This window comes from Hungatella sp. (assembly GCF_046966825.1).
In genome coordinates, this window is record NZ_JBKVCZ010000008.1 from 1 (window position 1) to 57,083 (window position 57,083).

The window sequence follows — 57,083 nt, forward strand, 5'->3', positions numbered from 1 at the left end:
GGGTTGCCATCAGAAGCAACTCGGCTAGTTTACCATTGTTTTTACAATCTGTCAACAGATTTCAACAAATTTTTCCAGTTTTTTTATTTTCCGCGTTTTACCGCCGTTTCCAGCCCGTCAGCCGGTGCATTTACCAGTGTCTCACAGCGCAAATATGGCAGTCCGGACCAAAAGCGCGGGACTGTGATCCGGGAATCCGGTCATCTGCATCCGGTGCGCTTTTGCTCCGGCTCTCTGCCCTTATCTATCGCGGGCGACGAACGATCAATGCGTCTCACCGGCACTGACACGGTCTGCCACTTTTTCGTCTACGATTGCTTCAATCGCATATTCAATCGATTTTTCGATTGCTTCAAGGGTCATGGATGGCGTTCCCGCCGCCTTGTCAATTACCTGGCCGCTGGCGTATGGTACGTGAATAAAGCCTGCGCGGATATTGGGATAGCGCTTCGCACACATATAAAGAACATTGTACATCACTGCATTGCAGACATAGGTTCCTGCTGTATAGGAAATCGAGCAGGGCAGACCATGCTCCCGGACATTCTGCATCATGGCCTTGACCGGCAGAGACGCAAAGTAAGCGTTCTCTCCGTCAGACTGAAGCAGCTCGTCCACCGGCTGCTCTCCCTGGTTGTCCGGAATTCTCGCATCTGCAAAGTTAATAGCCACCTTCTCAATGGTGACGCTGGCTCTTCCACCTGCCTGGCCTACGTTCAGTACCACGTCAGGCTGGTGCTGCCTGATTCCCTCTTCCACGGACGGGCCGCATTTAGAAAATACCGTGGGTATCTCCAGCTTGATAATCTCCGCACCATGTATGGTGTCCGGAAGAAGCTTGACCGCCTCATACGCCGGATTTACTTTTTCTCCCCCAAATGGGTCAAAACCTGTCACTAAAATCTTCATAATTTTATTCTCTCCATTTTTCTTAAGATATACAGAAACGGTTATGGGAATCACACTTCCCGGTCCTGTCTAAAAAAATACAGGTTCCGGTATGATAATTCTCCCCTGCTGAATCAGCTGGCGGTTGTCCGCAAAAAGGTTCGGTTCCCTCGCTACCAGATCAAAATGGCCGTTCGCCTCATGGGTTCCTCCCAGCGCGATATTTCTGCCCAGGCCGATATGGAACGTACCATAGGCGGACTCGTCCTCAATATAACACCGGCCCGCACACTGGGAATAGGAATTTAAACCGATCCCCAGCTCGCCCGCCACATAGATTCCGGAATCGTGATAGCCTTCCATATACTCCTTCAGCCGTTTGCCTGTGGGAGTCTCCTCAATCTCCACGATTCGTCCCTCTTTGAAGACGACCCGGGTATCTTCCCTGGCCGCTCCGATATAACCCAGAGAGCCGTCGATCACCATCGTTCCATTGGTACCGCATTCCTCCACGGGAATATAGACCTCTATACTGGCCGAAGAAAATCCGCCTCCATCTGCAGTTACCCCATTAAAAAATCCGGGCATTCTTCCTCTCTTCATCAGGGTCAGGTCCGTTCCCGCATCCGTCTTGATCTGGATGCGGGACGAGGATTTTAAGTATTTCATGATTACTTCTGCCGTCAGCTTCGACTTCTTAACGTCCATTTTCAGGAAATCAAAGGTCAGCATGGATTGTCCGTTATTGGTGGAAAGAGGCAGAGAGAGAAACTTTGCCCGGCGCTTTATCACATTCCTGGCCGCCTTCGTCGTCACAAGGCTGTACTCCGTAGCCGCAAGCACCGCGTTGTAAGAATCAAAGATATCGGGATGCTGGTCAAAGAATACGCCCACATGCTGTCCCTGACGTTCTACCAGCAGAATGCTGACCGCGTGGGTGCGTTTTTCCGCCTGACGCTTTAAGACCTCCGCTTCGGCCATGTTCTTCTCCCCCGCCACGATCATGAGGCGGTCCCAGGGCTTCAGCTTCAGCCACCGGTTAATAATAATTTTTGCTCCCTCTTCCAGTTCCATGTGCTCTACGTTCCATTTCTCTATGTTCTGATTTTTAGTGCAGCGCGATCATATAGATAATCTGAACGACAATCATAATGAGCGCTACGACGATCTGATTCTTGATTACGCCAAAACGGTTCTTCATATCCAGGATAGCTACTGGCACAATGTTGAAATTGGCCGCCATCGGTGTCAACAGCGTTCCGCAGAAACCGCAGGTTAAAGCTATCATGCCGATTACCACCGGATCCGCGCCATAGTTTAAGATACAGGGCGCTCCGATACCGATCGTCATAACCGTGATCGCTCCATAAGCATTGCCCATAATGGCCGTAAATAATACCATGCCGATGGCAAATACAATAATTCCTATGGTTACATTTCCCGGAGGGACGATACCTGAGACAATCTTTCCGATTACCTCACCTACGCCGGCGGCCGTGAACACGCCTCCCAGTGCGCCCAGCAGCTGCGGCAGCATACAGAGCGGTCCCATCATGGACAGGAAACGCTCGGAATCCTTGAGAAACGTAGAAGGGCGGTTGTCCCTCGAATAAGCCATTAACAGGATGATAGAGATGATAACGCCGACAGCGACCCCCACCAGAGCGCTGATCTTGGTCAGCAGCGCGAAGGCCAGAGACATCACACCCATGGTCAGAGCGGGAAGGAAAATCTTCATACCGATTTTCTCATACTGCTTCCTTGAGTACTCTTTTGTCGGAATCGTCTGTTTTCCAACTTTTACACGTTTGAAGATGGCCGGGATGATCATGATGATGACGAGAGTTCCCGAGACCCTGGTGGGCAGCCAGTGGCCGAGAGCACACACGATACCGAAGGCCGTCCAGAATACAAACGTCCCATAGCGGGCCGGATTCTCTTTGTCCAGTAAATTCTTAACGCCTGCGTAAATGGTAATCAGGCCGATGATGATATATACACACTCCAGCAGCTTACTGCTGAGTGAAATTGCTGAATCCATAAAAAATGACATGAGTGACTACCTCCTGGTTATGATTTTCCTTTTTCTGATCTGCCGGATTTTAAGTATTTCTGTCTGAGACGCTTGTCCTTCAGAGTGAAATAGATGCAGGCGACGACAAGCGCCGTCAAAGCCACGGGAATCTCCACCTTGGCCAGATCGATGAGCTCTACTTCATAACCCAGTCCCTTTAACGTACCCTGGACGAGAAGTCCGCCGGAACCGCCTACAAACAGGACCTGGAAGAAGAACCAGCTGATATTCTCCATAGCGGAAGCCATTCCCTTCGCCTCCTCTATGTAGTCCTCATCCGCAGGCTCGTCATCTTCGGAGATGGCGCCTTCCGCCATAGGCAGAAGTACCGGACGTATAAAGCCGGCAACACCGCCGAAGCCCACGTTAAACGCACCAAAAAAGGAACGCATGGCACCATAGATGCAGACCAGCTTTCCGACGGTCACATTCTTGAATTTACGGATAAAGTCCGCGGCCGCCTCACGAAGCCCGTTGCGCTCCAGCGTTCCGGTCACAAGTAAGATAATGATAAAAATAGCCATGCTTCTGTTTGATACAAAATTGCTTCCCAGGTTTTCCAGCAGTCCGCCTACTCCCAGTCCTCCGACGAGAGCCGTGGAAACAGCTGCCAGAAAGATGATCAGAATAGAATCCAGCTTTAATGCAAAGCCGACAATGACGATTACAATTCCGATAAGTTTCAGATACTCCATCATACTACCTCCTAAAAATAGTTTTCCCCACACGCAGCTTAAGCGCGCGATCGTTATCTTTCTATTATACAGTAGCAAAGGGGGTTTTTCAACCGGAATACCAGCGCCAGTCCACCGTCATTTCGAGATTCCCGCCGGTATTTCCCCCTCCTGAACGCTATCCGGAGCAGAAAAAACAGAAAAAAGATATCCACAGAATACGTTCTGAAAGAGCCTTAACTTCTCTCTCAGGAAATATTCTGTGGATATCTTTTACCTGCTGAAATCTCCCCGAAATGCGTGTGGGGGGGGCATTTTCATTTTCTCATCACCTCTGGCTGTTCTTCTCAAGCCGTATCATCAGACCTTTTTTGGCCTCTGTCGATGTGGAATACTCCGTCTTTTCGCCGGTAATATAGTAGATTGCATCATTCCAGGTCTCTGTGGTATATTCCTCGGCTGGAATCTCGTCAAGAGCGGCGCGGCATTGGAACCTGCGTTTCGTCCCGCGTAAATCGGATAAATACTGACAGCCCATTCTGGAACTTAACTGCTCCAGCAAATCAGTTCTGCCGCTTCCTTCCCGTATTTTTTCCATGGTTTCACGCTCCTATTCATTCGTTATTCCGGTGCATTTTGAGAAATGTGTTCGCATCATACATTTAATACTCCATATGGTTAATAATATTGTAATCAATGCAATATGTCAAGTGAGGGATTGCATTATTTGCCACATATATTTCATTGAATGCAATACTATGAAACTGGAAGGGGGTATTTTATGTATATCGACTTCAATTTTGCAAAACGCCTTTCTGAGCTGCGGACACAAAAAGGCGTATCCGCGCGGGACATGAGTCTGTCACTGGGCCAGAACCCCACATATATCCATAAAATAGAAAATGGGACCTCTCTCCCATCCATGATGGGGTTCTTTTATATATGTGAGTATTTAAACATCGAACCCTCCGACTTTTTTGCTGTGGAGAGACCCTGTCCTGCCAAACTAAAAGATATTATGGAAGATGCACAGCACTTGAATCGTGAACAGCTGGATCATCTTCATCTCCTGATAAAGGATCTGTTGAAGGCAGGACAAAAATAAGCCGCAAAAAAGAGCTTGACTGGTATCACCCGGTCAAACTCTTTTTTTTCTGTCCGTACTCCTCTTCTATTGTCAGCTAAATCATATGATTTCTTCTCAGCAATACTTCCGCCAGATCCAGATCCTCCGGCGTTGTCACCTTGATATTGGAATAGTCGCCGCGGATCAGCTTCACCTTCCGGTCCGTCATACTCTCCACGACCATGGCGTCGTCCGTCACTCCGGTCTGATACGCATCCGATGAAAGCAGCTTCGAGTAAGCGCCGAAGATCAGGCCATAATCGAAGGCCTGGGGCGTCTGAATCTGCCAGAGACGGCTTCTGTCGGGTGTCATGACGGCAAATTCGTCGTCATCGGACATTTTCACCGTGTCCTTCACCGGCATTCCCACCACGCAGGCGCCGTAACGGCCTGCCCCCTCTATAGCCGCGGAAATGATCTCCCCGGTGACACAGGGCCTTGCGCCGTCGTGAATCAAGACAATATCACAGTCTGTCACCGCCTTCAGCCCTTCAAACACGGAGTGATACCGCTCTCTGCCGCCCTCCGTAATCTGACTGACCTTTTGAAAACCGAATCTCTCCACAATCTCTTTTCTGCAGTACCCGGTCTCCCCCCGTCCGGTGACGAGAATAACCCGCTTTACCGGGCTGTCTTCAAATGCTTTTAACGCATAGTAAATGAGAGGCTTTCCCCCCAGTTCCAGATACTGCTTCTGAATATCGCTTTCCATGCGCGTTCCTTTTCCGGCAGCCAGAACGATGGCCGCCGTATTTCTGCATTCCCGCATCTCCACGTATCCCCCTCCTTCTTTCAGTCCCTGGTTCCGGCTCTATTCGCCGTTTAACGTTCTCCCAGCTTCAGGTTCGGCACTGCGTTTAAATCCCAGCCCGCCCTGGCGCCGCCCATGTATTCATAATAGGCAGCGACGCCAATCATGGCGGCGTTGTCCGTACAGTAAATGGGGGATGGATAATAGAAATCAATTCCCGCCTTGCTGCACGCCTTCTTCATCCCCTCACGAAGAGCGGAGTTGGATGCCACGCCTCCGGCGATCGCCACCTTCTGAAATCCGTATTCCTTCGCCGCCGCTATCGTATGGCTCACCAGCACGTCCACAACCGCGTTCTGGAACGAGGCCGCTAAATCAGGCACATTGATCTCCTCCCCCATCATCTTCGCATGGTTGATGTGATTCAACACGGCTGATTTGAGACCGCTGAAGCTGAAATCGTAGACGTTGGCCTCCACCTTTGCCCTCGGGAAACGGATGGCCTGCGGATTGCCCTCTTTCGCAGCCTTATCGATCTTCGGACCGCCCGGGTATCCCAGTCCCACAGCCCTGGCCACCTTGTCAAAGGCCTCTCCTGCCGCGTCGTCTCTCGTTCTGCCCAGGATCTCAAACTCACCGTAATCCTTCACTACAACGAGGTGCGTATGGCCGCCTGAGACAATCAGACACATAAAGGGCGGTTCCAGCTCCGGATGCTCAATAAAATTGGCAGAAACATGTCCCTCGATGTGATGGACTCCGACCAGCGGCTTCTTAGCCGCATAGGCGATGGCCTTTGCCTCGGCTACGCCCACCAAAAGCGCGCCTACCAGGCCTGGCCCGTAGGTCACGCCGACAGCGTCCATCTCCTCCAGTGTCATCCCCGCTTCAGAAAGAGCCGCTTCCACCACCTGGTTAATCTTTTCAATATGTTTTCTCGACGCAATCTCGGGCACCACGCCGCCATAGATGGTGTGGAGTGCGATCTGGGAGGAGATGATGTTGGACAGCACTTCCCGGCCGTTCTTCACCACCGCCGCCGCGGTCTCATCACAGGAGCTCTCAATCGCCAGTATATAGACATCTTCCTCAGTATGATTCTTTTTCATTTCATTTGCCTCATCAATCTTCATCAAATTCGTAGCGATTCAGCCGTGCATCTTCATGTTTTCGAAAAGCACGAAAACATGAAGCCCGGGCGTTCCGCCCTATGTCAGTATGTACAAAAAAGCGCTTATACAAGCGAGCTTGTAACACACTTTTCCGTACATACTGCCGCACGGCTGAATCGTTACTCAAATTCCAGTTCCACGGTCCATGCGTCCTTCGCCGCCTTTGCCCGTGGAAAGATCTCTCTTACCTTGTCCATAAACTCCTCAGGCCTCGTCAGGGAAGGACTGTAATGGGTCAACCACAGCTGCTTCGGATTCGCTTCCTTCGCCAGCCTGGCCGCCTCGTAAAAGGTCATGTGCTTGTATTCCCTGGCCTTGGCCTCCTTGCCGTCCTCGCCGTACATGCCCTCACAGATAAAGAGGTCCGCATCCTTCGCATATTCGGCAATCACCGGCACCGGTCTCGTATCGGTACAGTACGTAACCTTTAAGCCTCTCCGCGTCGGGCCCAGAACCATGTCCGGTGTAAATACCTTTCCGTCCTCTTCCATGGTCTCTCCCCGCTGCAGACGGCTCCAGAATTTCTGAGGGATCTCATACTCTTTCGCCCGTTCCACATCGAAACGACCCGTTCTCGGAATGGAAATGGAATATCCGTAGCAGACCACGTTGTGATTCACACGATACGCATCAATCACGTAGGGACCCATCTTAAGCTGTTCTCTCGGCTCACTCAGCTCGATGAATTTCAGTTCAAAGGGCAGTTCCGGTGCGATCACACGAAGCGCCGTCACCACCCGCTCCAGCCCCCTGGGGCCGATCATGGTCAGGGGTTCTGTCCGTTCCGCGTTTCCCATGGTTAAAAGAAGTCCCGGCAGACCGCTGATGTGGTCCGCGTGGTAATGAGTAAAGCAGATGACGTCAATCGGCTTGGGGCTCCATCCCTTTTCCTTCAGAGCAATCTGCGTTCCCTCGCCGCAATCGATTAAAAGGCTGCTTCCATCACAGCGCGCCATCATGGAAGTCAGCCACCGATACGGCAGAGGCATCATACCTCCCGTGCCCAGCAAACATATATCTAACATAGACAGATCCTCGTTTCTTTCATTATTTATTTCAGTCCATCTTTCGGATCACGAATCCAAAAGGACACAGCAACTGCGCTGCCGCCTAACCGAAATCATAACACAGGTTGGCATAAATAATCAAGAGTCTTTGTCTGGCCGGGCTTCACTCATTTTTCCTTCATCATAATGTATTCCGTTATTCCCTCTCTGTAAAGGCCGGGAATCTCCCCCACCTGCCGATAGCCATTTTTTTCGTAAAAACGCTTCGCTTCCGGATTGAAATCTGCAACAACTAAAAATAGTCTGTGAGCATCGGCACAAACTACATTTTCCAGGTAATCTATTAACTTTCTGCCAATCCCCTGGCCTCTGTATTCCTCGTTCACAGCAATGAGGTGTAAGTAAGGGAAACTGTGAAAACACCCCTTTGGTATGTAATAAAAAAAACCTGCACACCGGTCTTTGATCAGAGCGATATACAGATTACCCTGCTCTAACCCTTCTAATACGGCGCTCTCACCGCTCCCCTCGCTGGCAAAATACCGTTTCCCCAATTCCGAGTTCAAGAGTGCTTCTTCGCAGTCTTTCCGATACTGCATGGTTCCTTTTTCAATTTTAATATCCATCATCCTCCCCCTCTAATCTCATGGCCCAGATACCGGACCGCGCCGGGAAAACTTCGTTTATCCTGTCTTCCAACGCCTCCGGTATACAGCCCCATGGCTTCCGTGCAGTCCGGAGAGGGGTATGAACAGGAGCGCAGATGATTTCTTTTTTCCTGTCTGTCCCCCGCTCCGGACTGCACGGAAGCCATGGAGCGTTACCGTTCTTACCTATTCACAGAAATTCCTTCTGCTCCTCCACGTCCACCGGAAGCTTAAACTCACTGATTACTGCGTCATAACACGGTTCACATAAATCAAAATGGTGAATCTCCCCATCCTTTTCCGAAAAAAAATCCCACGCATGATTAATGCTTAAAACACCTTCCCTCACGATTCCATCCACTACAATCAATTTCTTGCCGCAGCAGTTGCATACAACTGCCTCCAGCTGGCCGCCGCTTGTGTACTTTCTCATCCTACTCTCACCTTTCTTTTTCGCACTTTCCGGATTTCTCCAGTTCGCCGCTGTCTGATTTTGCAGATGCGAAAAGGAGCATCCTTACCGGATACCCCTACATTATAAACGGTGCCATGGTGAAATTTTAGTGGTAAATGTTTGAAATCTCACGGTTCCACATGATCACGGCATCTTCCTTTGGGTCCCTGTAGTAATCACTGCGGATGCACTCCTCTTTAAAACCATAGGATTTATATAGGCTTCTGGCCGGTGTGTTGCCTTCTCTCACTTCCAGGGCGATGGCTGTCACCCCATTTTTTCTGGAATTTTCGACCACGCCTTCCATCAGTTTCTTCCCATACCCGAGACCCCTTAAAGGCGGACGTACGCCGATCCGGAGAAGTTCCGCCTCGCCTGCAATGGTGCGGAACACACAGTATCCGGAAGCCTCTCCCTCCTCTTCCAGAATCAGCCATGTATCCAGTCCCGTACGGAGGGAATCCAGAATCATCTCCGGCGTCCACTGATCGCTGAAACACTGCGTCTCCATCTCAGCAACACAGTCCATATCCGTCTCCGGAATCATTTCTCTAAGCATACAGCCGCTCTCCTTTATTCTCGCTCCAGGGTTGTTACAGGAAATTATGTGGCGCAGTGCCAGCTTCCCGTTCCCGCTCAGCCTGAGGCTTTCTCAAGTAATCCGGCGCGTGTTCTTCGGCCGTCTCGATTCGCCCTTCTTCGTAATAGATACAGCCCAGAGCCGCCACAGCCGCGGCCCTCTGCCTGTTGACATGCGCCGGCGCAAATGAAAACGGGACGGTCATGCGTTCCGCGATCCGCTCTCTGTAAACGGGAACTCCGTCTCCCAGGAACACCACCCTGGTTTCCATGTTGTTTAATTCATCCACCAGTTCATCGATGTCCATGGCGCACTGCTCCCTGACAGCCGTAAATCCCTCCCGGTTGTCATAGATACCGGTGTAGACCTGGTTTCTTCTGGCGTCCATGATCGGGCAGACCAGGCCGCCGTAGCCGTACATACCGTACGCCATACCGTCTACCGTCGGGATATGGATAAGCGGCTTCTTAAGCGCCAGCCCAAGCCCCTTCCCTGTGGCAGAACCGATACGGAGACCGGTAAACGATCCCGGTCCGCCGGACACTGCAATCGCGTCTACGGTTTCTAAATCCAGCTCCACCATGCGGACAATCTCATCCAGCATGGGTAAAAGCGTCTGGGAATGGGTCTTCTTAAAATTCACCGTATATTCCGCTGTCACCACGCCGTCCGTCACTACGGCCACCGATGCCACCAGCGACGAGCTCTCTATCCCTAATATCCTCATTCCAGTCCCTCCACAGTAATCCTTCTGTAATCAAATCCTTTTCCCAAATCCTTTTCGATCTTCACCGTAATCACATCCTCCGGCAGAATTTCCTCAATCAGGCCGCCCCATTCCACCAGGCTGACGCCGTCTCCGTAGAAACAGTCCTCATAGCCGATCTCGTCCATCTCACTGACATCACCGATCCGGTAAACATCAAAATGGTAAAACGGCATCCTGCCGTCGTCATACTGCTTGACGATGGTAAAGGTCGGGCTGTCCACAGGTCCTTCCACACCGAGACCGTCGGCAAATCCCTGCGTAAATACAGTCTTTCCAACTCCCAAATCTCCGTTTAAACAGTATACGGAAGACGGCTTCGCCGCCTCTCCCAGCCGTCTGCCAAGGGCATACGTCTCTTCCGGTGTCCATGTCTCTGTTACCATTTATTCTTTCCTCCATACCATTTTACCGGCCCTGCTGACTCTTATATCTTCTTTCTCCGCTCCGCCGGCAGGCTCTCCCGGAACAGTTCCGACAGCGCCTCTCTCTTCTCGCCGGTAATCGAATCCGGGAGCAGATACGCGTGTACCTTGTCCATGTATACAATCATCATGCCTCTGATCCGCTCCACCCGTCCGATGTTCTCCCAGATGAGCTCCAGACGCTCCGTTCCCTGAGTCACTACGACGCCTTCCCTGCTGAAGGAAAGGTTCATCGGATTCTGGATAACCGGACTCTTAGACTGCCTGGCCGCCTTCAGATACAGGAGAAACGGCTGCCACACAGTGAACATCAGCGCGCAGATAACAAGCAGCGCCCGGTACATCGCTGTGTTGGACCCCCAGGTGGTAACCAGCAGAAAGATGGCCGCCAGGCTGAAAATCACATTGAATATGCCCAGCATACCTTTGTTGGAGTGGTACAGGGAGAATTTCCATAAGTCCTTAGCAGTCAGCTTCACCGTAAATGCCACCGGGTCTGTCTGTACCATTGGCTCCTGTTCCATCGTTTCCTGCTCCACCGGCTCCTGCTCCATCGGCTCACGCTCCATTGGTTCCCGCTCCATTGGTTCCTGTTCCATACGCACCTCCTATAATTTCATCGTCAGCGCGATACGTTTTTTGGCCACGTCCACACTGATCACCTTGACTTCCACGATATCCCCGACACTGACCGCCTCCAGCGGATGCTTGATAAATTTTTCCGACATCTGCGAAATGTGGACCAGTCCATCCTGATGGACTCCGATATCCACAAATGCGCCGAAATCGATGACATTTCTCACCGTGCCCTTTAACACCATGCCCGGCTGTAAATCCTTCATATCCAGCACATCCGTGCGCAGGATCGGCTTCGGCATCTCATCTCGCGGGTCACGGCCCGGTTTTTCCAGTTCTTTTACGATATCCTGAAGGGTAATCTCTCCGATTCCCAGTTCCTCGGCCAGCTTTTTATAGCCTGTGACCTTCTTGCCGATTCCCTTGATCCCGCCGTGAGCCAGCTCGGCCACGTCGTAGCCCAGCCTGTCCAGCAGCTTTTCGGCCGCCTCGTAGCTCTCCGGATGCACGCTGGTACCGTCGAGAGGATTCCTGCCTCCCTGGATTCTCATGAAGCCCGCGCACTGCTCGTACGCCTTCGGCCCCAGCTTCGCCACCTTTAGCAGCTGGTTTCTGGAGGTAAAGGCCCCGTTTTCTTCCCGGTACGTCACAATATTCTTCGCAATCGTCTTCGTGATTCCGGAGATGTATTCCAGCAGCGAGGCCGAGGCGGTGTTTAAATCCACACCAACCCGGTTTACGGCGGTCTCAACGACTCCCGTCAGCGCTTCGCTCAAATGCTTCTGATTCATATCATGCTGGTACTGGCCCACCCCGATGGACTTGGGATCGATCTTCACCAGCTCCGACAGCGGATCCTGAAGCCGTCTCGCGATGGAGACCGCACTCCTCTGTCCCACGTCAAACTGCGGAAACTCCTCTGTGGCCAGCTTGCTGGCTGAGTATACGGAAGCGCCTGCCTCATTGACGATAATATACTGAACCGGCTGCTGCAGTTCCTTTAACAGTTCCACAATAATCTGTTCCGACTCCCTGGAAGCCGTTCCATTTCCCACGGAAATCAGGGAAACGTTGTATTTTTTAATCATCTTCTTTAAGATGACCTTTGCTTCCTCAACCTTGTTCTGGGGCGCAGTTGGATAGATGACCACGGTATCCAGCACCTTTCCGGTCTCGTCCACCACGGCCAGCTTGCATCCGGTACGGAACGCCGGGTCCCATCCCATGACGACGCGGCCCACAATTGGAGGCTGCATCAGAAGCTGCTCCAGATTCTTTCCGAACACCCTGATGGCGCCGTCCTCCGCCTTCTCCGTTAAGTCGTTTCTGATCTCCCGCTCAATCGCAGGGGCGATCAGACGGTCATAGCTGTCCGCCACCACTTCCCGTAAAACGGGCGTAGTATGAGGATTGTCCTTTACGATCACTTTCTTTTCCAGAAAGCGGATGATCTGTTCCACAGGAGCCAGCACCTTTACGGTCAGAAACTTCTCTTTTTCCCCACGGTTCAGGGCCAGAATCCGGTGGCCCGCCGTCTTCTTGATGGTCTCCTCGTACTGATAGTACATCTCATAGACCGACTCCGCCTTCTCATCCTTTGCCACAGACTGGAGGCTGCCCTGGCTCATCGTCGCGTTTCGGATATACGTCCGGTATTCCGCATTGTCGGAGATCCGCTCCGCGAGAATATCCTTGGCTCCTTCCACGGCTTCCTCCGCCGTGGCAACGCCTTTCTCCCCGGAGATATAATCCCTGGCCGCATCGAGAACAGAGCCTTTCATCTGCTGAAGCAGGATTAAATCTGCCAGCGGTTCCAGCCCTTTTTCCTTTGCGATAGTCGCCCTCGTCCTTCGCTTCGGGCGGTACGGACGGTATAAATCCTCTACCGCCACCAGTGTGGCCGCCGCCAGAATCTGCTGTTCCAGTTCCGGTGTCAGCTTCTCCTGCTCGCGGATCGAAGAAATCACCTGCTCCTTCTTCTCTTCCAGATTGCGCAGATAGCGCAGTCTCTCATCCAGATTCCTCAAGACCTCGTCATTTAATGATCCGGTCGCTTCTTTTCTGTATCTGGCAATAAACGGGATCGTGTTGCCCTCGTCAATCAGTTTGACAGCCGCTTCCACCTGTCCGCGGCCGATTCCAAGTTCTTCCTGTAGTGCCCTGATAATGTCCATGTTTTTCCCCTTATTTCGAGAACATGCCTGAAACGAATTTTCAAACATGATCTGATACTTGTTTCAATTAAACTATTATAATTCATAAGATACGGTTATGCAAGACAGGATTTAACGGACCTTCCCTCCTACTGGACATGCGGCCATTTTCGTGCTACAATCATACAATAGCATTCAGAAGAGGTACTTATACAATGGAAGATAATAACAATAAAAACAACGGCCTGCTTCCGAATATGCCGTCACCGGGAACTCTCTGGGCCTCCTGGTCGGTATTTCTGGGCGGCCTGGGCCTTATAGGCAACTGCATGTGCGGTCCCATCTGGGGCCTTCCGGCAGGACTGACTCTCGGCCTTCTGGGAATTGCCTGTGCCGTGGCGTCCAAAAAGGGAAAGCCGTTTACACAGCAGGCGCAGCTTGGGCTGATCCTGTCGATTCTGGCGGCGGTCTGCGGTCTGCTCATGACATTCTTTATCATTATCGTTTACGATGTTATGGGGACTGACACCATGGCCGGCAAATATTTCCGTGATTTGATGGAAGCGCTGCAGAATCCGGCTGCGCTGTTTCCAACTCAATAATCTCAGCAGATTTACAGAAAAAAGAGCTCCTGGAAATTGGAAAGATAATATCCAATTCCCAGGAGCTCTTTTCATATGCTCCAGCACATCTTATTTCAGCAGCGGCAGCAAATCCACTCCGCGGAACACCAGCATGTAATTCTTGTAAAACCAGTTTCCCACCACAATACCCGCGCCGATCATGATAAAGAGATTATACCGCCTGATATGCAGCCCCGGACGGTGAAAGACGCGGGACGCGCCCCAGGATACCAGCTCCAGCAGAACGACGACAGCCCCGTAAAGCACGAGAGGATGGTACTGAAAGCTCATGCGCAGATCGCCGTAGAGAAGTTTCCTCACGGCTCTCGTCCCTCCGCATCCCGGGCAGTACAGCCCGGTCAGGGAATGGAAGGCGCAGGGCATTCCGATGCCCAGCAGTTTTTTTATAAAGCCAAAGACCTCATGAATCATTTTCGTCTCTGCCCTGATCAGTCTGCTAAATCAAACGCGTCATGGACGGTTCTCATGGCCCGGTTCACGTCTTCTTCCGCGATGAGTACGGTAATTCTGATCTCTGACGTTGCAATCATCTTGATATTGACATTGGCGCTGTAGAGAGACTCAAACATCTTGGCGGCCACGCCCGGATTACTGGTCATTCCCGCGCCGATGATGGAGATCTTCGCCACGCCTTCCTCGCAGGCAATAGTCTGAGCCGTAAGGACCTCCCGGTTTTCATTCAGCAGCGTCATGGCCTCCTGCAGATCCGTTCTCGCCACGGTAAAGGAGATATCCTTTCTCTCTTCCCGGCCGATGGACTGGATGATGATATCCACGTTAATGTGGTGTCTCGCCAGCAGGTTGAATATTTTAAAAGCGATACCCGGTTCATTCTTCACTCCGATCACGGAGATACGGGCCACATTCTTATCCGCGGCCACACCGCTAACCAGCATTCTTTCCACTTTTGTTTCCTCCTTGATGATAGTACCTTCCGCCCTCGTAAGGCTCGATAAGACCACTAACTGAACTCCGTACCGCTTCGCCATCTCGACGGAACGGTTATGTAATACCTTGGCTCCCAGAGAGGCAAATTCCAGCATCTCGTCGTAGGATACCTCGGAAAGCTTTCTCGCATTGGGTACGATTCTCGGATCCGCTGTGTATACACCATCCACATCGGTGTAAATCTCGCAGGCGTCTGCATGGAGAGCCGCCGCAAGCGCCACCGCGGTAGTATCGGAACCGCCGCGTCCCAGAGTCGTTATGTCATCGTACTTGTTGATTCCCTGAAAACCGGTGATGATTACGATCTTTCTGGCATCCAGTTCATGGCGGATGCGCTCGGTATCGATCCGTTTTAACTTGGCCATGCCGTAGGCCGATGTGGTGTGCATGGCAACCTGTGCCGCGTTTAAGGACACGGCAGGCACGCCCAGCGCGCTCATGGCCATGGACATCAGCGCGACGCTGGTCTGTTCTCCGGTGGCCAGAAGCATATCCATCTCCCTCCTGGGGGGATTGGGATTGATCTCACGAGCCTTTGCAATTAAGCCATCCGTCGTCTTTCCCATAGCCGATAAGACGACCACGACCTCATTTCCTTTTTCATAATCCTCGATGCAGCGTCTTGCCACATTGTATATTCTGTCTTTATCCGCGACGGAACTTCCGCCGAATTTCTTTACGATTAACATGGATGCGGTCCTTTCTAAAAACTTTATACTTCCGCTCTGATCCGCTGTCTGATTCCGGACAGCTCCTTCGCCTTCTTCTCATACTCCGCTTCCGTCATGACATCAGTCACCACAGCGAATTCGTCCATATGATCCAGCTCGATCACTGTGACATCTCCGAATACCTTCTGAACCTCTGCCAGACGCTCCCCGGCAATCCCCTTGATCCGGATGAAGAACCGGCAGGAAGACGTCTCAATCGGGGCGATGGCAAGCCGGCTGTCATCCCAGCCCATCTCCACATGGCGGTTTCTGTTCTGAACAGCTTCGATGATATCAGCGATCACTGCGCTGGCTGTCGGAAGCATTCCCGCGCCGCTGCCATAGAACATGGAGGTTCCAAGCATATTGCCCTTCACCAGAATTCCGTTGAACACATCGCTCACAGAGTAGAGCGGATGGTCCTTGCCAATCATGACCGGCGCAACCCAGGCGTGAATCTCCCCATCCTTTATGCGGCTGGAGCCAAACAGCTTCACCGAGGTTCCCAGCTTCTCGGCATACTTAAAGTCCACGTCTGAGATCGAGGTGATGCCCTCCGTATGAATGTCTTCATAATCAACCTCATGGCCGGTCGCCATGGCGGTGAGAATCGCGATCTTTCTGCAGGTGTCGTGGCCTTCCACGTCGGCTTCCGGGTTTCTCTCGGCATAGCCTAAGTCCTGAGCCTCTTTTAAAGCGGATTCAAAGGTCTCTCCCTCTTTATCCATCTTCGTTAAAATATAGTTTGTCGTACCGTTTAAAATACCGGTAATCTCCTCGATCTCCTCCCCCGCAAGAGAGGTGTACAGCGGACGGATAATCGGAATACCGCCGCCCACGCTGGCTTCGAAAAAGAAGTTGACATTTTTCTCTCCGGCAATTCTTAAGAGCTCTGTCCCGTGTGCTGCAACCAGCGCCTTGTTGGAAGTGGCCACGTGCTTTCCTGCCTCTAAGCAGGCCTTCACGAAGGGATAGGCCGGATTCAGTCCGCCCATGGTCTCGATTACCATGGTAACCTCAGGATCATTCTCAATGACCGAAAAATCATGAACAATCTTATTCTCTACCGGTGTTCCCGGAAATTCTCTCAAATCGAGTACATATTTTACATTGACGGTATCGCCGGTTCTCTTTGTGATGGTTTCGCGATTCTTTTCCAAGATCTCTACCACACCGGAACCGATTGTGCCGTAGCCCATAACTGCAACATGAATCATAATTATCACTCCCTGGCTAATATTTTTACGTAGTGAACTCCGTGTTTCTCTTCCATGTCCTCTACCATCCTGGATACATTGCCCGTGCTTTCCAGGACTTCCACGCTTAAGGTCAGCGTAGCCACCCCATTTACCGGAATACTCTGATGGATCGTCAGGATATTGGCATGGTACACTGCCACAATATGCAGCAAATCGGATAATAATCCCGGCTCATCGTCCATCTGCATCACGAGTGTGATGGTCTTTCCCTTCGCGTTATCATAGAACGGAAAGATATCATCCTTGTACTTATAAAAAGAACTGCGGCTGATTCCCACACGATCAGTCGCCTCCTGAACGGTTATGACTCGCTCTGATTCCAAAAGCTTCTTAGCCTCGACCACCTTCAGTAATACTTCCGGCACGGCCTTCTGCTTCACCACGAAATATTTGCTCTTTTCTTCCATAAAAAAATATCTTCCCTTCTGTGTCCGCAATAGAAATACATCTGTGCTCATAGGGAAGATATTATCATATTTATTCAGGGTATGCAACTATTTTTTATAAAAATTTTAGAAATGGCAACGAAAGGGAATCCCTTTGTTCTATCGCAGCCTGCTACAGGGTATTGGTCCCCGTGCTGTCGTTTGCCTTCGCTCCAGTGCCGATCCAGCGCAGGTAAGCGTAGATAAACAGATCCAGCGCTCCGTCCAGCACGCTGTTCACGTTGCCAGTCTCGGCATTGGTCCGGTGATCCTTTACCATGGTGTATGGCTGCAGGACATAGGAACGAATCTGGTTGCCCCAGCCGATCTCCGTCACGTCGCCGCGGATATCGGACAGCTTCTCCGCATTCTCCTGCTGTTTTAACAGATACAGCTTTGCCTTCAGCATCTGCATGGCCTTGTCCTTGTTCTGGAACTGGGACCGTTCATTCTGGCACTGCACCACGATTCCGGTGGGAATGTGGGTAATACGGATAGCGGATGAGGTCTTGTTGATATGCTGGCCGCCCGCGCCGCTGGAACGGTACGTGTCGATCCTCAAGTCCTCTTCGTTGATATCCACATCCAGGTCCTCTTCGATATCCGGCATCACATCGCAGGATACAAAGGAGGTCTGACGCTTACCGGCCGCGTTGAACGGGGAGATCCGGACAAGCCTGTGAACGCCCTTCTCCGACTTTAAATATCCGAAGGCATTCTCTCCGTTGACCTGGATCGTGACCGACTTGATTCCAGCCTCTTCACCGTCCAGATAATCCAGTACTTCCACGGAATATCCCTTCTTCTCAGCCCAGCGGTTGTACATGCGGTAAAGCATGCTGCACCAGTCACAGGACTCGGTACCGCCGGCGCCGGCATTCAGCCTTAAAATGGCGTTATCGCTGTCATATTCGCCGGACAGGAGCGTGTTGATCCTCATCTCCTCCAGCTTATCCTTAAATTCCTTTAACATCTCTTCCACTTCGGGAACCACAGACGGGTCGTTCTCTTCATTGCCCATCTCGATCATCACGCCGATGTCCTCAAACTGCTGCTCCAGGTCTTTATAGCCATTTACAGTATCTTTTAAGTTCTTCGCCAGCTGTACGATCTTCGTGGACTTTTCCGGATCTTCCCAGAAGCCCGGTTCCTCCATGGATTTGTCAAGCTCATCAATCCTCTTTAACTTATTATCTAAGTCAAAGTGAATCCCTCACTTCCACTAATGGTTTTTCAAACGTAGATAATTCATATTTGTACTGGTCTAACTCTACCACTGTGTCACCCACTTTCTTATAATTAATTTTATTTAAAAAGGGTCCAACCTGTATCCTTTCGTCGGTTGAACCCTCTTCATTCAAAAGAATAATACAGACGCCTATATCACCTTGCGGCCGCAGCACTGTTTATATTTCTTACCGGAACCACATGGACACGGATCGTTTGGATAAATCTTGGTTTCGTTTCTCTTAACCGGTGCCTTGGCGGCGCTGTCGTCCTTGTTGGTCCCTGTTACCTTGGCCGCAGGCTCTCTCTCCACCTTCTGCTCGACACGGATATGCATTAAGATTCTCACGGTATCTTCGCGGATAGCTGCCGTCATCTCATCGAACATCTGATAGCCGCTCATCTTATACTCTACCAGCGGATCTCTCTGGCCGTAAGCCTGTAAACCGATGCCCTGGCGCAGCTGGTCCATATCGTCGATATGGGACATCCACTTGTTGTCGATGACCTTTAATAAGATGACACGCTCGATCTCACGGATCTGCTCCGCATCCGGGAACTCCGCTTCCTTCGTCTCGTAAAGCTTGATGGCTTCCTCTTTCAGCATATGCTTCAGTTCGTTCTTCTTGATCTTCTTATCTTCCGGAAGAACAACCGGCTTGATCGGAACGATCGGAAGAAGAAGCGTGTTCAGCTCGCCTAAATCCCATTCTTCCGGCATCTGCTCGTCAGTAATGGACAAATCGACCGCGTTCTCCACGATATCGGTTACCATCTTTAAGATTACGTCACGCATGTTGTCGCCATCCAGTACTTTCCGGCGCTCCGCGTAAATGACCTCACGCTGTTCGTTCATAACCTCGTCATACTTTAACAGGTTCTCACGAATACCGTAGTTGTTGGTCTCTATCTTCATCTGTGCCTTCTCGATGGCGTTGGAAAGCATCTTGTGCTCGATCTGCTCGCCTTCCGGAACGCCCAGTGCATTGAACATGCTCATCAGACGCTCGGAACCGAAAAGTCTCATTAAATCGTCTTCCAGGGAGATATAGAATCTGGACTCACCCGGGTCTCCCTGACGTCCGGAACGTCCGCGCAGCTGGTTATCGATACGGCGTGACTCATGACGCTCTGTACCGATGATCTTTAAACCGCCGCAGGCCTTGGCTTCATCGTCAAGCTTAATATCGGTACCACGGCCGGCCATGTTGGTGGCGATGGTAACAGCCTTGTGCACACCGGCGTCGGCTACGATCTCGGCCTCCAGCTCATGATACTTCGCATTCAGCACCTTGTGCGGAACGCCGCGGCGCTTTAACATGCCGCTCAACATCTCGGAGGTCTCGATGGTGATCGTACCTACCAGCACAGGCTGGCCTTTCTTATAAGCTTCTTCTACAGAATCGCAGACAGCTTTGAATTTTTCTTTTTTCGTCTTGTAAACCGCGTCTTCCATATCAATACGGGCGATCGGCCTGTTTGTCGGAATCTCGATCGCATCCATACCGTACGTATTACGGAATTCTTTTTCCTCCGTAAGAGCAGTACCGGTCATACCGGATTTCTTCGCATATTTATTAAAGAAGTTCTGGAACGTGATGGTCGCAAGCGTCTTGCTCTCTCTTCTGACGTTTACATGCTCCTTCGCCTCAATGGCCTGATGCAGACCGTCGGAATACCGTCTGCCCGGCATGATACGTCCGGTAAACTCATCAACGATCAGTACTTCGTCATCCTTTACCACATAATCCTTGTCACGGAACATCAGATAGTTGGCACGAAGAGCCAGAATGATGTTGTGCTGGATCTCCAGGTTCTCAGGGTCGGATAAGTTCTCCAGATGGAAGAACTGCTCCACCTTGGCCACGCCCTGCTCAGTCAAGTTTACAACCTTGTCCTTCTCATCAACGACGAAATCTCCGGTCTCCTCGATCTCCTCGCCCATGATGGCCGCCATCTTGGAGAATTCTCCGGATGCCTCACCGCGCTCTAACTGACGGGCCAGAATATCACAGACCTCGTAAAGCTTCGTGGACTTTCCGCTCTGTCCGGAAATGATAAGCGGTGTTCTTGCCTCATCGATCAATACAGAGTCCACCTCATCGATGATTGCGTAATCAAGTTCTCTCAATACCATCTGTTCTTTATAGATGGCCATATTATCTCTCAAGTAGTCAAATCCAAGCTCGTTGTTCGTAACATAGGTAATATCACAGTTATAGGCTTCACGTCTCTCATCCGAAGTCATGGAGTTTAACACCACGCCTACCTTCAGTCCAAGGAATTCATGAACTCGTCCCATCCACTCCGCATCACGCTTTGCCAGGTAGTCGTTGACCGTAACGATCTGTACTCCTTTTCCGGCCAGTGCGTTTAAATAAGCCGGACAGGTAGATACGAGGGTCTTACCTTCACCTGTTCTCATCTCGGCAATACGTCCCTGATGGAGAACGATGCCGCCGATTAACTGTACACGGAAGTGTTCCATATCCAGGACTCGTCTTGCTGCCTCTCGAACCGTTGCATATGCCTCCGGCAAAATATCGTCGAGGGTCTCACCTGCTGCCAGCCTTTCTTTAAAAAGCCGTGTGTTGTCCCTCAGCTCCTCATCCGTCAGTGCGATCATCTTCGGACGGAGTGCCTCTATCTTATCTACAATCGGATTGATTAACTTTAATTCTCTTTCACTATGAGTTCCAAATACCTTTTGAACGAGGTTCATGATTCATTCTCCTACTCTTCTTACTAAATAAACACAGTATAATCCTGTATATTGTAGCACTAACTCATTTTTAATTCAATGAATTCATAAAAAATTAACATTCTGCTAATAGTTCGGACATTCTTACACCCGGTTGGGGCGTCTGACCGGCACCACAATTCGACAAAATCAATGTATATTATGGTAAACCTGGCAAGTTGCACAAAAAATCTGTTCGATTTTCTACTTATCCACATTATCCACATCTTTCTGTGCACATTTCCCCCATTTTTATCCCCACCCACAAACCCAATATTTAGGGCAAAAACGACTTATACACCGAGTTATCCACATTATCCACATCTTTTCGCCGGAAATCCCCTTTTTCCACCAGACACGTTTTTCCCTTTCAATTTTTGTATACTTGTCATAAACTTACTTATTTCGACAAAAAATACAATTTTTCCCTTGACTTTTTTGTACCCCAATATATAGTTTCTCAATATTTTGGGCATTTATAAGTAGAAACATTTTACAAAAAATTTAGATTAATTGTCTTGATATTTTCGTAACATAATTGAATTTTTCAAATAAATATGGTATACTGATAACATCTCAAGAAAAAGGAGCTGAAGACTTATGCGTTTTACAATTACAGGAAGAAATATTGAGGTAACACAGGGGTTGCGCGAAGCAGTCGAGGACAAGCTTGGTAAACTGGACCGTTTCTTTGCACCCGCGACAGAAGCTGTAGTAAGACTCAGCGTACAGAAAGATATTCAGAAAATCGAAGTAACAATTCCGGTGAAAGGACATATAATCAGAGCAGAAGAATCAAGCAGTGATATGTACGTATCCATCGATCTCGTAGAAGAGATCCTGGAACGCCAGTTGAAAAAATATAAAAACAAGCTGATTGATAAGAAACAATCCGCACCTTCCTTCTCAGAAGCCTTCTTACAGGAAGACGCTTCCGCAGAAGAAGAAATCCAGATTGTAAAGTCCAAGAAATTTGCAGTAAAACCCATGGATCCTGAAGAAGCCTGCGTACAGATGGAGCTTCTCGGACACAACTTCTACGTATTCTTAAATGCGGATACCGAGGAAGTAAACGTGGTTTATAAGAGAAAAGGCGGAACATACGGTCTCATTGAACCGGAGTTCTGATCGAAGATAGGTTTTAAGTAAGCATAAGGGTTCCGGATATCCGGAACCCTTATTTTTTTCGGTATGGCCTGTGCTCTGACCTGCGCTTCTATATTTCCTCAAAGCTGGCGAAGCCGCCGTTATGGGTCTTCTTCGCCTGGTATAATGCCTCGTCGGCTGCCTTGAACAGTTCCGTGTAACGCCCTCCCCTGCGGGCTGTCACTGCGCCGGCCGACAGTGTGATGGCAGGCATGTTCCGCTTCCCGGCCTCTTTGGCAATCGATGCGTTGATGTCCTCCATAATGGTTCTGGCCACATCGTAATTATCCGTATTGGATACGAAGATGGCAAACTCGTCCCCGTGCAGCCTCGACGCAAGGTCCACGGTCCTGATTCGTCCGATGATCATCTGCGCGGACAGCCTGATCACCTCGTCCCCGACGCTGTGACCGTAATTGTCATTGACACGTTTGAAGTGGTCGCCGTCAATCATGATCAGAATTCCGCTGTCCTTCTCATCCATGGTATCCAGCTGCTCTCCCACCTCTGTCTGGAATGACTTGAAATTCATCAGGCCGGTCAGATCATCGACCGCGGCCGCCTTCTGTGCGGCCGACAATGCCAGCTCCAGCCGTTTCTGTATCTGCCCCATCTTTACGTAAGCCGCACGCAGCTCCTGATTTCTCAGTTCTCTTCCCACGCTGCCCAGAACGTAAATTAAGATGAGTTCCATCACCAGAAACGGTACCAGCCAGGTGCCGACGGTGGCCTTCAGCATGGTCACTTCCGGTACGAGAACCATCATGCCGCAGTCCGCTGTCTGATGATTATAGAGGTAGTACCGGTTTCCATCCATGGTGACCGGCTTCGCGGACCCGCTCATATCACCGGAGGTCTTGCCCCATTCGCTGAGTCTTTGGCGAAACTCCAGAAATGCAGCGGCCGACTCCCGTTTTTCTTCTGCTTTGGCGATTTCTTCGGACTTGGCCGTGTCTTCTGCCCCAACAGCGTCTTCTGTGCTGTCTGTGTCCTCTGCCCTGGCCGTTTCGGCGCCGCTATCCATTTTCAGAGCATCCAGCTCCGCCTGTGCGTCTTCCAGATTCTGCGCCGCCTCTTCCAGCGAAATCTGTAAGTTTCCTCCCAGATAACCGGGTACCGTGCTGCCTACCACGGTGCCTGCGCCGTCATAGATCAGGATCTGTTCCTGCTGGAACTGCTCCATGGAGGAGACCAGATTCTGAATGTCCTCCATCTTGATGTCATAGGCGAAGACCGTTTCCCCATCGGCCTGCAGCTGGGAAATGGTCGTCAGGATATAGTGGTTGGCGTAGCTCATGTAAGGCGGTGTGAAGACGATCTCCCCTTTGCCCGCCACAGCGTCCTGATACCATGGCCGTTCTGTTACCACATAACCGGAATCTTCATAGACGGAATAGGGCGTGTCCCAGCTGTATAAGTACTGCCCCTTGTAATACATGTAAAGTCCGTCATACGTCTCCCCCACGATATTGAGGAGAGAGGCATCCATCCCTTTTAAATAGGCGCGCACGGAGTCCGGATCCGGCTCATGTTCGATTTCACGTGCCATCATGTGTGCAAAAAGCTGGAAGGAGCGTTCATACGTCTCCATGATTCCTCCAAACTGTACCTCCGTCTCGGCTGCCTGATCAAACAGCTTCTGATTCACCGCCGCTTTTTCTCTCACGGCCAGAAATGCAATGGATATGAGGTTGACCATTAAAAACACCACCACAAAAACAATCTTCCGCCTCCATAACGGCTGTTTTCCCCGCTGCATATGTAATATCCCCCCTGTTATTTTTCCATTAAAACGCACCAATGCGCCTGAATGGAATCAGGCGCATCTGGTAAACGTCTGTTTTAAGAATTGACCGTAAGATAGCGTTCCACACTGGTGATGGCGTTTGCTCCGTCCGCCACAGCAGTGGATACCTGTCTTAACTGCTTTGTTCTCACATCTCCGGCTGCGAAGATACCGGGAACCGATGTCTCACAGTCCTCTCCCGCCTTAATGTATCCGTGATCCATCTCCACAAGGCCGTCGAAAGCGCTGCTCTGCGGATGGATTCCCACTGCGATGAACACGCCGTCAACCGGAAGCTCCCCGGAGGCTTCCGTCTTCACATTCCGGATTGTAATGGATTCCACCTGGTCTGCTCCGTTAATCTTCTCCACTACGGTATCCCACAGCACTTCCACGTTATCCAGTGAGAACAGCTGGGTCTGAAGAGTCCTGGCGCCGCGCAGTTCGTCTCTGCGGTGAATCAGATATACCTTTTTACACATTCTGGAAAGGAAGATCGCATCCTCGATGGCAACATCTCCGCCTCCGGTCACGGCTGTCACACGGTTGCGGAAGAATGCTCCGTCGCAGGTGGCGCAGTATGACACGCCCATTCCGGTCAGCTCCTCTTCGCCCGGGACCGCCAGCTTCCTGTGGCTGGCGCCGGTCGAGATGATGACAGTCCTCGTCGTATAGCTTTCCTCCGCGCAGGTTACGGTAAAGAGGCCGTCCGCCTTCTCCACACGCACCACATCATCGGTCACGAATTCCGCGCCCAGTTTATCCGCGTGCTCCCGGAACTTCATGCCCAGGTCGTATCCGTTGATTCCCGGAAGCCCCGGATAGTTATCCACCTCGTAGGTGTTGAGCACCTGGCCGCCGCTGGCAACCTCTTTTTCAATGACAACGGTCTCCAGCTCCGCACGCTTGGCGTAGATTGCCGCCGTAAGTCCTGCCGGACCTGAACCGATAATTACCACATCGTAAATCTTTCCCATTTAATTTCCATCCTTCCTGTATCATTTCTTCCGCCGCGGTACGCAATCCCACGATTCCGCCGCCGGGAATATTTGTCATGAAATAATTCATAGTCTCATTATATCGCACTCTCTTCTAAGTATGCAATGTTTTCTTTTGTGACTAAGTCTCAAATCCTATTGAATTAAAAAATTACCTTTGGTAAAATAGAGGTGACGGAAGACGGGATCGATCCGGCTTACCAGGATTAAAAGAAAGGGTGATTTTCATGGCAAAAAAAACAGTGCTGGTTACGGGCGCTTCCAGAGGAATCGGAAAAGCCATTGCGGTAAAATTTGCAAAAAAAGGATATAATGTGGTAATCAACTGCCTTCACAGCGAAGAGAGACTCCTGCAGACGAAAAAAGAGCTGGAATCGTATCAGATTTCCTGCCTCGCCTACATGGGCGACATGGGCGACATGGAGCAGTGCCGGATTCTGTTCGATCAGATCCGGAAGCAGTTTGGAACGCTTGACGTCCTGGTAAACAACGCGGGGATTTCCTATATCGGCCTCTTACAGGACATGAGCACGGAATCCTGGGACCGGATCATACGGACCAATTTAACCTCAGTCTTCAACTGCTGCAAACTGGCCGTTCCCGGTATGGTGGAGAAGAAGCAGGGAAAGATCATCAACATTTCCTCCGTATGGGGCGTCTCCGGCGCTTCCTGCGAGGTCGCCTACTCAGCGACAAAGGGCGGAATCAACGCCTTCACCAAGGCGCTGGCCAAGGAGCTGGCTCCCAGCAACGTCCAGGTGAACGCGGTTGCGTGCGGCGCCATTGATACGGAGATGAACCGTTTCCTGGAAGAGGACGAACTCATCGCCCTGATCGAAGAGATTCCCGCCGGACGCCTTGGACAGGCGGAGGAGGTGGCCGATCTGGTCTACCACCTGGGATATAAGAATTCTTATCTGACCGGTCAGATCATTGGGTTGGATGGGGGATGGATTTAGAGGTGTAAGGGAAAAGGAGTACGGCGGCTTATTATTTGCGCGGTACTCCTTTTTTAGTAATTTTTCATGTTTTTTATGTAATTCCTGGTATTAATTCCTCTCCCTCTTGCTGCTTGACTTTTAATACTCATAACCTGCGTATGAGTATTCCTTTCATATAATCGGTTTCGTTATGCGTTTGATAAACGATATCCTTTTCAGCTTCTGTACAGCCAATCAGGATTTTTATTTCCGAATCACGTTTCATTAAATCAACAATGCACATGATTGCATCAATTTGCTTTCTTTCATCTGTTCCCACCCATACATCGATGCCTCCTCCATCCATTGAAGACGTATTCTCTAAATAACCGTAATCAACTCTGTAAACAAAATCGGGAAACCTCGGATGAGCCGTTCCTTTTGGTCTATCTATAACAATTTTTGATTCACTCACGATTTTATCAATCGCATTCCAAAAACCATCACTTGTTTCCATAGCCCCACCTCGCAGCATCATGTTTTCTTAAATCACTACTTTTACGCTAACTCCTTCTTTAAGTAAACCATATCCACAAGCTGTATCCCATCCTCAAACATCGGATGGTCATAGTTGTCTGTAAAAAAGTTATGAATCCTGTGAGAAAGGCAAAAACCATTCTTCTCGTAAAAATGCAGAATAAAAGGGAGATCGCCGGTTCCCACAATCATGGTCTTATACTTCTCTTTATAAAATTCTGATATATACTGAATGAGCCTGCTGCCATATCCCTTACCGTGCCACGCTTCATATGTAGCGATATTTTTAAGTTCACATGTATCAGGGCTCTCACCCGTGACCACGCATATGCTTTTCAAGCCGTCATCGTACAGGGCAAACAGATCTCCTCGTTCCAGATATTTATCTATCATGGACTCCTGCTCATCCGCAAGCAGAAGCAAATCCATGAACTGTTTTTTATTTTCTTCTATGCGTTTAATTTCCATAGACTCCCTCATAAACTCATTTGCTTAAGTCTCCAAGTATCTCCTTCTCCGCAAATAACGCTGTAGCCCCGCCCGTATGCCAGAATACCACATTACTTCCGGCCGGAACCTTTTTAGTCCTAATGTAATCCAGCATACCCGCAAAGGCTTTTCCCGTATAGACCGGGTCTGTGAGAAGCCCTTCCTTCACCGCCAGAAGCTTAATCGCCTCGGAGGCCGCCTCGTTGGGAATCTCATAGCCGGGCAGATAATAGTTTAAATCGGTGCAGATATCCCGCTCCGCATCCACCGTGATTCCGGCTCCGATCAGCTTTAGGCTCTCATTGGCCAGAGCGGCCGTCCGCTTCGGATACTCCGGGTCCTTGGCGCTGACATTGATGGAAATGATCCCAGTCTCAGAACCGACCAGGTTCCGTCCTGCGGCCAGACCAGCCATCGTACCGCCGGTTCCGGTGGCATGGAAGACGTAATCGGCCTGGATATCCATGGCGGACAGCTGCTTCTCCAGCTCCACGTATCCCTCGATGAATCCCACAGATCCCACCGGGCTGGCTCCGCCCATGGGTACCTCATAGCAGACGTGTCTGCCGGCTTCCTTATTTAAGCGGGCCATGTGTTCTCTCGCAAGAATGACGGCCCGGTCTTCCGCCTCTTCCTCTGTCTCTCCCGCCTGAATCTCCACGATGTGAACCTCGGCGTCCATGATGCGGTCCAGAAGCAGGTTGGCCCTCAGATCATCCTCATCCGGCTTCACAATGGCGACCAGATACAGCACCGGTTTTAAACCGCAGCGCCGGCACGCGGCCGCCGTCTGCATGGCGTGGTTTGACTGGGTCGCCCCAAAGGTGAAGACGTACTCACAGCCGCGGCTCATGGCGTCCCCCATCAGATACTGGAGCTTGCGCACCTTATTTCCCCCGAACAGGCTCATGCCGGTAAAATCGTCACGCTTGATATAGAGGTTCACTCCCAGTTCCTTAGAAAGCCGGTCCAGCCGGTAAAACGGCGTCGGGAAAAATCCCAGTTCCGCCTTGGGAAGTTTTTCAAATAATTTCTCCGCTTCTTTTGCTGTCATACTCATTGCTTTTTTGCTCCTTCCATTCTGGCAATAATCTTTTTAAAAGATACGCTGAACATGGCCACGGTAACACAAACAGCGCAGAAATCTGCGACCGGTTCGGCTAAGAACACGCCCATAGTCTGATTCTCCATAAAACGCGGAAGAATAAAGATTAGCGGGATCAGTAAAAATACCTTGCGCAGCAGCGCCAGAAATACGGATACCTTGGCATTTCCCAGCGCAATAAAGGTCTGCTGGCAGGCCACCTGTGCACCGAACATCAGGGAAACCGCCATATAAATCCGGATCGCCCAGCGCGTATATTCCGTCAGCGCGGCATCGCTGGTAAAGATCATGATGAAAATCTGCGGGAAGAACATGGACAGCGCCCACAGAAGCGTGGAATAGCCAATACAGCAGAGGAACAGGATCTTAAACGTCTTCTTCACGCGGTCCGCGCTGCCAGCCCCATAGTTAAAGCTGACGATGGGCTGGGAGCCCTGGGTCAGTCCCTGAAGCGGAAGCATGGAAAACTGCATGACACTGCTCAGTATCGTCATGGCGCCTACCGCCACGTCTCCGCCGTAGCGAAGCAGGGATGAATTGAAGCAGACGGACAGGATGCTTTCCGTAAACGCCATGATAAACGGCGATGTTCCCAATGCCATACAGGGAAGAATAATGCCTGCCTCCAGCTTCAGGCTCTTCTTTTTGATGCGCAGCGAGCTCTTCTCCGAAGTGAGGAAGCGCAGCACCCAGATGGAGGAGACCGCCTGGGAAAGGATTGTCGCCAGCGCGGCCCCCTTCACGCCCATATTCAGACCGAATATAAAGATAGGGTCCAGAATAATGTTGCAGACAGCTCCGATCAGCACGGTATACATGCTGGTCTTGGCGTAGCCCTGGGCAGTGATAAATGCATTCAGCCCCAGCGCCAGCTGTACGAAAATGGTTCCCAGCGCATATATCTTCATGTAATCCCAGGCATACCCGATCGTATTTTCACTGGCCCCGAACAACAGCAGGATGGAACGCCCGCAGAACAGGAAGACTGCAGTCAGGATCAGGGCAAGCACCACCAGCATCGTGGTACAGTTACCCAGGATCTTCTCCGCCTTCTCCTTCTCATTTCTCCCCATCATGATAGAGGAACGCGGCGCGCCTCCCATACTGATAAAATAGGCAAATGCGGTGATCGCCATGATAACCGGCATCGTAACGCCGACTCCCGTCAGGGCTGCCGCTCCGACTCCCGGAATATGGCCGATATACATACGGTCTACCATGTTGTACATAACATTGATCACCTGTGCCGCAATGGCGGGCATAGACAGCCGGAAGAGCAGCTTTCCGACGCTCTCGGTCCCCAGTTCATTCTCTTTTCCTTTTTTCGGTTCCATTTATTTCATTCCTTTCAAGATATCGTCAAGATTCTGATTGATTACCTTAGTCGTACGCGCCATGGCCTCCATATCTTCCCGCGGTACGCCATCATACAGCTTTCCTGCAAATTCCTGGCGGCATTTTCTGAGTCTCGTCACAATGTCGTCGCTTTTCTCCGTCAGGGACAGATGAATGAGTCTCCTGTCCTTTAAATCCTTTCCCGCCTTTAGATAGCCTCTCTCGCACAGTGTCTCCACGGATTTCGCCACAAGTCCCTTGGAAATATTGCGGAAATGAGCGATATCCGACGCGCTGTCATAACCGGGATTGTTGGCCAGAAACATCAGTACCACGATTTCGTTGGGGGTAAAACAGTATTCCGCCACTTCCAGGGCACACAATTTTCTGTATACCTTGTCTATCTTTGCATAGTAGGCAAAGTAGCCCTCATCTTTCTGCTCCATGATTTCACCTTTCTAATATTGTTCATTTTTGAACTGTTCACTTTTGAATTATATACAAGAAATTCTCTTCTGTCAAGGAAAAAGACCCCGCCTTCCCGATACGGCCCATAAGCGGGGCTTCCATCGGGAAGACAGAGTCTTCCTGTCACTGCTGTTTTATTGTATTTCGTCCATCTCCACTTCCGCGCTCGGGGCGTTTACCTTGACGCTGCGGATTCCGTTCCGGCAGCTGGCCTTCGCGGTGTATGCCTGGGATTCCAGGATTATCTGCCCGCTCGTTTCAAGGAGCCGGAAGCAGTATCCCCCCTTCTGATCCTGATAAATCTCAAATTTCGGATTCTTTTGTGCCAGATATCCTCTGACGGTCTGGTCTTCAATCTCCGCCGCCTCTGCGCACCGGATCACGCTCTCGATGCCGTCCACGCATGCGTCCTTTTTCGTATAGATCTCCGATGTCCCGATCGTCTCCCCGTTGGCGGCCTTTAAATGAAAATCGTAGCCGGAATTTTTCCTGTAGATTACAAATTTCCCCATTGCTGGACCTTCTTTCGTCCTTTTTTATGGGGATTATAGCATACGTGAGCGAAGGCCGGCATCTATTTACAGAAAACATCTTATTTTTACCGTTTTGTTATCTTCCGGTCTCCCGGTACAGCTGTCACTCGGTGACAGGAATACCACCTCTGTCGATTCCCCATACCTTTCGCATTTCCATCAGCCGGTCAACCTGACTTCTGTTCAGAGTTCCGCTGCTTCCCAGCATTTTCAAATACAGCTGAATTCTGGCGCACTGTTCCACGGATTCCATGAAATAAAAAGACTGGTACACATCTTTTCCCCAACTCAGCGCCCCATGATTAGCCAGAAGCACGGCATTGTAATCATGAATAAACGGGGCGATGGATTCCGGTACTTCTTCCGTTCCCGGAAGGGCGTACGGTGCAACCGGGACCACCCCCACTGCCATCACGGCTTCCGTTAGAATTGCCCGTTTTAAGGGAATCCCTGCCGCCGAAAACGCGGTCGCAAACGGAGGATGGAGATGCGTAACACCATGAATCTCCGGATCTTCCCGGTAGATTCTCAAATGCATCTTCATCTCTGAGGAAGGTTTCCCCTCTGTCAGCACTCTGCCGTCCAGCGATACCTTCACCATCATATCGTCCGTCATATACCCTTTGGAGACACCGGAGGGAGTAATCAGAATCGTATCCGCTGAAATCCTGCAGCTGATATTGCCGTCATTGGCCGCAACATAGGCACGCTCATAAGAACGCCTTCCCAGGTCTGTCAGTACGCTCCTGGCTTCTTTTTCTGTCATATACCCCATACTTACTGCCCTCCTATTTCTATTACAGCCTTATTTCTTCTGAATCGTCCAATCAGCTCAATGGTGAACTGGATCATATAACCATTTACCAGCATGGAGACCACCGTGGCGCCTCCCAGCTTTCCTCCCAGAAGAAAACCGGTGATGGAAAGCAGTATATCGATGGTTATTCTTGTCACATTGACATTCTTTTTAAGCTTTCCGGATAAATACATCATCATGGCATCCATTCCTGCCTCGCCAAGCCCCGCCGCCACATACGTTCCGATCCCCACCCCCATGAGAATCAGACCGGCCAGCAGGCACAAAAGGCGTCCCGCCGCAGTTCCTCCTCCCGTACAGATCACCGGGGAAAACCACTTGATAAATGCACCTACCAGCACGCTGTTTAAGATAGAACCGATTCCGATCCGTTTCCTGTCGATAAAGAACAGAAGGATAATGATGGAAATCATCAGCACCTGGGATGTGGTTCCCAGAGACAGGTGCAGAACGCGTCCCAGTCCCGCCTGAAACAGTGACAGCGGGTCCAGTCCAAAGTCTGCCTGGACAAACAGATCAATGCTGGCTCCCATCATCATGGAACCAACGATGACCATCAGAATTTCTTTCCATTTTTTAATCATATCGTGTCCTCATCGCGCAATGGCTTCGCCGCAGCGCCGTCTGATGGCGGCTTCGGCGTCCGGATATCCGGCGCACAGCGTTTCCATATCACCATGTTCGTAATCCTCCGGCAGATACGCCGGTGCCATCGTCGTTCCCGCCAGACAGTATTTCCCGCCGTGAGCCACAACCGACCCCTGCCATACGCCTGCCGGAACCCGAAACTGCGGGACTTCCCCATCAGACAGACGTGTCCCCAGAACTTTGATCTCCGATGTTCCATCCGGATACAGGAGAAGAAGCTCCAGCCCATCCCCCATATAGTAATGGTAGATTTCATCGGTTTTCAGCCTGTGCATATGGGAAAAGGAGTGTTCCGTCAAAAGATAGTAGATGGAGCTGTAAGACTCCCTTCCCGCAGCGTCCTTCTCACCGGCATAGAGATACCGGTACATGCCGCCTTCTCCAGTGAGCGGTACGAGTTTCAGTTCCTCAATTATAGATTCTATCATTCGACCACAACCCACTTTCCATCCGAATCCGCACTCTCAAGCATCGCATTACAGAGCTTCACAATATCCCTTCCCTCAAAAAAGGTAGGATAAACCGGTGCTTCCGACACACAGCCCCGCTTTACATCATCATAAAAGCTGTCCACAAGACTTCGGAAGGTATCCATAAAACCGTTGCCAAAACCGAAGATCTCCGAGTTCACACCGCTTCCCTTGACAGCCGTGTTCAGGATATTGTTGTCCTCTGAATTCCACCACAGATTCTTCTTTTCTCCTGTCACCTCCAGGGTGATCCGGTTGATTCTGCCCTGGGACACTTCTGATAAGAGCACCGTTCCGATCGCTCCGTTGTCAAATTTTAAATTAATGGCTGCCGCATCTTCGGAGCAGACCTCCATCGTCTCCGTCCGTTTTCCATCTCCGGAATCCGGATACATGATACGGTCTTCCACATACCGGTTCGGGTAAAAACGCCCGAAGTTGGCGGAAAGCGCCTTCACCTTCCGGCCGGAAATATACTGGGCAATATCCAGCCAGTGCGTCCCGATCTCCGTCACTGCGCGCATCCGGCCCGCCAGAACCGTGTTGTATCGCCAGTCCACAGGCGCAGGAAATGCATTGAACTCCTGCAAATAGTTACCGTGGATCACATTTACACGGCCGAATTCTTCCGATTCCACCAGTTTTCTTGCCTTCTGACATGCCATATGGAATCTGACGTTAAAATTAATTGCGCAGACCACTCCGCACTCTTTCGCACGCCTGGCCAGTTCCTCCGCCTGGCTGTCCTCAAAGCACAGAGGTTTTTCGCACAGCACGTTCTTCTTATGGTCCAGAAGCTCCATAACCATATCGTAATGGAGGTTCGGCGGTGTGCACACATGGACGGTTGTAATCTCATCATCGAAAAGAATGGAAGAATCCGTTCCCCACTTTTCAATGGAGAATTCTTCGGCAAATGCCTTTGCCTTCTCCTCACTGACATCGACGATAGCTCCTATTAAAATTCCGCTGGCCTTCAGCGCTTCCGCATGGGTATGGGCAATGTTGCCGGCTCCCCAGATTCCTGTCTTCATATGATTCTGCCTCCTTATACTTCCACCTTAATAATACTTTCCAGCGCAATTGTAATCTCATCTTCCACGGCCTTCGCCATCTTCTCCGGATAGTGATCAAACTCCTCGGAGCCTACAAATTCGAAGCATGGGCCATCTGCCGCTACAATACAGCCGGATTTTATGCCTCTCACCGATGCGATAACAAAGAGGACCGATGCTTCATTTTCCATAGCCAGAACTCCGGCTTCCGAAAACAGCCGGTTATTTGTAGGCATCAGACCGGTATAGAACAGACCCGATGTCGTGATGATTCCGGTTCTCGCTTCCGGATTAATTTCCTTTGCCGCTTCCTGCATGGCCGCTACCACATCCATGGACGCTATCGCCGGATAGGAAATCGGAATAAACTGAGGAGTGATTCCGTCGTCCCGGCACGCGGCCGTGGCGATAATCAGCGCTCCCTGGGGCATATCTTTCTGTAAAGTCCCACAGGTTCCAACACGGATAATAACTTTTGCTCCGCCCAGAATCAGTCCTTCAAAGCTTACAGAGGCTCCGTTTCCCCCCACGCCATGGGATGATACCGTCACAGGCACTCCCTTGTAGGTTCCGTTAAAGGTCCAGTATTCCCGGCTCTTTGCCACTACTTCCACGTTTTCCAGCCGTTTTGATATCTTTTCCGCCCGGGCGGGATCACCGCAGGCGATGACTCTCTCTGCAATTTTGTTATAGGGAATATCTATAATTGGTACAATCTTCTCCATTTTTTATCTTCCTTTCTCATCAGGCCACTGCTGCTCTTCTCTTATCATTCATTTTTTTATAAGAGTAAATTACAAGTACAATTACTGTTACAATATACGGAATGGTGCTGACCAGCTCCGTCGGAATTCCCATATTCTGCGTTCCCGGATTGACCGCGAAGGCATCTGCAACTCCGAACAGCAGGCAGACAAGCAGTGTCGGCACCGGTTTGTTGCCTCCCAGCGAGGCGGCGGCAATCGCAATGAAGCCTCTGCCTGCCGTCATATCTTTTACAAAGTACGATACGTAACCCATGGACATGTAGGCGCCCCCCATAGCTGCCAGCATGCCGCTGATTGCCAGAGCAATATATTTCACCTGCAGCACATGCACGCCCACAGACTCCAGCGCTTCCGGATTCTCGCCGCAGCTTCTGATATGAAGCCCCAGAGAGGTCTTATATAAGAATATACTGAGTACAATGATCAGCAGGACAGCCACATATGTCAGTACATTGTGCCCGGACACCACAGTTCCCAGGACCGGAATATCCTTAATCACAGGAATATTCACCTGAGGAAGCACACCGCTCTTTAAAGACGAAGATATCCCTTTCTCCCCTACCGCCAGATACAAAAGAAATACGGTTCCTCCAGCGGCCGTCAGGTTATAGGCAATGCCTGTAATGGTCGGATCTGTTTTTAGCTTAGTAACAATAAAGCACATTAAAATTCCCAGCAATGCGCCTACGACGACGGCCGCCGTAAAGCCAAGAAATGCATTGCCTCCAAACGCAGCGCTGGCTACTACGCCAATCAGGGCGCAGGTCAGCATCATTCCCTCAATTCCAATGTTTGTAACACCTGCTAAATCCGCTACCAGATAAGACATGGACGCATACAAAATCGGTGTCGTCATGCGGATGATCGAAAACAGGAAGCTGACCGATGTAACAATCTCCAATATTTTCATTTTGCTCCTCCTTTATGCGTCAGCCGCTTCTCTCGTCATTTTCACAGTCAGTTTCTTCTTATATCCGGCAAGGAAACCGGTAGCTGCAATCAGGATAATGATCACGCCCTGTATGATGGACACCACTTCATTCTGCACATCGGTTCCACGGCTCATGATATCGGATCCGATTCTTAAATAAGCAAGAAGAAACGCTCCAACCGGAACAAACTTCGGGTTGTTTCTCGCAATGATAGCGATGATCAGACCATCCCAGCCATATCCTGACCGCCACTCCCAGTTAAAACGCTGCTGTGATCCCATCATATAGGCTGCTCCGCCCAGACCGGCAATGGCACCTCCAATAATCTGGGACAGGAGTATCGTCCCCGTCACTCCGATGCCAGAATACTTCGCAAAGTTTTTGTTCTCCCCACACATGCGGATGGCATATCCCCATTTTGTATGGTACAGGAACAGCCATGCAGCAATCACAAGGACCACCGCGATCACAAGTCCGAAATGGATACCTCTGGTAAATTCAAACAGCCTTGCCGTCTTCGCAAATTTCAGGGAAGCTACGTGTGTGCTCTTTGGGTCCTTCATATAAGTCTTTAAGAGGAAATCACCAATATAGAAGGTAATGTAGTTTAACATCAGAGAGGAAACAATTTCGTTTGCCTCAAACTTCAGTTTTAAAATCGCCGGCAGAAATGCGATCAGTGCTCCGGCGGCAAGTCCTGCAAACAGGGCTGTAAAAGCATGAATTCCAGGTCCCATCTTAAGCAGGGTCGCCGCCAGGGCAGCCGCAAGACCTCCCGCATAGAACATGCCTTCCACTGCAAGGTTGTAAACCTTCGTCTGGAGAATGAATGTAACCGCCAGTCCCGTGAACAGCAGCGGAGTCATAAGCTCAATAATATTGGCAATATAACGGAATGAAGTAAGCGGGGCCACAAAGAACTTGTAGATGGCCTCCAAAGGCTGACTGCTCACCAAAAAGATGATTACTACCGCAAATACAACGGCAATTCCGACAGCCAGAAGGGTTCTTAACAGTTCAAACCGGGACATGATTTTATTCTTATTCTTCACAGCAGGCCCTCCTTAAGTCTTCCTCCGACTGGTGCTTCACGCCGAGCATATAATATCCCAGCTCTTCTTCAGTCATTTCCTTGGCCTGGGGGAAGTATCCTGATATTTTCCCCTGGCACATGACAATAATGCTGTCCGAAAGTTCCAGAATTTCATTCAAATCCGCGGAAACCAGAAGGACTGCGCAGCCTCTGTCACGGATTTCCACAATTTTTTTGTGAATAAACTCAATCGCGCCCACATCGACGCCGCGCGTCGGCTGATCTGCAATCAGAATCGACGGTTCTGCCGAAAACTCCCGCGCTACGATCACTTTCTGCATATTTCCACCCGACAGCATGCCAATCTCATCAAGAGGACTTCCGCAACGAATATCGTAATCACGAATCCCTGCCTCCACCCAGCGGTCGATCTTCTTTTTATTCAGAAACAGCCCGGAATTCACTTCCTCGGAATCACAGATACTGGAAATCATATTTTCCCGGATAGTCACGTGTCCCGCGGCCCCATAGACCATGCGGTCCTCCGGAATATAGGACATCCCCTTTCGCCTGATCTCCTTGACAGAACAGCCCGCCGTCTGGTCCGTACCGATCATCACTTCTCCGTTTCGTTTGTCCAGATGCCTCATACCGGTAATCAGTTCCACCAGTTCTTCCTGGCCGCTGCCCTCCACTCCGGCAATTCCCAGAATTTCTCCTGAGCGCACAGAGAAAGAGACACGGTTAAGCACCTGTCTGCCCACCTCATTTTTACAGCTTAAATTCCGGACAGACAGTCTCGTTTCCTTCGGTTTCGCCGGTCCTTTTTCTACCTTCAAAATAATGTCACGGCCCACCATCAATTTCGAGATGTCCTCCACTGTCAGACCTGTAACATCATAAGTACCCACGCCTTTTCCATGGCGCATGATGGTGATCCTCTGACAGATCTCTTTTATTTCATTCAGCTTATGAGAGATAAAGATAATGGTAAGGCCCGATTCCTTCAGCTTGTTTAGCTGCTCAAACAGTTCCTCCGTCTCCTGAGGTGTCAGCACCGCCGTCGGCTCATCTAAAATAAGCAGCTTAACTTCACGGTACAGCGCCTTTAAAATCTCGACCTTCTGCTTCTTTCCAACCGATAAATCACTGACGGCTGCCGTCGGATCCACATCAAACCGGAAACGCTCCGAAAGCGCTCTGGTAATTTCAACCGCCTTTTTCCGATCCAGAAAACCGTTCTTTTTCGGTTCCTTTCCCAGCACAATATTCTCTGCCACGGTAAGGGAAGACACCAGCTTAAAATGCTGGTGTACCATCCCGATACCGAGACGCAGGGCATCATCGGAGGAAGCGATCTTTACCGGTTTTCCGTCCAGCTCTATCGTACCTTCATCCGGTTGTTCTATTCCGAACAGGATCTTCATGAGCGTCGATTTTCCGGCTCCGTTTTCCCCCATCAGGGCGTGGATCTCTCCTCTGTATACAGAAAAATCCACATGAGAGTTGGCCAAAACTCCGTTGCCGTATACTTTTGTGATGTTCTTCATGCTTAATATTTCTCTGGCCTGCTCCATCCGTATCACCCCTCTGCGCTTATGGCTGAACTTCGCCCTTTAATGATGCGATTTCCTCATCTGTCATATCAAATGCACTTCTGATTTCAACTTTTCCGTCAATAATATTCTGCTTCGCTTCCGCTACCTTTTCTCTCGCTTCCGCAGGTACATTCTTCTGATACCAACTGTTGTCCGTGATTTCAATACAACCGTCGGACAGTCCATACGTCTTTACTGTGCCGAATTCCAGTTTTCCGTCCAGATAATCGCCAACTGCCTTGTCAATGGAGATATCAACCCGTTTTAAGATAGATGCATAGATGGCATCCGCCTTCTTTTCGTCACTGGAGAACAGTTCTGACTGATCTGAATCCGTTCCAATTGCATGATTGCCGGTCTCCTTGGCCGCATCCAGAACGCCCAGACCTGCGCCGCCTGCCGCCTGAAATACGATGTCGGCTCCTGCGTTATATAATGCAATACCGATCTCTTTTCCCTTGGCCGCGTCCGTAAAGCTGTTCATATAGCCTGTGTTAATCTTGATATCCGGATTTACCACCTTCGCGCCTTCTATGTAGCCTACCAGCCAGTCATTAATGAGGGGAATGTCAAATCCGCCGGCAAATCCCAGCTGTCCTGTCTTAGAAGCAGAGGCGCCCAGCACACCCGCCAGATAGCCGCCTTCATAGCACTTATATGTCATGCAGTAAATATTGGAATTAGCTCCGTCGGAGAAATCCACGCTCTCATCGTATAAGATAAACTTCTGATCCGGATACTCCTCTGCCGCTTCCTGAAGCGGCTGGGATATATTGACGCCGCCCGTGATAATGATGTCCCAGCCTTCATTAATAACGTCTTCCAGTGTGGCGGAATACTTGGTGATATCCGTTCCCATCTCCACAACCTTTGTGCTGGCACTGTAGTTCTCTTCGATCAGTGCCAGACCTGCATTGGCGGAATCAAAGAAAGACTTGTCTCCCAGAGTACCCGGAACGAGCAGAAGCACGCTTAAATCCCCTTCTTTCTTTTCCTCTCCGGCAGGTGTCTCTGTCGATACGCTCTCCCCAGCCGTATCTGATGTCTTTGCGCCGCCGCATCCTGCAAGCAGTCCTGCCGTTAAAGCTGCCGTTAAACAGATTGCCCATACTTTCTTCATGATTGTTCTCTCCTTCTCCTTTTGCTGTATCTTATCAGACACAGTGAATATGTTTGTTGTTCTTTCTGCATTCTTCCGTAAATTCTGTTACATACTCTTCTTCCGAAGCATCTACAATCAGCTCCGTAATCTCTTCCAGGTCACAGACCTTGTAAAAAGCTCTGCTCGCCAGCTTGTGATGATCCATCAGGAAATACACTTCCTCGCTGGCCTTGATCATCGCCTTCTTAACCTCTGCCTCATCTCTCGTGGCATCGGAAATACCATGCTTCTCATCCACCGATTTGGAGGAAAGAAATGCCTTGTCCACGTAATAATTATCCAGCATACGAACCGCTTCGGTCCCTACCAGCGACATGGCGCTCTTTCTCAAACTTCCTCCGATCAGGATCACGTCAATCTTCTCTTTGTCCTTCAGCTTCATGCATATACTGATGTTATTGGTGATCACCGTGGCGTGCACCTCTAAGTAATCCGCCATGGCATACACCGTGCTGCTGGCATCCATGAAGATGGATTCTCCTTCACCCACCAAAGATGCCGCGTATCTGGCGATCCTGTCCTTCTCCTCTGCATGAAACTTCACCCGCTTATCCACCGGATCTTCATACGTGCCTCCCGGTATGCTTCTCGCGCCTCCCAGCACTCTCACCAGGCTGTTGTCCTCTTCCAGCTTCTTTAAATCTCTCCGGATCGTCATCTCAGATACCAGCAGCGTATCCTTTAGATAAGTGATGTCCACGAACTCATTTTCCTTCACGTAATCCAGAATAAACTTTTTTCTTTCTTCTGCGGTAAATGTCTTCATACCTGCCTCCATTCATGTAAACGCCTGCATTTTGGCGTTTCCGGTAGAAATGAAAGGCAGCTTCCTTTCACCTCTTCCCTATTTTTTCATTAGTATCTCTAAATTGTCACGGAAAGGAGGATACACGATTCCTTTCTCGGTTACAATGGCCGTAATATACTCGGCCGGTGTTACATCAAATGCCAGATTGTATGTCTTTACTTCCTTCGGGGCAATGTATTCCCCGTTTATGCGAAGGACCTCCTCCCTGCTTCGCTCTTCGATCGGGATCTCTTTTCCGGTTGGACACTCCATATCAATCGTGGTTGTCGGCGCCGCGATATAGACCGGTACGTGAAACTGATTGGCCAGAACGCTGACACTGAAGGTTCCTATCTTGTTCGCCGTATCTCCATTAGCAGCTACACGGTCGCAGCCTACGATAAGAGCATTGATTTTCCCCTGTGATAAAACTACTGCAGCCATATTGTCACAGATCAGCGTCACATCCACCCCGTGTTCTACCAGTTCAAAAGCGGTTAAATTGGCTCCCTGGAGCCTTGGTCTCGTCTCATCTGCAAAGGCTTTGATATTCATTCCCTTCTCCTGAGCCATATAGAATACAGACAGTGCGGTTCCATATTCCGATGTTGCCAGACTTCCCGCGTTGCAGTGGGTGAGTACAGTGTCCCCATCCTTTAAAAGGCTGAGCAGATTCGTTCCAATGTTCCGGTTTGTCTGCTTGTCTTCTTCATGAATCGCCACAGCTTCCGCTTCCAGTCCCTTCCTTACAGCCTCAAGAGGCTGTCCTTCACCGGCAAGAGCTTCTGCTCTCTCTACCATTCTGTCTACGGCCCACATTAAGTTCACCGCGGTAGGACGGGAAGACTTTAAGTATTCTCCCTGCTCCCTGTAAAAATCCATAAACGCAGCCGTGTCCGTTCCATCAAAGGCATTGGCAGCCAGCACCATACCGTATCCGGCCGATACGCCGATAGCCGGTGCGCCTCTGACAATCATGGTCTGAATCGCCTGATAGACATCCTCCAGGGTTTTACATGTTGCATATGTAACCGTATTTGGCAGGAGTGTCTGATCTAACAGAAGCAAATTCCCCTTCTCCCATTTTAATGTGATAATTTCTCTCATGTTATTTCTCAATTCCTTTCCCTTTTTGTTTGTTTCTAACATCTATACCGAGATAGTATCACATTAAATGTTCGAAGTCAACATATATGGTCTGAATCGCCTGATAGACATCCTCCAGGGTTTTACATGTTGCATATGTAACCGTATTTGGCAGGAGTGTCTGATCTAACAGAAGCAAATTCCCCTTCTCCCATTTTAATGTGATAATTTCTCTCATGTTATTTCTCAATTCCTTTCCCTTTTTGTTTGTTTCTAACATCTATACCGAGATAGTATCACATTAAATGTTCGAAGTCAACATATATTTTGTTGTTTTTAAACACATTTTTGTTATAGGGGGATGGCCTATTGGGATATTTTACCCTGTTTCTACAGAAATGGCAAGTTTTTTTGTTTGATTACCTCAAATTGGCAGGATTTGGTTGTTATTTTTTAACATTCATGTGCGAAGAGACATCAGGCCAGAGATCCCGTTCCCTTAACGCGAAAAAAGCTGGCTGCCAAGAATCAATTCATTGATTCTTGGCAGCCAGCTCTTTACACTGATTCTACTTTTTCAATTTTATATCTTGCTTTCATTCGCGCCCGGTCATTCCATCGAGTGCGGCTGCCTCTTAAACCTCCGGCTTCTCCACCTGAACGATGGCAGCCTTCTGCATCGGAATTCTGCAGTTCTTGTTATTGCCGAACTCTACGATCACGGTATCATCAGTCATATCGATAATAACGCCATAGAAACCACTGGTAGTCAAAACGCTGTCACCAATAGCAATGCTTGAAAGCAGTTCCTGCTGTTTCTTCTTTTCCTTCTTCTGCGGTCTGATTGCAATAAAATACATAAAGCCGAAGATTACCGCGATATAAATAATCCAGAATCCCATGCCCATGCCGCCGCTGGTTGCTAATGCCATAAATCATTTCCTCCTTATATAACGATCCGCCGCCTCGCTACGGTATCATTGTCCTTACTTCTCTGCTTGTACCGCCGTCATGCCGGCAAGCTTTTCCGCTTTATACTCTGCATAACGGTGCTGTTCGATTGCGTCGCGAATCTCTTCCATCATTGTATTATAAAAGTACAAATTATGCAAGACACATAATCTCATCCCGAGCATTTCTTTTGCTTTTAACAAATGCCGGATATAAGCTCTGCTGTAGGAACGGCAGGCCGGACACCCGCAGCCCTCTTCGATGGGGAGGTGATCCAGCTCATACTTGGAATTAAATAAGTTCCGTTTGCCCTGATTGGTATAGACATGGCCATGGCGGCCGTTTCTGGACGGATAGACACAGTCGAAGAAATCCACGCCCCGGTCCACCGCCTCCAGGATATTGGCCGGCGTTCCGACACCCATTAAATAAGTTGGCTTGTGTTCCGGAAGGTACGGCACGGTTTCATCTAAAATACGGTACATCTCCTCGTGGCTCTCGCCGACCGCCAGGCCGCCCAGCGCGTATCCGTCCAAATCCATGGCGGAAATGGTCTTCGCGTGTTCGATGCGGATATCTTCATACGTTCCGCCCTGGTTGATGCCGAACAACAGCTGTTCCTGATTGATGGTCTCCGGCAGACTGTTAAGTCTGGCCATCTCCACCTTGCAGCGCTCCAGCCATCTGGTGGTCCGGTCAACGCTGTTCTGCATATATTCCCTGGTCGCCGGGTGGGGCGGACACTCGTCCAGCGCCATAGCGATGGTGGAACCCAGATTCGACTGGATCTGCATGCTCTCCTCCGGCCCCATGAAAATACGGTGGCCGTCGATATGAGACTGGAAGTAGACGCCTTCCTCTTTGATCTTCCTTAACCCGGTTAAGGAAAAGACCTGAAATCCGCCGGAATCCGTGAGAATCGGACGGTCCCAGTTCATGAACTTATGGAGTCCGCCGAATTCCCGGATTAACTTATCACCGGTTCTCACATGAAGGTGATACGTGTTGGACAGCTCTACCTGGGTTCTGATCTCCTTTAAATCATCTGTGGAGACCGCTCCCTTGATGGCGCCAACCGTACCGACATTCATGAATACCGGAGTCTGGATGGTTCCGTGCACGGTGGAAACCTCCGCCCGTTTTGCACGGCCATCCTTAGCAATAATTTTATAATTCATTCTGATTCCTTACTTTGATTTTTTTGAGCTCTTCGCTGCTGCCTTAGCCGCTTTTTCAGCAGCCTTTTTCTCTTCCATATGCTTATTCTTGTAGATCGTCATCACATACCATAAGGAACCTGTGATGCAGACGGAAGAATACGTACCGCATACGATACCAACCATCAGAGGAAGTGCGAACTCACGAATCGAGGACACACCGAGAATAAACAGCACGAATACCATGATGAACGTGGTCAGAGAAGTATTGATACTTCTTGTAAATGTCTGTGTGATACTTAAGTTTACAATCTCGGAAAGCTCCATCTTGCTGTTCACCTTTAAATTCTCACGGATACGGTCGAAGATAACGATGGTGGCGTTGATGGAATAACCGACAATCGTCAGCATACATGCGATGAAGGTGGAACCGACAGACCATTTTAACAGAGAATAGAAGGTCAGCACAACGAGCACGTCATGAAGCAGCGCCAGTACGGCACTTCCTGCAAACTTGATATCTTTGAAGCGGAACCAGATATACAGCAGCATGCAGATGGTGGCGATGATAACAGCGATAAATGCATCCTGCTTCATCTCCTTGCTGATCGCACCGGAGATGCTCTCCGCCGTGATCTTCTCGGCTTCTACGCCGAAATTATCTACCATTGCCTGGTCTAAGTTCTGTCTCTCCTCAACGGATAACGTCTTTGTCTTAATGATTACTTCGTTGGTTCCCGCAACCTTCTGCGTCTGAACCTGTGCGTCGCCGGTCACATTTTCAACAACCGGAACCACCTTGGAAGAGATATCCTCCAGTGACATATCCTCGTTAAATGTTACATTTGTTGAGGTACCGCCCTTAAACTCCATGCTGTAGTTTAAGATATCGCCGGTCTGTGTCTTGTTGACCACAAGGCCGCCAAGACCGATTACGATTACCAGTAAAGATACTGCAAACCAGATCTTCCTCTTTCCAAGGAAATCGATGGTCTTCTTGTCCGTCTTCGTTCCGTAGAACTTCGGATCCTGAAATCCCAAGTTAAACAGGGCATTCAGAATGAACTTGGTGATGAACAGCGCGGTGATCATGGATAACACGATACCGATGGCCAGCGTGGAAGCGAAGCCCTTAACGGTACCGGAACCTCTCCAGAACAGTACGCCGGCTGCGATTAAGGTGGTCACATTGCCGTCGATGATGGCGGACAGCGCTTTGTTGAAGCCCGACTTGATGGCGGACTGAACCGTCTTTCCAAGGCCGATCTCCTCTTTGATACGTGTAAAGATAATAACGTTGGCATCAACCGCCATACCAATGGAAAGGATGATACCGGCCACACCCGGAAGTGTCAGGGTCACACTGAACGCGGAAAGCAGGATCAGAATCAGGCCTACGTATAAGGAAAGTGCGATCACGGCCGCAAGACCCGGCACTAAATATACGATAATCATGAACACGGCTACGATGCCGAATCCGATTGCGCCCGCCTTTAAGCTGGTGGAAATGGCTTCCTGGCCAAGCTTCGCGCCTACAACGTTGGAACGAAGTTCTTCCAGCTCCAGGGAAAGGGAGCCGATACGGATAGTGGAAGCCAGCGTCTCCGCCTCTTCATAGGAAGTCATGCCGCTGATCTGGCACTGGCCCTGTGTAATTGGCTCATTAACGACCGGGTTAGAGTAGATCTTGCCGTCATAGATGATGGCGATTCTCTTGCCCACATTCTTTGTCGTCGCATCTGCAAATACGGTTTTTCCGTCGTCGGTAAAGGTTAAATCAACCATATACTTCTTAATGCCGTTTTCGTCGGTGATAACCGGCTTCGCGGTGGCAACCTGGTTGCCGTTTAAGATGGTCTGCCCGGCTTCATCGACGAAGATCAGGGAACCTGGCTTGCCCAGCTCTTCCAGGATTGCATTGGCATCCGATACGCCTGGAATATCGACGTTGATACGGTTGCTGCCTTCCTGATAGACCTCAGCCTCTGTACTGTAATTCTGAACCCTCTGCTGCAGTTTGTAAATGGTATCCGACATATCCTCGGCAGTCGGGTTCTCTTCCTTTGCCTGGTACGTAATGCTGACACCGCCTGCCAGATCGAGGCCCAGCTTAATGTCATTCATGGTAGTATATCCAAAATATCCGAACAGTCCTACCAGAGCCAGAGCAATAATCAGCCCGATCAGGCCTTTGCCTTTGTTACTTTTCATGACTTTTCTCCTTTAATTTTAGTCTTCAGCCAAAGCCGCTTTAATCATGATGGCGCATTCGATCCTCTTCTTCTGCATTGCGCAGCCGATATCATACGCATCGGTAATGCTCCCATGGAAATTATAAGAATTGGCCGCGCAGCCGCCGCTGCAGTAGAATCTCGCGAAACAATCCCTGCACTTGTCCTTCGCATAGACGTTGCAGAGCTTGAATTCATCGCGGATACGTTCGTTGGTCACACCTGTATCGACATTGCCGAGAAGGAATTCTTCCTGGCCGACAAACTGGTGGCAGGGATAAAGATCACCCCACGGAGTCACCGCTAAGTACTCCGTTCCGGAACCACAGCCTGAAAGCCTCTTGGCAACACATGGTCCCTGATTTAAATCGATGTTGAAATGGAAGAAGTTAAAGCCCCGGCCCTCTTTTTTCCGTTTGATGTACTCTTCGGCAAGATGGTCATACTCTTCCATGATCTGCGGGAGATCTTCCTCCCTGATGGCATACTCTTCCTCCGGCTTTGCCACCACCGGTTCGATCGACATACTGCGGAAGCCCAAATCTGCAAATTCCATCACGTCTTTGGAGAAATCCAGATTATGACGGGTAAAGGTTCCGCGGACGTAATAATCCCTGTCGCCTCTCATCTCGGCAAACTTCTGGAACTTGGGAACAATTAAATCGAAGCTTCCCTTACCGCCCCGGAACGGACGCATCTTATCGTTGACTTCCTTACGGCCGTCGAGACTCAATACGACGTTGCTCATCTCACGGTTGCAGTATTCCATGATCTCGTCGTTTAACAAAACGCCGTTGGTCGTCATGGTAAAACGGAAGTTCTTATTATATTCTTTCTCTTTTGAACGGCCGTATTCAACCAACTGCTTTACAACTTCCCAGTTCATTAAAGGCTCGCCTCCGAAGAAGTCCACCTCTAAGTTTCTGCGGTTCCCGGAATTCGCAATCAGGAAATCCAGCGCCTTCTTTCCCACCTCGAAACTCATAAGCGCCCTGCGGCCGTGATACTCGCCCTCTTCCGCAAAGCAGTACTGACAGGCAAGATTGCAGTCATGGGCAATATGGAGACAGAGCGCCTTGACTACGGTCTTCCGCTTCTTGAAATCCACCACGTAATCGTGATACTGGTCCGTGGTTAAAAGCTCTTCCGCGTCGATTAGGTACTGGATCTCATCCAATGCCTCCTGTACCTCGGCTTCTCCATATGTAGGGGATAGACGCTCCATCACTTCCCGCGCCACTTCTTCCGAAAGCTTCTCTGGTTCGGCAAGCTCCGGCACGCGCTCCGCCACAATCGCAACCGCGTCGTACATCACCGGATCGACGCTGTGAACAGAACCGCTGTTGACATCCATGATAATATGGAAGCCATTATTGATATATTGATGAATCACTGAAATGTTCTCCTTGTCTTAACGATATTTTAACGCCATAAACGAGTTTTGGGCAGACAAGCGAAGTAACCCCTACCGTCCTTACGACCGTAGGGGTCTTTTCACTCATCTGCCTCATATTCCGGCATACTATCTATTGCTGTTCTCGCAGCTCTGGTTGCCCACCGTACAGGATGTCTTGCAGGCTGACTGACAGGAAGTCTGGCACTCGCCACAACCGCCTTTTTTCATAGATTCCTTTAATGTGCTGGAATTTAATGTCTTAACGTGTTTCATTCTTACACCTCCTGTATTTACCTAATTCTTTGAGATTATACCACATGTTTTTAAGGAGTGCAAGGTAAAACGCCCCCGGGATTACGGGGATTTCCGAAGTTTTTCCCTGCAAAAGAGGGAAGCTGTGAGAATGCAGACACATGATCCGCATTCTCACAGCTTCTCCTTTTTCTGAAAACAGGCAGAACGGCTTCTGGCCTTATGCCTTTCCCTCCTGATTTTTCACGCCCAAAAGGCCTATTGCAAATACCACGGCAAGACAGATTCCAAATACCAGATAGATCCTGCTGAGTGACTGTTCCATAGGGGCGCCGCTGTTTAAGAATGCTCCGGCAACCGCACCGCAGATTGTTCCGCCGGCGGATCCTGCAAATGCGATCATTCCCTGGGCCGCGCCATAGTTTTCCTTCGGCATCGTCGTCTGGAGGAACGGCGTGTTGATTACCTGGTCGCAGGCGTAGGCCACACCGCCAAGCAGTGTCATTCCATAGATTACCAGTACGGAGGAATCCGGTTTTAAGAAAAATGCCCATACTAACAGCGGAATGGCTCCGCCCAGTCCCATAATCATGTAGGCGGTCCGGTAGTTCTTCCTGCTTTTTGCGATAAACATACCCACGAAGGAGGCGAGCACCGCGCTGCAGATTGTCTGCGGCATGCTCAGAGTGGAGCTGACGGTGGCGGACACATTCATGACATTCTGGGCGAACAGCACAATGTAGGCGCTGGCTGTCACCACATACATGGTAAAGAGCAGGTGGCAGATCCATGCGATCCGAAATTCCTTAAACCGGAACAGTTTTACGGAAATCACCGGATTCTCCGCCCGGTACTCATAAATAACCAGCGCGGCCAGCCCCAGAATTCCTACTGCCAGCAGAGCCATGCCCAGAGGAGATTTTCTTGGAAACATGACATTTCCAAAATTCAGGTAGGCGACCAGAGAGCAGATACTTACAATCAGTAAAATCAGTCCGGCAAAGTCCACCTTGCTTCCCGTATGTACCGCCATCTTTTTGTTGGGATAACACGTTACATAAATGGCGATTACCACGATTCCCAGCGGAATTCCCACAAAGTAGGCCGCCCGCGCCATTCCCATATCGGCCAGGATTCCAGCCAGCAGAGGTCCGGCCAGCATGCCGACAGCCGATGCCGTAGCCAGATATCCATAGTATTTTGGCCGCTCCTTCATGTCGGTCACGTCCGCAATGATGGAGAACGCGGAGGAGATGAAGAAACCGCCGCAGATACCGCTTAACCCCCAGCATACCAGGAGAACCCATCCGTTCCGCGCCAGACCGCCTCCGGCCACACAGACCAGATACGCGGCCAGAGAAATGACGGTCAGCCATTTACGTCCCAGCGTATCGCTGAATTTTCCCGCCACCGGGGACGCAATCATGAGACCCACGGAGCTGAATACCGTGACTACCGCGTAGATGCTCATAGCGTTAATTTCCGTCAGGAGTCTCGGCAGCGCCACACCGCACCCCAGATTGATCACCATGTAGTTAAAATACATGATAATACAGGCAGCGATTACCAGCCCCTTTTTTCTATTATCCAGCTCTATATTCACATTGCCAGCCATAAGTTTTCCTTCCCCCTTCTCCGGATTTTATGCTTTCCCTGACATGCTGTCGGCGTAATCAGCTCCCGGCAGCGTGTAGCCGCCATTGACTAACAGGCACTGTCCCGTTATAAAGGAGGCTTCGTCGCTGGCAAGGAACAGAGCGGCATTGGCCATATCCTCCGGCTCCGCGACGCGTCCCATCGGAACGGCTCTGGCATACTGCTCCACAAATTCCGGAGGCAGCACCTTGACAGCGTCTGTCTTCGTAAATGGAGGCATGACAGCATTACAGCGCACGTTCTGGCGGCCGTACTGAATCGCGATGTGCTCGGTAAGAGCGTTTACCGCTGTCTTGGCGATTCCGTACCAGCTTCTGGTCAGCTGGGGCACTACCGCGGTCTCAGAGGATATATTGACAATGCTTCCGCCGCCTCCCGCGATCATGTGCGGAATCGCATACTGAGCACACAGGGCTGTGACAATGGTATTAAACTCAAATGCCTTTAAAATGGCTTCCATATCACTCCCGACAATATCTTTGTTTCCCGGCTTCACGCCGCCGCCTAAATTATTGACCAGAATATCGATGCGCCCCTCCGCCTCATATACCTGATTTACCATGGGTTCGATCGTCTCCAGAATATCTCCGTCGAAATAGACTGCCTTGACCCGTCGTCCCAGCGCATTGTGGGCATCCGCGATCTCCTGGCCCGCGTCCATACGGCGCACCGCCATGTAAACAATGGCTCCCTCTTCGGCAAAGCGGTCGGCAATGGCACGGCCAATTCCTCTCGTACAAGCGGTAACAATAGCAACTTTATCTTTAATTCTGTCCATATTATTTTTCCTCATTTCTCTAATTAATGTTGAAAAGCTCTATTTTTCTACAGGCCAAGCGCCGTATAATATCCGGCCGACGAAGAAGCTGCAAAGCTGTCCGGCTTATCGCTGTCGCCGATGTTATAGAATTCCGGCACCAGGCTCTTTAAGCGCTCGCAAAGCTCATTATTGGGCTTATCGCCAATGCTGATCAGCACATCGTCGCACACGATCTCCGTTTTCTTTCCGTCCTTCTCTTCGATTACGACTCCGTTATCGGTAATCTCACGGCAGGCGCACTCCATATAGGTTTTCAGTTCGTGTCCCTTCAAATGGCCCATCAGTATGGACCGTGTGGTCGCGGCCATCTTGCCCGCAAGCGTATCGAGCATCTCCACGATCGTCACCGTCTTCCCCTGCTGAAGCAGAAGCTCGGCTGTCTCGCATCCCACGACTCCGCCGCCGATGATTACGATATGGCTGCCAACCGTTTTACCCAGAAGAACCTCTTTCGCACTAGAAACTATGGGTTTCTCAAATCCCGGGATCGGAAGCACCGCCGGACGGACGCCACAGGCCCAGATCACCGCATCCGGCTTCCGGGATGCCACATACGCTTCGTCCGCCGTTGTATTCAGCAGGACTTCCACGCCGTTAAGCTCCAGCTGCTTCTCATAATAGGGATACAGCTGTTTTAAGTTATCCTTATACGGCGGTGCCACCGCGTAATCCAGCTGGCCGCCGAGATGGTCCTTCTGCTCCACCAGCGTTACTTTGTGGCCTCTCCTCGCAGCTGTTCTCGCAGCTTCCATTCCCGCGATTCCTCCGCCGACCACGAGCACCTTCTTTATCACTGCCGCCGGTTCCATCGTATAGTCGTTTTCCCCGTTTCCAAGCACCGCGTTGCAGGAGCAGCGGATATGGCGGTTATAGGAAAGCTGGTCATCGGCGCACAGATTGCATCCGATACAGGGGCGCACCTCCTCGCAGCGGTCCTGCTCCATGTATTCCACAAGGTGCGGCTCTGCTAAAAGACCGTGGCCCATAAATATAAAGTCACATTTTCCTTCCGCCAGGGCCTCCTCGGCCAGTGCCGGCAGATACGTGCGGCCTCCTCCGATAAACACAGGATTTTTCTTTTCTCCCGGCATGGAGAGAACCGCCTTTCTCACAACTGCGGAAAGACCCAGCATACGTCCCGGCTTGTCCGCCGTGCTGGGGATATCGTCAATATCAGGCACCGGCTTCCAGGAGCCGCCCATGACCTCGATGCCGTCGGCTCCCTCAGTCAGGAACTTATTGGCGTAGAACATCCCCTCTTCCATGGTGATTCCACCCTGTTCTCCGGCCTCCATCACCGCCTGCTTTACAACGAGGCCAAAATCCGTACCGCAGGCTTCCCTGATTTTCCCGATGATATTCGTATAGAATCGGCTTCTGTTCTCCGGGTTTCCGCCGTACTCGTCGGTTCTTATATTGGCGGTAGATGACAGAAACTGCTGGCCCATGTAATATCCGCAGGCGTGAAGTTCCACTCCGTCGAAGCCCGCCTTCTGCGCCCTGACAGCCGCGGCCGCGTATTTGTCCTCAATCGTGCGGATCTCTTCGATGGTAAGTGCCCGCGGCTCCTCATTGCCGAATCCCATCATATAGGAAAATGGCATTGCCACGGCGGAAGGGCCTACCGGCTGCGCCCCGATATTTTTCCTGCGTGCGCCGCGTCCCGTGTGGCTGATCTGCAGAAAACATTTTGCCCCCTGTGCGTGGATGGCCGCTGCAAGCTTTGCAAGTCCAGGTATGTATTTGTCGTCATCCGCCACCAGCATGTTCACGGTGTTTAACCCCAGAGGCGTGTCTACACAGGTTACCTCGATGATGATTAATCCGACTCCGCCCTTCGCCCGCTCCACGTAGTGATTGATGATGGCGTCATTGACAAAGCCATGATCCGACATGTTGGTCCCCATCGCGGACATGACGGTGCGGTTGCGCACCTCTACAGAACCGATCTTACCAGGTGCAAAAATGTGTGGATAGTGATTCATATAAAACCCTCCTTAAGTGTATTATGTCATACCCCTCTCTTCACAAAGAGAGGTAATCCTGTTATAATAAAATACTGAACATGAAATTATACAGAAAGCGGGTAATCACATGAGCCTTCGCCAGAAAGAAAAATCTGAAATGACCCATCAGGAGATAAAAGCCGCCGCTCTCCGGCTTTTCCTGGAAAATGGATATAAGAATACAAGCGTTCAGGACATCGTTACGGAATCCGGTTATTCCATCGGCTCCTTCTATAACCACTACAAAACAAAGCGCGATGTTCTGGCTGATATCTGGAATGAACACGCCATCGCATTTATCTCTCATTCTATTGATGAGATGAAAGCCATACGCACACCGGAGGAGCTGGCCGACTATCTGATCGATAACTCCAACGCCTTCGACCGGGACGAAAAAACCGTCAGCCTGGCGAAAGCCGCGCAGGAAGACCTGGTCACCGTCGGCAAAAACTATGAGGGGGTCCGTGATATCTCCCAGCTTTACTTAAAAGAGATTGCCTCCGTTCTTCGTATCTTCTGCCCTCATACAGAAGAGGTCATCCTCCTGTCCCACGCCAGCGTCCTGGATTCGATCCAGTACTCCCACTCTGAGGTTACGAGAAAGAAAGTAGGATATTTCTTTGACGATGACACGGTGAAACACGATATTCTGCTTCTTATGAATGCCTGGATTCAGGAAGACATACAGGGCATGAAAGAAGGCTGATGAAAGGCGGCAGAGAAGAGTTCCCCTGGAGGAGCTCTTTATTTTCGTCTTAAAACTGAACATATTCTTTTTATGAATATGTTCAGTTTTAGAATACATTCACTTTTAGAGAATGTCAATAATTTATCAATATTTTCTTCGGAAATCATGCATATTTCCCCTTATGCACAATTCTGCGGCTGATTTTTTGTGCATTTTGCGATAGATATCGTTTATGCCGGATACAATCTAAGCCAGATATGACTTGCGCCGGATTCAGTCTGCAACGGATTCAGTCTGCACAGAGAAACCTTTACCAGCAAAGATTCTCCACAAAAACAGAAAACCGGCTCTATCAGGATCTCAATCAATCCCGATAAAACCGGTTTTCCGTAATTTCTATTTACCATATGATGCAAGTTTTGCCGCACTCCACCATCACTCTTTAACCACACGAAACGCCTCGTCCAATGCCTCGGCTCCATGAAACCCGACAAATTCCTCCGGCACGGGCATTTTCGTCATATGCCCCACAAGTTCCACCCATTTTTCCATCTGGAACACGTAGCTGCTGTCCTTCCAGATCGCCTCCGCCTCCTCTTTGGAGATATCCATATATTTCAGCAGATCCTCCGGGAAGTTCTGTTCCTTGCCGTAAATCTGAAATTCCGACTCAAGAATCCACGGCCCGTTGGCCGCGGCCCTCTCATACGCATGTTTCTGATCCGCGTCAGAGTAGGCCACCATCAGTAGGTCTCCGTCAAACTCATCGTAAAGAATGACCTCCGACTGAAAGATGCGCGCCACCGCCTTCGCCGCCTCCCTGGTACAGTTCTGCTGGAGTGACGGACAATCGATCCCCAGCCACTTGCTTTCCGGCGTTCTGACCGCCAGGGCGTCCCCTGACGCAGGATAGGCGCCATTACGGATCTTCTTCACTTCCCTGAGCTTCTCTGCGATCTCCTCATCACTCATGGCATGCTCCATCAGGACGAGACAGCTGGTCATATAGACATTATCGCCGTAGTATCCGTGAAATATCTTCTCTTCCATGGTTCTGCAGATTCCCACCGATGTATCGGCGGCCCGGAAGGAATCCCGTACTGCTCTTGCCGTCTGCAGGCTCACATCATCTTCACGTTCCGGCGTAATGCTCAGGGAATAATACCGTTTCGGTCCGTAGACATCGAGTCCGATCACGTGCCGGACACCGTCCCCGCCTTTACTCCGTATTTCACGGCTCACGATCGTCCACTCCCCGGATTTTTCCAGATTATAACCGATCACCTCCACCTCCGAAGCGAAGGCCGCGGCGCCCCCGTAAGTCTTGGCGATATATTCCGCCTTTGATTTCGGCAGCATCTCCGTTACGTCATACCCCTCATATGCACTGGACAGCCCGCCTGTCACACTGACCTGTCCCCAGTCCGAACTCAGGGCATCGAAAGAATTATACTGATCCTGACTGATCTCCCAGCCGTCCCCGGGAAGAGTGATCCGGTAGAACATTGACGAAGATACAAAGGTGCCCTCCTCCGTAACTGCATCAAATACCGCGTCATCCGGGATAACCACAAGCAGCTCACTGCCGCTTACTTCTCCGGAAGCAGCCATCCTCTCTCCGGAGCCTGTCATCGGTGCTCCAAAAACTGACGTCTTTATTCCTCCGCTCCCATTAACATCATAAAGCGCCCCCAGAGTCATGACGCCTGCTGCCACCGCCGCCACACAGCATATCGCCGCAGCGGCCTTCCCCGGCATATTCCATCTCACCGTAAGCGGCACAGACTTCTTTTTCAGGCGAAACGCGGGATTGTTGAATCGGCATCGGGCGTCACAGACGCGCATCAGCGCTTCGGCCCCCTCCATTCCTCCCAGCGCGGCAAGAGGCAGCAGCAGGCCGTCCCCCTCTTTTTCCACAAGATACAGCGTCTGCTTTGTGTAAAATACACCGCTGATATTCTCATAAGGATGAATCACAGCCGCGCGTTCCGTGATTTCTATCAGACCTCTCCGTCCTGCTGCCACCATCTGCTCCCCGATCATGCGGTACGGAAATGTTCCCAGCTTCCTTAAGTGTTCCATTTCCCTTCTGCTGACGCGCAAAAGGCCATACTCTGCCTTCACTTCCTCAATTTGCCTGATATACCGGCAGGGTGCAAATCTGCTGTCCGCGCAGATATCGGCCGCCTCCTGAAAGGAGATCCGCATCTTCCCCATTTCCTTAATCCGGCGCTCAAAATCCGCCCGCCATGCGATTGCCTCTTCTTCTCTTCCCAGCAGGCGCTTCGGCACCGCCCAAAAGCGCATCATATCGTAAAATACGAAAAGCGTTTCCAGCTCGTAAAGCCGCTCTATAGCGCCGTACAGAATATATGCTTCACACGCCCCGCTTCTGGCATGGATTATCTCTTCCTTCACGGTCATCTCCACCGGTTCCTTCAGGCAGGAAAAATCATTTCTTCCCGGCCTTGCTTTTCGCATTTTCACATACGTTCCGTGAAACCAATGGATAAACTCTTTGTACTCTTTATCACTCAGCTCATAAGTCAATTTATCGTTCATGTAAAATCCCCCTGGTAAATTAACTTCATTATAAGCAAAAATCGGGGCAAATGCCATACTTTCTTCCGATCATTTTCTTCCCTTCGCAGGTTGACCGATAATTTTCTATGAATAACCCCCTCTCTCCCAGAATATACTGAACCAGAAGACAAGATTGGGGGAGAAACAAATGGAAAAATCAAAGCTGCAGGCCACATTAAAAACCCTGCTCATCTCGTACATACTGACCGGAATTCTCCTGGTTGTTCTGGCCTTTGCCCTCTATAAATTCCGCTTAAAGGAGGGACAGATCCGCATCGGTGTCAACGCGGTCTACATCATCACCTGTTTAGTCGGCGGACTCATCATGGGAAAGAGCATACGGCAGCGCCGCTTTTTCTGGGGGCTGACGCTGGGACTCGTCTATTTCCTGGTGCTTTTAGCCGTCTCCTTCCTGTTAAACAAGGGGCTGAACGGAACGATGAACCAGATTCTCACCACCATGGCCATCTGCGCGGCCAGCGGGACCATCGGCGGGATGATCAGCTGATTATCCCCGTTTTGGAGAGATACGGGGCAGCGCATGAGCGAAACTTTCCTGTGTTACTAAAAAAAGAGTGCCGGAGACATCGGCTTATGGAGCTTAATCTGCTCCACGGGCCGCGTCTCCGGCACTCTCTTTTTTTCTTTGTTATGGCCTGATATAGGCATACCCTTCGGCCTGCCTCGCCGCCAGTTCCACCACGCCGGCCGGAACCACGGTGATAAAATCAAAGATATCATCCTTCGTCATGGCGTTCCCCTTCAGGGCATTGCTGCAGGCGGCGAATACCACGCCTTCTCCTGCCAGGGCCTTCATGGCGTCTTCATGCTCCGGTGACGTCACTGCATACCCGTTCACCGCGGCCGAGTTGGCCAGCACTTCGATGGTGTAGCTCTCCTTCTGCTCATGATAGTAAGCGGTCATGTTCTTGACATTCCCAAGCACCAGGGGCCATCTGTCCATCTCATCGATATGATAAATCACCTTCATACTGCCGCCTCCCTACGCGTCAATGTTCTGCTCCTTCGGAAGATACATGTGCACCCGGTCGATCCGGTTCTTGTCCAGCCTGTCCACAACCAGGCGGATCCCGTCACAGACGACGCTCTCGCCTTCTTCCGGAAGGCGGTCCAGCTGCCCGATAATCAGACCACCGATCGAATCATAGTCCTCGGATTCCAGTTCCAGATCCAGCTGATCGTTTAAATCGTCCAGCTTCATGGAGCCTTCCACCACATATTCTCCAGGGCCGACTTCCACCAGTTCCTGTTCTTCATCCTCGTCGTACTCATCCCGGATCTCACCGACAATCTCTTCCAGTAAGTCCTCCAGCGTGATCATACCGGCCGTAGCGCCATACTCGTCCAGGACGATGATCATGTTGTTGCTGGTCTGGCGCATCTCCACCATCAGCTCCGCCGTGTTCTTATACTCATATGTATAGAGCGGCTCACGGAGCAGGTCGCGGACATGAAATTCTTCATTCCGATCGATGAGGAGTACATCCTTCATGTTGATGATACCGATTACGTTGTCCGTCGTCTCCTCGTATACGGGCATACGCGTATATTTTTCCTCACGGAAAATATCGATCAGCTCATCGTAGGTGGCGCCGACCTCCACCATGGCCATATCAATTCTCGGAACCATGATGTCCTTTGCCACGGAATCGCCGAAATCAAACACATTATTAATAATCTTCTTCTCTTCCGATTCAATCACGCCCTCTTCGTGGCTCACTTCCACGATGGTACGCAGTTCATCCTCGGTAATGGCCTCCTGTTTCCGGTTAGGGTCCACATGGACAAGGCGCAGAAATCCGGAGGACAGCACGTTAACCGCATAAATCACCGGTGTCATGACTGTCATGAACAGATAGATGATCTTCGCATATTTTAATGAAATCTTCTCAGAATACAGGGTAGAAATCGTCTTCGGGGATATCTCACCGAATACCAGAATAACCAGCGTCAGAACGCCGGTTGCAATACCAACCGCCTTATTGCTCCAGATATTCATGGCCAGTGTCGTGGACATGGAGGAAGCCGTCAGGTTCACAACGTTGTTGCCGACAAGAATCGCGCTCAGCATCTTACCCTGGTCCTCGAGAACCTTCGTCAGCGTAACGGCGCTCTTGTCGCCCGCCTCCGCCAGGTTTCTGATCCGAATCTTATTCACCGTGGTAAGCGCAGTCTCCGCGGAAGAGAAAAATGCAGACAATCCAATTAACAGAATCAAAATAAGCAACTGTATATAGTCACTTGAATCCAAAAAAATCAACTCCTATTGTTTTATATTTTACTGTTGATTCTACAATAGAAAAGCGGCCGTGTCAATAAGGCGGCCGCTTTATCCCTTAATTTAGCGTTCTTTCCACGCTCTTATCATCTCCAGAACCAGCATCATTCCCGCTCCAAAGAAGAT

At 50.3% G+C, this 57,083-nt stretch carries 59 protein-coding genes (1 of these 59 running past the window's edge); 6 read left to right on the forward strand and 53 right to left on the reverse strand.

The window, feature by feature from the left end:
• Positions 1-264: 264 nt before the first annotated feature.
• The 5 genes from pcp to ACLTD4_RS04080 form a co-directional block, all read right to left on the reverse strand.
• Positions 265-909, reverse strand: a complete 645-nt coding sequence (pcp, locus tag ACLTD4_RS04060) for a pyroglutamyl-peptidase I (RefSeq protein ID WP_055655014.1) — start codon at positions 907-909, stop codon at positions 265-267.
• 69 nt (positions 910-978) lie between these two features.
• Positions 979-1,962, reverse strand: a complete 984-nt coding sequence (locus ACLTD4_RS04065) for an aminopeptidase (protein WP_055655013.1) — start codon at positions 1,960-1,962, stop codon at positions 979-981.
• Positions 1,963-1,996: 34 nt separating this feature from the next.
• A complete protein-coding gene (locus ACLTD4_RS04070) occupies positions 1,997-2,941 on the reverse strand; it encodes a DUF979 domain-containing protein (RefSeq protein WP_055655011.1) in 945 nt (314 codons plus the stop codon).
• Between the two features lie 17 nt (positions 2,942-2,958).
• Positions 2,959-3,660, reverse strand: coding sequence for a 5-oxoproline transporter, DUF969 family subunit (locus ACLTD4_RS04075; protein ID WP_198292943.1), 702 nt, complete (start codon positions 3,658-3,660; stop codon positions 2,959-2,961).
• Between the two features lie 304 nt (positions 3,661-3,964).
• Entirely contained in the window at positions 3,965-4,234 is a 270-nt protein-coding gene (locus ACLTD4_RS04080; protein ID WP_002601508.1) for a hypothetical protein, read from the reverse strand.
• A 183-nt stretch (positions 4,235-4,417) separates the two neighbouring features.
• Between ACLTD4_RS04080 and ACLTD4_RS04085 the strand changes: the two genes are divergently transcribed.
• Positions 4,418-4,741, forward strand: coding sequence for a helix-turn-helix domain-containing protein (locus tag ACLTD4_RS04085; protein WP_002601509.1), 324 nt, complete (start codon positions 4,418-4,420; stop codon positions 4,739-4,741).
• 76 nt (positions 4,742-4,817) lie between these two features.
• Here the strand turns inward: ACLTD4_RS04085 and ispD are convergent, their stop codons facing one another.
• From ispD to ACLTD4_RS04135, 10 genes are all read right to left on the reverse strand, one after another.
• On the reverse strand, positions 4,818-5,531 hold the full coding sequence (ispD, locus tag ACLTD4_RS04090; RefSeq protein ID WP_055655082.1) for a 2-C-methyl-D-erythritol 4-phosphate cytidylyltransferase: 714 nt from the start codon (positions 5,529-5,531) through the stop codon (positions 4,818-4,820).
• Positions 5,532-5,584: 53 nt separating this feature from the next.
• Positions 5,585-6,622, reverse strand: coding sequence for a tRNA (adenosine(37)-N6)-threonylcarbamoyltransferase complex transferase subunit TsaD (gene tsaD, locus ACLTD4_RS04095; protein WP_117634516.1), 1,038 nt, complete (start codon positions 6,620-6,622; stop codon positions 5,585-5,587).
• A 182-nt stretch (positions 6,623-6,804) separates the two neighbouring features.
• On the reverse strand, positions 6,805-7,710 hold the full coding sequence (locus ACLTD4_RS04100) for a ribonuclease Z (protein ID WP_002601512.1): 906 nt from the start codon (positions 7,708-7,710) through the stop codon (positions 6,805-6,807).
• A gap of 149 nt (positions 7,711-7,859) precedes the next feature.
• The gene (locus ACLTD4_RS04105; protein ID WP_243008343.1) at positions 7,860-8,321 is read right to left on the reverse strand and encodes a GNAT family N-acetyltransferase; all 462 of its coding nucleotides are present in this window, start codon (positions 8,319-8,321) and stop codon (positions 7,860-7,862) included.
• Positions 8,322-8,529: 208 nt separating this feature from the next.
• The gene (locus tag ACLTD4_RS04110; RefSeq protein WP_002601514.1) at positions 8,530-8,772 is read right to left on the reverse strand and encodes a hypothetical protein; all 243 of its coding nucleotides are present in this window, start codon (positions 8,770-8,772) and stop codon (positions 8,530-8,532) included.
• Between the two features lie 127 nt (positions 8,773-8,899).
• Positions 8,900-9,352: a ribosomal protein S18-alanine N-acetyltransferase gene (gene rimI, locus ACLTD4_RS04115; protein WP_412331141.1), complete on the reverse strand. Its 453-nt coding sequence runs from the start codon at positions 9,350-9,352 to the stop codon at positions 8,900-8,902.
• A 34-nt stretch (positions 9,353-9,386) separates the two neighbouring features.
• Positions 9,387-10,100, reverse strand: coding sequence for a tRNA (adenosine(37)-N6)-threonylcarbamoyltransferase complex dimerization subunit type 1 TsaB (tsaB, locus tag ACLTD4_RS04120; RefSeq protein WP_110325010.1), 714 nt, complete (start codon positions 10,098-10,100; stop codon positions 9,387-9,389).
• Positions 10,097-10,525, reverse strand: a complete 429-nt coding sequence (tsaE, locus tag ACLTD4_RS04125) for a tRNA (adenosine(37)-N6)-threonylcarbamoyltransferase complex ATPase subunit type 1 TsaE (protein WP_055654998.1) — start codon at positions 10,523-10,525, stop codon at positions 10,097-10,099. Before tsaE ends, tsaB begins: the two co-directional genes overlap by 4 nt.
• A 41-nt stretch (positions 10,526-10,566) precedes the next feature.
• Positions 10,567-11,163: a YcxB family protein gene (locus tag ACLTD4_RS04130; protein ID WP_412331142.1), complete on the reverse strand. Its 597-nt coding sequence runs from the start codon at positions 11,161-11,163 to the stop codon at positions 10,567-10,569.
• Between the two features lie 9 nt (positions 11,164-11,172).
• Complete coding sequence (locus ACLTD4_RS04135; RefSeq protein WP_321006581.1) at positions 11,173-13,314, reverse strand: Tex family protein; 2,142 nt, start codon at positions 13,312-13,314, stop codon at positions 11,173-11,175.
• 194 nt (positions 13,315-13,508) lie between these two features.
• On the opposite strand from ACLTD4_RS04135, the gene ACLTD4_RS04140 reads away from it, so the two are divergent.
• Complete coding sequence (locus ACLTD4_RS04140; protein WP_002601520.1) at positions 13,509-13,895, forward strand: hypothetical protein; 387 nt, start codon at positions 13,509-13,511, stop codon at positions 13,893-13,895.
• A 90-nt stretch (positions 13,896-13,985) separates the two neighbouring features.
• On the opposite strand, the gene ACLTD4_RS04145 is transcribed toward ACLTD4_RS04140, so the two are convergent.
• The 6 genes from ACLTD4_RS04145 to secA form a co-directional block, all read right to left on the reverse strand.
• Positions 13,986-14,348 carry a DUF2752 domain-containing protein gene (locus ACLTD4_RS04145; protein ID WP_321006580.1) on the reverse strand — a complete coding sequence of 121 codons (363 nt, stop codon included), beginning with the start codon at positions 14,346-14,348 and terminating at the stop codon, positions 13,986-13,988.
• Between the two features lie 17 nt (positions 14,349-14,365).
• Positions 14,366-15,574, reverse strand: a complete 1,209-nt coding sequence (locus tag ACLTD4_RS04150) for an aspartate kinase (protein WP_321006579.1) — start codon at positions 15,572-15,574, stop codon at positions 14,366-14,368.
• Positions 15,575-15,597: 23 nt separating this feature from the next.
• Complete coding sequence (locus ACLTD4_RS04155; RefSeq protein WP_321006578.1) at positions 15,598-16,812, reverse strand: homoserine dehydrogenase; 1,215 nt, start codon at positions 16,810-16,812, stop codon at positions 15,598-15,600.
• 5 nt (positions 16,813-16,817) lie between these two features.
• Positions 16,818-17,261, reverse strand: coding sequence for an ACT domain-containing protein (locus ACLTD4_RS04160; protein WP_002601524.1), 444 nt, complete (start codon positions 17,259-17,261; stop codon positions 16,818-16,820).
• Between the two features lie 151 nt (positions 17,262-17,412).
• Positions 17,413-18,556, reverse strand: a protein-coding gene (gene prfB, locus ACLTD4_RS04165) for a peptide chain release factor 2 (protein ID WP_148549618.1) whose coding sequence is annotated in 2 segments (ribosomal slippage) — positions 17,413-18,480 and positions 18,482-18,556 — 1,143 coding nt in all. Because the reading frame shifts where the segments join, the coding sequence is not laid out codon by codon here.
• 101 nt (positions 18,557-18,657) lie between these two features.
• On the reverse strand, positions 18,658-21,228 hold the full coding sequence (secA, locus tag ACLTD4_RS04170) for a preprotein translocase subunit SecA (protein ID WP_055654986.1): 2,571 nt from the start codon (positions 21,226-21,228) through the stop codon (positions 18,658-18,660).
• Between the two features lie 618 nt (positions 21,229-21,846).
• Between secA and hpf the strand changes: the two genes are divergently transcribed.
• The gene (gene hpf, locus ACLTD4_RS04175; RefSeq protein WP_002601527.1) at positions 21,847-22,374 is read left to right on the forward strand and encodes a ribosome hibernation-promoting factor, HPF/YfiA family; all 528 of its coding nucleotides are present in this window, start codon (positions 21,847-21,849) and stop codon (positions 22,372-22,374) included.
• A gap of 88 nt (positions 22,375-22,462) precedes the next feature.
• Here the strand turns inward: hpf and ACLTD4_RS04180 are convergent, their stop codons facing one another.
• Both ACLTD4_RS04180 and trxB read right to left on the reverse strand, forming a co-directional pair.
• A complete protein-coding gene (locus ACLTD4_RS04180; protein ID WP_412331143.1) occupies positions 22,463-24,151 on the reverse strand; it encodes a sensor domain-containing diguanylate cyclase in 1,689 nt (562 codons plus the stop codon).
• Between the two features lie 83 nt (positions 24,152-24,234).
• Complete coding sequence (trxB, locus tag ACLTD4_RS04185; RefSeq protein ID WP_117634496.1) at positions 24,235-25,155, reverse strand: thioredoxin-disulfide reductase; 921 nt, start codon at positions 25,153-25,155, stop codon at positions 24,235-24,237.
• A 248-nt stretch (positions 25,156-25,403) separates the two neighbouring features.
• On the opposite strand from trxB, the gene ymfI reads away from it, so the two are divergent.
• Positions 25,404-26,135 carry an elongation factor P 5-aminopentanone reductase gene (gene ymfI / locus ACLTD4_RS04190; protein ID WP_002601531.1) on the forward strand — a complete coding sequence of 244 codons (732 nt, stop codon included), beginning with the start codon at positions 25,404-25,406 and terminating at the stop codon, positions 26,133-26,135.
• A gap of 127 nt (positions 26,136-26,262) precedes the next feature.
• Here the strand turns inward: ymfI and ACLTD4_RS04195 are convergent, their stop codons facing one another.
• The 26 genes from ACLTD4_RS04195 to ACLTD4_RS04320 form a co-directional block, all read right to left on the reverse strand.
• On the reverse strand, positions 26,263-26,613 hold the full coding sequence (locus tag ACLTD4_RS04195) for an inorganic pyrophosphatase (protein ID WP_117622854.1): 351 nt from the start codon (positions 26,611-26,613) through the stop codon (positions 26,263-26,265).
• A gap of 41 nt (positions 26,614-26,654) precedes the next feature.
• Positions 26,655-27,101: a GNAT family N-acetyltransferase gene (locus ACLTD4_RS04200; protein WP_025530117.1), complete on the reverse strand. Its 447-nt coding sequence runs from the start codon at positions 27,099-27,101 to the stop codon at positions 26,655-26,657.
• 16 nt (positions 27,102-27,117) lie between these two features.
• Positions 27,118-28,182, reverse strand: coding sequence for a 1-aminocyclopropane-1-carboxylate deaminase/D-cysteine desulfhydrase (locus tag ACLTD4_RS04205; RefSeq protein WP_242356180.1), 1,065 nt, complete (start codon positions 28,180-28,182; stop codon positions 27,118-27,120).
• The gene (locus tag ACLTD4_RS04210) at positions 28,179-29,561 is read right to left on the reverse strand and encodes an MATE family efflux transporter (protein WP_055654981.1); all 1,383 of its coding nucleotides are present in this window, start codon (positions 29,559-29,561) and stop codon (positions 28,179-28,181) included. The genes ACLTD4_RS04205 and ACLTD4_RS04210 overlap by 4 nt, the downstream gene beginning before the upstream one ends.
• Entirely contained in the window at positions 29,562-30,008 is a 447-nt protein-coding gene (locus ACLTD4_RS04215) for a MarR family winged helix-turn-helix transcriptional regulator (RefSeq protein ID WP_002601536.1), read from the reverse strand.
• A 156-nt stretch (positions 30,009-30,164) separates the two neighbouring features.
• Positions 30,165-30,542, reverse strand: a complete 378-nt coding sequence (locus ACLTD4_RS04220; RefSeq protein ID WP_055654979.1) for a YegP family protein — start codon at positions 30,540-30,542, stop codon at positions 30,165-30,167.
• Positions 30,543-30,666: 124 nt separating this feature from the next.
• A complete protein-coding gene (locus ACLTD4_RS04225) occupies positions 30,667-31,338 on the reverse strand; it encodes a class II aldolase/adducin family protein (RefSeq protein ID WP_412331144.1) in 672 nt (223 codons plus the stop codon).
• Positions 31,339-31,340: 2 nt separating this feature from the next.
• Positions 31,341-31,964 (reverse strand): YczE/YyaS/YitT family protein, encoded by a 624-nt coding sequence (locus tag ACLTD4_RS04230; protein WP_117622837.1) that lies wholly within the window; start codon positions 31,962-31,964, stop codon positions 31,341-31,343.
• A 9-nt stretch (positions 31,965-31,973) separates the two neighbouring features.
• A complete protein-coding gene (locus tag ACLTD4_RS04235; RefSeq protein WP_242356186.1) occupies positions 31,974-32,456 on the reverse strand; it encodes a cupin domain-containing protein in 483 nt (160 codons plus the stop codon).
• On the reverse strand, positions 32,453-33,532 hold the full coding sequence (locus ACLTD4_RS04240; RefSeq protein WP_002601541.1) for a Gfo/Idh/MocA family protein: 1,080 nt from the start codon (positions 33,530-33,532) through the stop codon (positions 32,453-32,455). Before ACLTD4_RS04240 ends, ACLTD4_RS04235 begins: the two co-directional genes overlap by 4 nt.
• Before the next feature lie 14 nt (positions 33,533-33,546).
• Positions 33,547-34,278: a nucleoside phosphorylase gene (locus ACLTD4_RS04245; protein ID WP_002601542.1), complete on the reverse strand. Its 732-nt coding sequence runs from the start codon at positions 34,276-34,278 to the stop codon at positions 33,547-33,549.
• A 19-nt stretch (positions 34,279-34,297) separates the two neighbouring features.
• On the reverse strand, positions 34,298-35,230 hold the full coding sequence (locus tag ACLTD4_RS04250) for an ABC transporter permease (RefSeq protein ID WP_002601543.1): 933 nt from the start codon (positions 35,228-35,230) through the stop codon (positions 34,298-34,300).
• A 12-nt stretch (positions 35,231-35,242) separates the two neighbouring features.
• Positions 35,243-36,304, reverse strand: coding sequence for an ABC transporter permease (locus ACLTD4_RS04255; protein WP_002601544.1), 1,062 nt, complete (start codon positions 36,302-36,304; stop codon positions 35,243-35,245).
• On the reverse strand, positions 36,294-37,862 hold the full coding sequence (locus ACLTD4_RS04260) for an ABC transporter ATP-binding protein (RefSeq protein WP_320922584.1): 1,569 nt from the start codon (positions 37,860-37,862) through the stop codon (positions 36,294-36,296). Before ACLTD4_RS04260 ends, ACLTD4_RS04255 begins: the two co-directional genes overlap by 11 nt.
• 19 nt (positions 37,863-37,881) lie before the next feature.
• Positions 37,882-39,003, reverse strand: coding sequence for a BMP family lipoprotein (locus tag ACLTD4_RS04265; RefSeq protein WP_242356191.1), 1,122 nt, complete (start codon positions 39,001-39,003; stop codon positions 37,882-37,884).
• A gap of 34 nt (positions 39,004-39,037) precedes the next feature.
• Entirely contained in the window at positions 39,038-39,811 is a 774-nt protein-coding gene (locus ACLTD4_RS04270) for a DeoR/GlpR family DNA-binding transcription regulator (RefSeq protein WP_002601547.1), read from the reverse strand.
• A 78-nt stretch (positions 39,812-39,889) separates the two neighbouring features.
• Entirely contained in the window at positions 39,890-40,939 is a 1,050-nt protein-coding gene (gene mtnA, locus ACLTD4_RS04275; RefSeq protein WP_242356193.1) for an S-methyl-5-thioribose-1-phosphate isomerase, read from the reverse strand.
• Between the two features lie 58 nt (positions 40,940-40,997).
• Positions 40,998-41,156 (reverse strand): hypothetical protein, encoded by a 159-nt coding sequence (locus tag ACLTD4_RS04280; protein WP_412331145.1) that lies wholly within the window; start codon positions 41,154-41,156, stop codon positions 40,998-41,000.
• A gap of 397 nt (positions 41,157-41,553) precedes the next feature.
• A complete protein-coding gene (gene yajC, locus ACLTD4_RS04285; protein WP_002601549.1) occupies positions 41,554-41,850 on the reverse strand; it encodes a preprotein translocase subunit YajC in 297 nt (98 codons plus the stop codon).
• Positions 41,851-41,904: 54 nt separating this feature from the next.
• Positions 41,905-43,047: a tRNA guanosine(34) transglycosylase Tgt gene (gene tgt / locus ACLTD4_RS04290; RefSeq protein ID WP_002601550.1), complete on the reverse strand. Its 1,143-nt coding sequence runs from the start codon at positions 43,045-43,047 to the stop codon at positions 41,905-41,907.
• 9 nt (positions 43,048-43,056) lie between these two features.
• Entirely contained in the window at positions 43,057-45,237 is a 2,181-nt protein-coding gene (locus tag ACLTD4_RS04295; RefSeq protein ID WP_055654948.1) for a protein translocase subunit SecDF, read from the reverse strand.
• 18 nt (positions 45,238-45,255) lie between these two features.
• Positions 45,256-46,650 carry a thioether cross-link-forming SCIFF peptide maturase gene (scfB, locus tag ACLTD4_RS04300; protein ID WP_055654946.1) on the reverse strand — a complete coding sequence of 465 codons (1,395 nt, stop codon included), beginning with the start codon at positions 46,648-46,650 and terminating at the stop codon, positions 45,256-45,258.
• A 129-nt stretch (positions 46,651-46,779) separates the two neighbouring features.
• The gene (scfA, locus tag ACLTD4_RS04305) at positions 46,780-46,926 is read right to left on the reverse strand and encodes a six-cysteine ranthipeptide SCIFF (RefSeq protein ID WP_002601553.1); all 147 of its coding nucleotides are present in this window, start codon (positions 46,924-46,926) and stop codon (positions 46,780-46,782) included.
• A gap of 199 nt (positions 46,927-47,125) precedes the next feature.
• Complete coding sequence (locus tag ACLTD4_RS04310; RefSeq protein WP_055654944.1) at positions 47,126-48,520, reverse strand: MFS transporter; 1,395 nt, start codon at positions 48,518-48,520, stop codon at positions 47,126-47,128.
• A gap of 27 nt (positions 48,521-48,547) precedes the next feature.
• On the reverse strand, positions 48,548-49,339 hold the full coding sequence (locus ACLTD4_RS04315; RefSeq protein WP_055654942.1) for an SDR family NAD(P)-dependent oxidoreductase: 792 nt from the start codon (positions 49,337-49,339) through the stop codon (positions 48,548-48,550).
• A gap of 47 nt (positions 49,340-49,386) precedes the next feature.
• Positions 49,387-51,366, reverse strand: a complete 1,980-nt coding sequence (locus tag ACLTD4_RS04320; protein WP_412331146.1) for an FAD-dependent oxidoreductase — start codon at positions 51,364-51,366, stop codon at positions 49,387-49,389.
• 109 nt (positions 51,367-51,475) lie between these two features.
• Between ACLTD4_RS04320 and ACLTD4_RS04325 the strand changes: the two genes are divergently transcribed.
• Positions 51,476-52,093, forward strand: a complete 618-nt coding sequence (locus ACLTD4_RS04325; RefSeq protein WP_320922579.1) for a TetR/AcrR family transcriptional regulator — start codon at positions 51,476-51,478, stop codon at positions 52,091-52,093.
• 417 nt (positions 52,094-52,510) lie between these two features.
• On the opposite strand, the gene ACLTD4_RS04330 is transcribed toward ACLTD4_RS04325, so the two are convergent.
• On the reverse strand, positions 52,511-54,637 hold the full coding sequence (locus ACLTD4_RS04330; RefSeq protein WP_412331147.1) for a YcxB family protein: 2,127 nt from the start codon (positions 54,635-54,637) through the stop codon (positions 52,511-52,513).
• A 169-nt stretch (positions 54,638-54,806) separates the two neighbouring features.
• On the opposite strand from ACLTD4_RS04330, the gene ACLTD4_RS04335 reads away from it, so the two are divergent.
• Complete coding sequence (locus ACLTD4_RS04335; protein ID WP_002601577.1) at positions 54,807-55,166, forward strand: TIGR04086 family membrane protein; 360 nt, start codon at positions 54,807-54,809, stop codon at positions 55,164-55,166.
• A gap of 141 nt (positions 55,167-55,307) precedes the next feature.
• On the opposite strand, the gene ACLTD4_RS04340 is transcribed toward ACLTD4_RS04335, so the two are convergent.
• The 3 genes from ACLTD4_RS04340 to ACLTD4_RS04350 form a co-directional block, all read right to left on the reverse strand.
• Positions 55,308-55,649, reverse strand: a complete 342-nt coding sequence (locus tag ACLTD4_RS04340) for a DsrE family protein (protein WP_055654922.1) — start codon at positions 55,647-55,649, stop codon at positions 55,308-55,310.
• A gap of 12 nt (positions 55,650-55,661) precedes the next feature.
• The gene (locus ACLTD4_RS04345; protein ID WP_320922573.1) at positions 55,662-56,930 is read right to left on the reverse strand and encodes a hemolysin family protein; all 1,269 of its coding nucleotides are present in this window, start codon (positions 56,928-56,930) and stop codon (positions 55,662-55,664) included.
• Positions 56,931-57,020: 90 nt separating this feature from the next.
• Positions 57,021-57,083, reverse strand: the final stretch of a protein-coding gene (locus tag ACLTD4_RS04350) for a signal peptidase II (protein ID WP_002601580.1). 405 nt of this gene lie beyond the right edge of the window; only the last 63 of its 468 coding nucleotides appear in the window; the start codon falls outside the window, past its right edge; the stop codon is at positions 57,021-57,023.

Bases quoted from the DNA above. Each gene is read 5' to 3' on its own strand.
- tgt (WP_002601550.1), bottom strand. From the start codon at position 43,047: ATGAATTATAAAATTATTGCTAAGGATGGCCGTGCAAAACGGGCGGAG.
- ACLTD4_RS04210 (WP_055654981.1), bottom strand. From the start codon at position 29,561: ATGGAACCGAAAAAAGGAAAAGAGAATGAACTGGGGACCGAGAGCGTC.
- tsaB (WP_110325010.1), bottom strand. From the start codon at position 10,100: ATGAGGATATTAGGGATAGAGAGCTCGTCGCTGGTGGCATCGGTGGCC.
- ACLTD4_RS04200 (WP_025530117.1), bottom strand. From the start codon at position 27,101: ATGGAAATTAAACGCATAGAAGAAAATAAAAAACAGTTCATGGATTTG.
- ACLTD4_RS04075 (WP_198292943.1), bottom strand. From the start codon at position 3,660: ATGATGGAGTATCTGAAACTTATCGGAATTGTAATCGTCATTGTCGGC.
- ACLTD4_RS04135 (WP_321006581.1), bottom strand. From the start codon at position 13,314: ATGGACATTATCAGGGCACTACAGGAAGAACTTGGAATCGGCCGCGGA.
- ACLTD4_RS04310 (WP_055654944.1), bottom strand. From the start codon at position 48,520: ATGGCTGGCAATGTGAATATAGAGCTGGATAATAGAAAAAAGGGGCTG.
- ACLTD4_RS04130 (WP_412331142.1), bottom strand. From the start codon at position 11,163: ATGGAACAGGAACCAATGGAGCGGGAACCAATGGAGCGTGAGCCGATG.
- ACLTD4_RS04320 (WP_412331146.1), bottom strand. From the start codon at position 51,366: ATGAATCACTATCCACACATTTTTGCACCTGGTAAGATCGGTTCTGTA.
- hpf (WP_002601527.1), top strand. From the start codon at position 21,847: ATGCGTTTTACAATTACAGGAAGAAATATTGAGGTAACACAGGGGTTG.
- ACLTD4_RS04215 (WP_002601536.1), bottom strand. From the start codon at position 30,008: ATGGAGCAGAAAGATGAGGGCTACTTTGCCTACTATGCAAAGATAGAC.
- ACLTD4_RS04065 (WP_055655013.1), bottom strand. From the start codon at position 1,962: ATGGAACTGGAAGAGGGAGCAAAAATTATTATTAACCGGTGGCTGAAG.
- ACLTD4_RS04195 (WP_117622854.1), bottom strand. From the start codon at position 26,613: ATGGAAACAAGTGATGGTTTTTGGAATGCGATTGATAAAATCGTGAGT.
- ACLTD4_RS04180 (WP_412331143.1), bottom strand. From the start codon at position 24,151: ATGCAGCGGGGAAAACAGCCGTTATGGAGGCGGAAGATTGTTTTTGTG.
- pcp (WP_055655014.1), bottom strand. From the start codon at position 909: ATGAAGATTTTAGTGACAGGTTTTGACCCATTTGGGGGAGAAAAAGTA.
- yajC (WP_002601549.1), bottom strand. From the start codon at position 41,850: ATGGCATTAGCAACCAGCGGCGGCATGGGCATGGGATTCTGGATTATT.
- ACLTD4_RS04145 (WP_321006580.1), bottom strand. From the start codon at position 14,348: ATGATTCATGAGGTCTTTGGCTTTATAAAAAAACTGCTGGGCATCGGA.
- ACLTD4_RS04070 (WP_055655011.1), bottom strand. From the start codon at position 2,941: ATGTCATTTTTTATGGATTCAGCAATTTCACTCAGCAGTAAGCTGCTG.
- ACLTD4_RS04240 (WP_002601541.1), bottom strand. From the start codon at position 33,532: ATGAAGACAGGAATCTGGGGAGCCGGCAACATTGCCCATACCCATGCG.
- mtnA (WP_242356193.1), bottom strand. From the start codon at position 40,939: ATGAGAGAAATTATCACATTAAAATGGGAGAAGGGGAATTTGCTTCTG.
- secA (WP_055654986.1), bottom strand. From the start codon at position 21,228: ATGAACCTCGTTCAAAAGGTATTTGGAACTCATAGTGAAAGAGAATTA.
- ACLTD4_RS04265 (WP_242356191.1), bottom strand. From the start codon at position 39,003: ATGAAGAAAGTATGGGCAATCTGTTTAACGGCAGCTTTAACGGCAGGA.
- ACLTD4_RS04325 (WP_320922579.1), top strand. From the start codon at position 51,476: ATGAGCCTTCGCCAGAAAGAAAAATCTGAAATGACCCATCAGGAGATA.
- ACLTD4_RS04260 (WP_320922584.1), bottom strand. From the start codon at position 37,862: ATGGAGCAGGCCAGAGAAATATTAAGCATGAAGAACATCACAAAAGTA.
- ACLTD4_RS04080 (WP_002601508.1), bottom strand. From the start codon at position 4,234: ATGGAAAAAATACGGGAAGGAAGCGGCAGAACTGATTTGCTGGAGCAG.
- trxB (WP_117634496.1), bottom strand. From the start codon at position 25,155: ATGGGAAAGATTTACGATGTGGTAATTATCGGTTCAGGTCCGGCAGGA.
- ACLTD4_RS04110 (WP_002601514.1), bottom strand. From the start codon at position 8,772: ATGAGAAAGTACACAAGCGGCGGCCAGCTGGAGGCAGTTGTATGCAAC.
- ACLTD4_RS04100 (WP_002601512.1), bottom strand. From the start codon at position 7,710: ATGTTAGATATATGTTTGCTGGGCACGGGAGGTATGATGCCTCTGCCG.
- ACLTD4_RS04230 (WP_117622837.1), bottom strand. From the start codon at position 31,964: ATGATTAAAAAATGGAAAGAAATTCTGATGGTCATCGTTGGTTCCATG.
- ACLTD4_RS04105 (WP_243008343.1), bottom strand. From the start codon at position 8,321: ATGATGGATATTAAAATTGAAAAAGGAACCATGCAGTATCGGAAAGAC.
- tsaE (WP_055654998.1), bottom strand. From the start codon at position 10,525: ATGGTAACAGAGACATGGACACCGGAAGAGACGTATGCCCTTGGCAGA.
- ACLTD4_RS04160 (WP_002601524.1), bottom strand. From the start codon at position 17,261: ATGGAAGAAAAGAGCAAATATTTCGTGGTGAAGCAGAAGGCCGTGCCG.
- ACLTD4_RS04235 (WP_242356186.1), bottom strand. From the start codon at position 32,456: ATGATAGAATCTATAATTGAGGAACTGAAACTCGTACCGCTCACTGGA.
- ACLTD4_RS04335 (WP_002601577.1), top strand. From the start codon at position 54,807: ATGGAAAAATCAAAGCTGCAGGCCACATTAAAAACCCTGCTCATCTCG.
- ACLTD4_RS04270 (WP_002601547.1), bottom strand. From the start codon at position 39,811: ATGAAGACATTTACCGCAGAAGAAAGAAAAAAGTTTATTCTGGATTAC.
- ACLTD4_RS04150 (WP_321006579.1), bottom strand. From the start codon at position 15,574: ATGTTAATCGTAAAGAAATTCGGCGGAAGTTCCGTCGCGGATAAAGAC.
- scfA (WP_002601553.1), bottom strand. From the start codon at position 46,926: ATGAAACACGTTAAGACATTAAATTCCAGCACATTAAAGGAATCTATG.
- ACLTD4_RS04340 (WP_055654922.1), bottom strand. From the start codon at position 55,649: ATGAAGGTGATTTATCATATCGATGAGATGGACAGATGGCCCCTGGTG.
- ACLTD4_RS04085 (WP_002601509.1), top strand. From the start codon at position 4,418: ATGTATATCGACTTCAATTTTGCAAAACGCCTTTCTGAGCTGCGGACA.
- ACLTD4_RS04330 (WP_412331147.1), bottom strand. From the start codon at position 54,637: ATGAACGATAAATTGACTTATGAGCTGAGTGATAAAGAGTACAAAGAG.
- ACLTD4_RS04225 (WP_412331144.1), bottom strand. From the start codon at position 31,338: ATGGGGTATATGACAGAAAAAGAAGCCAGGAGCGTACTGACAGACCTG.
- ACLTD4_RS04205 (WP_242356180.1), bottom strand. From the start codon at position 28,182: ATGAGTATGACAGCAAAAGAAGCGGAGAAATTATTTGAAAAACTTCCC.
- ACLTD4_RS04140 (WP_002601520.1), top strand. From the start codon at position 13,509: ATGGAAGATAATAACAATAAAAACAACGGCCTGCTTCCGAATATGCCG.
- rimI (WP_412331141.1), bottom strand. From the start codon at position 9,352: ATGCTTAGAGAAATGATTCCGGAGACGGATATGGACTGTGTTGCTGAG.
- ACLTD4_RS04245 (WP_002601542.1), bottom strand. From the start codon at position 34,278: ATGGAGAAGATTGTACCAATTATAGATATTCCCTATAACAAAATTGCA.
- ACLTD4_RS04315 (WP_055654942.1), bottom strand. From the start codon at position 49,339: ATGGACAGAATTAAAGATAAAGTTGCTATTGTTACCGCTTGTACGAGA.
- ACLTD4_RS04280 (WP_412331145.1), bottom strand. From the start codon at position 41,156: ATGAGAGAAATTATCACATTAAAATGGGAGAAGGGGAATTTGCTTCTG.
- tsaD (WP_117634516.1), bottom strand. From the start codon at position 6,622: ATGAAAAAGAATCATACTGAGGAAGATGTCTATATACTGGCGATTGAG.
- ACLTD4_RS04295 (WP_055654948.1), bottom strand. From the start codon at position 45,237: ATGAAAAGTAACAAAGGCAAAGGCCTGATCGGGCTGATTATTGCTCTG.
- ACLTD4_RS04155 (WP_321006578.1), bottom strand. From the start codon at position 16,812: ATGATTCATGTTGCAGTTATGGGCTACGGCACAATCGGTTCCGGTGTG.
- ACLTD4_RS04220 (WP_055654979.1), bottom strand. From the start codon at position 30,542: ATGGGGAAATTTGTAATCTACAGGAAAAATTCCGGCTACGATTTTCAT.
- ymfI (WP_002601531.1), top strand. From the start codon at position 25,404: ATGGCAAAAAAAACAGTGCTGGTTACGGGCGCTTCCAGAGGAATCGGA.
- ACLTD4_RS04250 (WP_002601543.1), bottom strand. From the start codon at position 35,230: ATGAAAATATTGGAGATTGTTACATCGGTCAGCTTCCTGTTTTCGATC.
- ispD (WP_055655082.1), bottom strand. From the start codon at position 5,531: ATGCGGGAATGCAGAAATACGGCGGCCATCGTTCTGGCTGCCGGAAAA.